This is a genomic window from Arenibacter catalasegens (genome assembly GCF_002909235.1).
Lineage (GTDB): Bacteria > Bacteroidota > Bacteroidia > Flavobacteriales > Flavobacteriaceae > Arenibacter > Arenibacter catalasegens.
In genome coordinates, this window is sequence record NZ_PHQQ01000020.1 from 1 (window position 1) to 57671 (window position 57671).

The window sequence follows — 57671 nt, forward strand, 5'->3', positions numbered from 1 at the left end:
TTTAAACTTCTCACCAAAATTACGAGATAATCGTTTGTCAAAACTCTTTTTAAAACCTTCTAAATTTGCCATTTTTGATCAGTTTTATACAACCTTAAACGGTCAACGTATTTCAGGCATAGACAAAGTAAAATGTCAAGCTTCATTCATAATGACAATCAGTTAATTTCTGATGACGAGAGTAAAAGCTCCTCCCTTTAGACCTGTACTGAGCGGAGTCGAAGTGCGAAGGGAGGTGGCTTCGCCATAAGCGAAGACGGAGGGGATTGAAAGCCCAAGATATGGGGCAATAACCAAAGATAAGGTAAAGTAAAAAGTCAGGGATTTCAACCCTTGTCTGGCGGTAGGCAGACGGAGTCGAGACCTATAAAGAGAAACCAATGATGTGCGACTTCTCTCCCGATAGGTATCGGGAGTCCCATAAAAAGGGACTCTGTCGAGGTGACTGCATCCGTCATTATTAGGAGCTTTGGCGACGAAGCAATCTCTTCACTCAAAAAAGAGATTGCCACGCTACGCCTGCCTGGCGGCAAGGCAGGCTCGCAATGACCATAAATGTCTGGTCGGGCACAGTCGAGACCTATTAGCAGAGAAGTCGTACACAATGTGATAATTGGTTATCGCTAGTTGTGCAATACCATTAGGGCATCTCCTAAAGAGTGTTTATGGAAAATAGTTTGGGTTTCTAACCCAATACTAATAAAAAGATAATATTGCCATTGTGCCAAAGGGAATTTCTTTCTTATTATTGTAAACTGTTAACCACTATTACTTACAGTACTTATGAAATTCAGATTTATTTTTTTGTTTTTAATTGTTTTATCCCCCTCAGTCCAATCCCAAGACATTTCCCAGTTACACTTTAATGGAAACAAGGAATTTAAAGTGGTACAGTTTACGGATACCCATGTTAATGTGGAGCAAGGGAAAAACGTGGATGCCTTTACTACCATTAAAAAGATATTGGCCATAGAAAAACCGGACTTGGTAGTCTTAACGGGAGATATTGCTACTGATGGCAACCCTGAAAAGACTTATAAAGAATTTGAGGCTATTTTTACCGAAGCCAAAATGCCTTGGATCGTTACCCTTGGAAATCATGATTCCCAAGCTGATCTTTCCAGGAAAGAAGTGGCAGATTTTCTTCAGAATTTAAATTACTGTTTAAATAATGACCAGGGGGATACCTATGGTAACTCCAATTTTGTATATCCTGTCCGCAGTAGCGATAATAAGAACGAAGCGCTTATTTACGTCATGGATTCCAATGCCTATAGCACTCTAAAACCTCAAGTAGATGGATGGGGTTGGTTTGATAATAGTCAAGTAAGCTGGTACAAGGAAAAAAGCAAGGAATTTACCCAACTAAATAATAACGAACCCCTGCCTGCCATTGCCTTTTTTCATATTCCGTTACCTGAGTATTACCAGGCATGGAAGAACAAAAAAGTAAAAGCCATAGGGAAACGAAAAGAACAGGAATGTGGACCGGAAATTAATACGGGTATGTTTGCGGCCATGCTGGAAGGCAAGGATGTGATGGGCACTTTTGTGGGCCATGATCACAATAACGATTATATAGGGGTGCATTACAATATGGCCTTGGCTTATGGTAGGGTTACCAAAACTAAAACCTATAACAAAGCGCCTATAGAAGGGGCAAGAATAATTGTTTTGAAAGAGGGAGAACGTAGTTTTGATACTTGGATTCGAGAGGTAAACGGCAAAAAAGTCTACCCCTGTTCATGGCCGGATTCTTTTATAGAATAGACCATCATGTTTTTATGAGCTTGGCCTTAGCTATTCAATACTTCCAACACTCGATCTGGGGTAAATGGTAGGTGCCGTAGGCGTTTGCCCGTTAATCGTAAAAAAGCATTGGCAATGGCACATGCCACCATAGGTGTTGCCGTTTCGCCCACGCCCTCTGGCCTTTCGGAAGACACAATAAATTCGGTTTCAATACTCTCAGGGATGTCCTGCATCCGGAGTAAGTGATAATCATGAAAATTTGACTGTTGTACCTTGCCGTCCACAATAGTAATCTGCTCTTGCAGCACACTGCTCATCCCCATTATTAAGCCTCCTTCCATTTGGGCCTTTACATTGTCCGGTTGTACAATGACTCCGGCATCCAAAGCCACCCAAAAATGATGCACCTTGATCTTTCCTGAACTTCGGTCTACCGAAATCTCACAGATTCCCGTACCCAAAGACCCGTGTTCTACGAAGGCTACTCCTTTGGCCCTATCTGCCAAGGAAGGTTTGTCCCAGCCCGACATTTTAGCGGCCTGTTCTAAAGTGGCCAACGCCCGTGGTGCCTTGCTCATTAATTTTCTTCTAAGGGCTATGGGGTCCATACCCTGGCCCAAGGCTATTTCATCCAGCATTGATTCTATGGCAAACTTATTTGGGCCATGGCCTACCGCGCGCCAATGTTTTAATCGAATCCCGTGCCACGCCTCGCGCCATTCCACAAATTGATTGGGAATATCATAATGGTCATTCCTGGACCCACTGGCCACAAGATTTCCGCCATCCCCTACAACACAATGGGAGAGTCCGGTGATTGATCCATTTTTATCCACAGTAGCCTTTAACCGTTGTAGGGATAAGGGTCGGAAAGTGCCATAGCCCATATCGTCTTCCCTGGTCCATATTAATTTAACGGGCAGCGGTGCCATTTCTTTGGCCAGCATGGCAGCTTCAATAATATAATCGTTCATACTTCTTCTGCCGAACCCTCCACCTAAATATTGCAAATGAATAGTTACATTTTCTGGAGGTATTTCCAAGAGGTCGGGGACACCCAATTTTGGGTCGAACCCCTGCTGGCTACCCACCCATACTTCGGCGTTTTTTAAATCTTCCGAGACCTGAACCACGGCATTTAGGGGTTCCATTTGGGCATGGTATACGTAATCGTTCTTAAAATAGGCCTCATAGGTTTTGCTCGCCGATTTCATGGCGGCATCTACATCCCCTATTTCCTGAATAACTTTACCTTTTTTTTTCTGCTTGGAAATTTTCTCATAGGTAGGATAGATCTCTTGTGAATTGTAACCCATTGCCTGGGTATCTCCCCATTTAATTATTAATCGTTTTTTCCCCTGTAGCGCCAGTTCCAGTGTCTTGGCAATTAACCCGATAGCATAATCGAAGGGGATTATTGTGAGTATTCCATCCATTGCCAGAATTTCCGCTTCATTGGTCAAGGTAGGTTTGGCACCGTGTAGGTTTCCCCTTTCCAAAACTCCATAGACCATATTGGGTAGCCTAATGTCTATGGCAAACTGTGCTGTGCCATCAACCTTGGCAGGAATTTCGGAACGTGGGATGGTATTGCCTATGAGTTGGAAGTCTTTTGGAGGTTTTAATTGCTCAGAGGTGAAATCGGGAATGGTCTCGGGCATTGCCAAAACAGGCACCAATTCCCCAAAGCTTATTTTTCTATTCGTTGCCGCATGAGTAACAAAACTATTCTTCGCTGATAATTCGGAAATGGGGACCTCCCAATGTTTGGCCGCACTGTTCAATAGGACATATCGGGCCTGTGCACCTGCCTTTCTCATAACCGGATAGTAACTATTGGTAGACCGGCTGCCCACAGTAAACATAAGCTTACTGCCCGGAGCCCATCCTTCTGATCCATAAATGGCTACTTCTTGTGGTGAAAATTCCACCTTTACCCTGGACCAGTCTGCATCCATTTCCTCTGCAAATATTAAGGGCAAGGCGGTCATAGATCCCTGTCCCATTTCTGCAGCCGGATTATAAATGGTGATTTCACCATCTTCAGTTATTCGTACCCATGCTGTAAGTGGATGTTTTTGTAGTTGTTCCTTAATTCCTTGTGTATCCTTGCAGGAAATCATGTAGGGTAGAATACCGGACACGCCTATGAAAAGGGCCACTCCACTGGAAGTTTTTAGGAATTCCCTACGATTTACACTATTTGGCGCTGTAGACATCACATTGGGTATTTATATTAATTATGGGCCTAGATCAAGTTTGTGGAACTTTGCTTTCAGATGCCAACTTAATGGCTTTTAAAATTCGCAGATAAGTACCGCAGCGGCATAGGATGCCGTTCATATGCAATTTTATTTCTTCGGTTGTAGGATTTGGGTTTTCTTCCAAAAGGGCAACCGCTTGCATTATTTGCCCGGAATGGCAATAGCCACACTGGGGAGCTTGTGCTTCTATCCATGCCTTTTGCACGGGATGGTCCCCTTTTTCCGACAAACCTTCTATGGTCTTTATTTTTTGTCCGCCCACAAAATCGTCTACCTGTAACATGCAGGCCTTCATGGGTTTACTATTGATATGGATGGTACAAGCCCCGCATTGAGCAATGCCACAGCCGTATTTGGTACCCGTAAGCCCTAAATGTTCCCGAAGCACCCAGAGTAGGGAAGTGCCGCTGGCAACTTCAACCTCATGCATTTTATTATTTATATCCAAGGTGAAATTCGCCATATTAAGGAAAGATTAACGTATAAGGTACAAAAAAAAGAAATTGGCAACTGTTAAATAGACGTAATTTCAAGGGAGCCTTGGATGGGGTTGGAGGTTGTTTAATTGACCCTAAACCTTAAAATTGAACCCCGTGCTCGGCAGGAAATTGCAAGGGAATGTCCTCCCTGTTTTCCCCAAGGTTTTGCCTTAGGTCTATTTCAATTCCTCGTGCAATGGTAGAAATGGGAACGTCATTGGCAGTGCCCTCAAACGGATTTTCTCCCGTACGGCCGATTCTTTCCATGGTATGGAACATCCAGGCCACAGCAGTATAAACGGGGATAGAGAACAATATAAATAAGTCGCCCAATAAGGAGTGTTTATCTGCGAATCCCTGTCCTATTTCAACGAATTGAGGAACCAATGCCATAGGTAGAAGGAGTAATAAAAGCCACATAAAATAATGGTTGAGGGAAGCATATTGTCTGGGATATGGAAAATTCTTGATGCGTTCCGTTTGCCCTTGAACGGTTAAAAGTTCTTGGACAAGTCCTTCCAGTTCAAGAAAAGAGAACTCCCAAAGTATACCGTTTTCCTTAAGTTTTTTTAGGTGATGGGATTGTAAATATAAAATGGCGGTCTGATGATTATCCTTGTTCATGACATACTCCATATCGGTTGCGGACAAATACGGTTGTAAATCCTCTTCCAGGGAGGATTTCTTTTCCGGTGGCTGTACGCCCCATTCGCGATTTGTTTTATTATTGCTGGTAGTTTCCCATGGCTTTGGCTGCCGCATGGCATGTCTTAATGCCGTCATCCACGCAATATGCCGGTAGGTGAGCACTTTCACCTCTGCTTGGATAGTTTCTTCTGATATAGTCTCCTTAGCATGCTCATTGGAGAGCATGTCTTGAGCAAATACACCAAAGGTGCGGGAGGTGTTGACAATTCCGCCCCAAATTTTTCTAGCTTCCCATATACGGTCATATACGGCATTATTTTGAAATCCGATGACAAAGGCCACAGCTGTACCGATCAAGGCCATTGGTGTCCATGGAATTCTAAACCAATCCATATTTAGAAAATAATAGCTTAGAACCCATAAAACAATAATGAAAATGAACCATAGGGTTTCAAACCGTGTCCATTTTGCCATAGTAAGTATTCGATAAACTTTTCCTGTGTACATAGGTGGTTATGGGTATTGGTTCTGTTATAAATAGTGGTCAATTGTAGTGCATAGGTTGTAGTACACTACCCCTAAATATAGCAAATCCATTTTTTATTGGGGTGGTTATATCAGTAAACAGTTATAAGTTAACAGGGGTCAGTAATGAGTAATCAGTGAATAATGTCGAAGGTGGAAAGTCGAAATATTCAAAAATCAGATTGCCGCGCTACACTCGCAATGACGTATTGCTGCATGGTGGTAGACCGGCGGAGTCGAGACTTATAAAGAGAGACCAATGGTGTGCGACTTCTCTCCCGATAGGTGTCGGGAGTCCCAGAAAAAGGACTCTGTCGAAGTGACTAATTAGGTAATTACGAGGCGCTATGGCAACGAAGCGATCTATTCACTCAAAAAACAGATTGCCGCGCTACTGCCTAATTCGGGATAACGATAAGTAATTTTGTAAAGAGGTGAGTAAAAGCTCCTCCCTTTTGCCAAAGGGAGGTGGCTTCGCCATAAGCGAAGACGGAGGGTTCTGAAAGCCCAAGATTTTTGACAATGAACAATTACCAATAAACAATAAAGGAAGTGCAGTGAACTGTAATTAGTGAACAGAAGTCAGTGTTTAGTTTACAGTGAAAAGTGGACATAGCAGTCACTTCGACATGAGCCTAATTTCAGGACGATTGAGAAGTCCTTCCTCTGGCGAGCGTCACGCTCGTGCTAAACCCTTTTCAATGATATCTATATAATTCCCAGATAAAGTGAGCCTGCCCAGCCTTTAGGTTGGCGCAGCGTTGCAATCTGTTTCTTTAATATAGAGATTGCTTCGTCGTCAAAAACCCCTCACAATGACGGTAAAATGTCAGGTCGAGCGCAGTCGAGACCTATAGGGTGATACCTCGATTCTTTCTTTCTAATCAAATGACCTGCTACCAGCCTCCTTCAAGACCCTTTCCGCCTGAATGAGGTGTCTTTGATTGTGATAGACGACCACTCTGAACGTATCTCCCAATCTGAGTTTGACCCATTTGGAAATGGAGATGGCCGTTTTGGTTTTAACAAGATCTGCCCGTGAGGCAAGTTTCAAGACATTTATCAAGTCCTGTTGTTGGGCAATAAATTTGATGAGTACCGTCTTATCCAGAGAACTGCCTATGGGATTCATGGAGCTAAAGGTTTTCATCTTGTTCAACTTTTCCTTGGGAAGCATAGTGTTGGCAAAATAGTTGCCCAACCAGCCGCTTTTAAATTTTTCCGCAGGCCGGTGTCGGGATGCTATCAGCCGCTTTTCAATTTCAGGAATATAAAAATCCCCATATCGGTTTAAATGTTCCAAACATTCCAAAATACTCCAGCTTTCAGGAGAGGCTTTCCAGTTTAAGGTTTCCAAAGGTAGGGTTTTAAATTGTTCGGCCTTGGCTTTATATTCCTGGCTGCGCTCCAACAAATCCTCCAATAAGTCCTTAGATGCTATTTCCATTGTTTTTACTACAAAATTGGCTGCTTTGAACGATTAAAACATTGATTTGAATTAAGATTTTTTGATCCTTGAAAGTGTTTCAGGGGTCATCCTTAAATAGGAAGCTATGTATTTATGTGGTATTTCCTGAAAGAGTTGGGGACTGCGCTTTAGGACTCTTTTATACCTATCCAAGGGAGACACGGTTAAAATATCCCGTTCCCGTTCCATCTGTTGCAATACTAACTGCTCCAAAATAAGTTGCCATGTTTCCAGATTTTCGGGGGAGGATCTAATATAATTGGTAAAGACCGACTTGCCAATGACTTTAAGGTTGGTTTTTTTTAGTGCCTGTATATATAAATCGGAAGGCGCTTCATTTAGAAAAGAATCCAACGCCGCTATAAAATTGTCCTTATAGCCAAATCTTATGGTGTGTTCCTCATTTTCCTCCACCACAAAAATTCTTAAACTGCCCTCTACCACCCAGTAGAGGTTAGTGTCCAAGCTTCCCTGGACCTTTACATATTCGTTCCTACCCAGTTCCAGTTCTGTACTCCATAAGCCTTCCCTGTCTATTTGTTCCTTTAGGTGGGTAATGGGATTCATTTTTCTAAGTGATTAGGCTTTAATGCTAATAACAATTTTCCCTTTATGTTTTCCCTCACCAAAGTACTGGATCAATCGCCCCGCATCTTCTAGGGGATATGGGCCATCTATCTGGCATTTGATCTTCTGCTGAGCTATCAGGTCACAGATATAATCCAACCCAATATTTGATTTTAGGGCAAGTATTTTTAAACTTTTAGTACTGAACAGGGGTACAAGTTTGCCCCACAGCAACAATCCAATTAGATTGAAAGGCTTGCCGCCTATACTTACATAACGTCCATTGGGGTTTAAGGCTTTGAGATAGGAAAGTGAAGCTTTGTTGGACTTACAGTCTAGGATAAGGTCGTACCGTTCCCCGGCCTTGGTGAAATTCACCTTTTTATAGTCGATCACCTGATCATAACCAATGGTTGTCATCATGGCCAGTTTTTCTTGGGCATCTACTCCTGTTACTTCACAGTTATGAAGTTTGGCCAACTGTAGTCCAATGGTTCCCACACCGCCACCGCCACCGTTGATCAAAATTTTTTGTCCGTCTTTTATGTGCCCTATGTCCCGCAATGCCTGTAAAGCTAGACAGGAGGCATGCGGAATGGATGCTGCTTCCTCAAAACTTAGGGCTTGGGGTTTTTGGATAACCGCATTTTCGTTAATACTGATATATTCTGCAAAGGTGCCAAAGCCGTAATTAGAGGTGTCGCCCATGACCGCATCCCCGATTTTAAATTTCGTGGCATTTGCCCCGACGGCTGCAACGGTACCCGATAATTCCATTCCCAAAAGGCCATCTTTAGGTTTAAAAAGTCCGAACATTAATCGGTACAAATAGGGTTTGCCCGAGGCGAGACTCCAGTCGTAGTCGTTTACGGTAGTAGCATGGATCTTTATCAGCACCTCCTTGTCCTTTGGGGAGGGTATTGCGGCTTCTTCTACCCTAACCCCCTTTTCAGGCGAGCCATATTTTTTACATTTAATAACTTTCATTTGGTTCTATTGATGTCCTAATTTAATCATTTGATTTTAATGGGTTTTTCAAAATCTTCGGTCATAGTATAGGGCATTTTCCAGATTTCACCCTTGAAATTTCCAAAATACAATTCGGATTTACTAAGCTGGTGCGAATCTCCATCGGCCCAGAAAAAAGAAAACGGGGCTTTATAATTTACAGGCCGTCGCACATAAGAATGACTTAAAGGACTATGCTCCGTTATGGTTTTTATCTTTTTCCAGGTTTCTCCTTTATCCTTGGATTGCCAGATGGCCAGTTCACCACCAACGCCCCATTCTTGAGGTCCTTTTTCCGTAGGCCCAACAATTTTCCAATCGTCTTCTCCAATAAAAAGGCTTCCCATATCATAATTATGGTCCGAGGTGGTTACCACAGTGGTTTGCCATTCCGTGCCGTTCCATTTGGTAATGCACCATTCGTAAGGGGCGCTTTTAGGACCGGGTTCGTGGCCATTACTTCTAATATATAGACAGGCGGGATGCCCTTCCGCTGTAAAGCCCATATCTTTTAAATACAGGTTTTTATTTTGAGAGGCATAATCCATCACTCTGGCGGGACTGGCTAGGTCCACAAGAGGTACCGGTGTATTTATGCCGTTTACAGTGGTCCAAGTGGCTCCAAAGTCGGCCGATTGTATATAGTATAAATCTGTTCGTTTATCCACGTTGCCGTTGGGATGTCGGTTAAGAAACGTTCCTAACACCTTGCCGTTATATAAGTCGCTGGTCTGATAATGACCTGATTTTTCACCCTCCTTTTCAGGGATGGCGGCGAGTAATTTATCATCGGTCCAAGAGATACCGTCCTTACTGGTTTCAAAATAAAGTTGGCGTACGCCTGTGTATTTTGTAAAAAATTGAAAGAACCCAAAATCGGTATACCTAGGTTGTGGGTAGGTCATTTCCTCTTCCGTAATCTGCACAAATTCTTTTGTGGAATATGGCATTTTGCTTTTGTATTTATAGCCTGGTCTTTGAGCGCCCCGCCCACTTATAAATACCCAAATATAGCCAGAGGCATCGATCAAAATGGAGGGGTTGTCATGTGGGTCGTCTACCCCATTTTTATCATATACCACGGTGGGTTGTGAAACCATTTCCGTTTTATGGTCGAACTCCCCGATCATACATAGCAGGTAACGTTTGTCTTCAGAGGGTGTTCCTCCGTATACAAAAAAAGTTTTTTCAACTTCGGGGGCATATATGGCTAGGGGAACGTGTTTTGCGGTGTAGGTTCCCAGCGCTCCTGAGTATTTGTCCCCATATTCGTACTTCTGATTCAGTTCGAACCAAATACCTCTGTAACCATTAACTTTTGTATTGGTCAAGCTTTGGCAGAAGGCATGTCCAACACAAAAAACAGTAAAAACTACTACTAATAATTTGAGATTTCTTCTAGTGATGTTGCTTTTCATTTTTCTTATTTCGATTTACTAAAACTTATTTTTTTGATGCCTCTCTCACTGATATATTCCCTTTTCTCATGAAACCCAAACTTTTTATACAGGGCTATGGCCGGTGCATTGGCCCAACCGGTTTCTACAATAAGGGTTTTCGAATCGTCATAATTTTCTAGGAATACTAGCAGTTTTTGGGCAATTCCCTGCCTAAAATATTTTGGATGTACTACAAGGCTGCAAACATCGAGTGTGTTTTTAAGTTGGTCTATTTCAGCTGCAGCGGCCAAAACATCCTTTTTCCACAAACCAAAAAATTGGGTGTTGCTATTTTGTATATTGGAAAGAGTCCTTCTTAATGGGGGAAAATCAGTAACGCCCAGTAATGCAGCCTCGATGCGATAGGATACTTGGAAAAGCGCGTGAATTTTTTCAGCATTGGAAATCTTGGAATGGGCTATTTTTTTGATCACGGGTTTAATGAGGACAGATTAACAGATGAATATAGTTCCAAATGAGATATCTAATATAGCAATTCTTTGTTTCTCGTTCGTGGATCAAGGTTCAATGTTGAAGGTTGAAAATCCTATGTCCGTCACTTCGAGTGATTTTATAGAGTGAAACGAAATAAAATTGGTTTGAGAAGTAGATGGTGAATAGTAAGCAGCAGTTGGCAGTGAGCAGTAATCAGTAAACAGATTGCGGCAATGACGAGAAAATGTCAGGTCGAGCGCAGTCGAGACCTTTAAGCAGTGGCCAATGGTGTGCGACTTCTCTCCCGATAGGTATCGGGAATCCCAGAAAAAGGGACTCTGTCGAGGTGACTACAACGGGCAGGTGAGGAGCAAACGTAACGAAGCACTTCTACTATAAAAAACAGATTTCTGCGCTGCGCCTATCTGGCGGTGTTAGGCTTTCATAGCGGGTAAGGTGCGGAAAATATTGTGGTTATTTTTTCTAGATAAACTATTCTGATAACAAATTCGATGTCCCTTTACAAATAGCAAAGGTATCTGTTTCAATTACCGTGCAGGATCTAGTATGGCACTCTGAACATTAATTATCTGATATAATGATTTAAAAGTGCTATTTCTTATTTACAGTATAGACACCCCCAGCAACCAAAAGTATACCTAATCCTAAATAGATATATCCCTGTTGTTTGCTCCCTTTATCTGAAACATCGAGTTCTATATCCAACACTTTTACAGAGGCTCCGCTATTATCTATTTTATTTAAACCTACATACCCAAGGGCTAGGCCACCAATTATTAGAAGGATTCCTATTACTTTTTTAGTATTCATAGTTGGTTATTTATTGTTAAATATCAACAAAATTCCACGAAATTAATAATAATGTTAACAACAAAATGCAGTTTCTAACTGGGTGATATGGAATTTGCTACCAATATGAGAAAATGAATAATGGTGGTAATGAAATAGGCAATAGGCGCTATTTGATCATCCCTAAATTAATGACTTCCTGTTCGGTAAGATGTCTCCAGTGTCCACGCGGCAGGTCTTTTTTGGTGAGTCCGGCATAAACCACCCTGTCCAATTTTACGACCTCGTATTCCAATTCTTCAAAAATACGGCGTACAATTTTGTTCCTGGTACTCTTTAATTCTATTCCGATTTCCCGTTTAGGGGCATTTTCAATAAAACTAATATCATCTACCCTAACCACACTATCTTCTATAGAAATGCCTTCCTTGATTTTTAGGAGGTCTTCGCCCCTAAGGTTTTTGTTAAGCTCTACGTGATATATTTTTCGAAGTCCGTTTTTTGGTTTTGTAAGTCGCTTCGTCATTTCCCCATCATTGGTAAACAACAAAAGTCCTGTGGTACTCTTGTCCATTTTACCTACAACGGTAAGTTTGGATTTGGAAGCACTTGAAATAAGGGAGGCCACGGTTCTTCTTCCATGCTCATCCTTGGGAGTGGTAACAAAGTCTTTGGGCTTATTTAAAATTACGTACTCTTTTTTCTCTGGATTCAATAAGCGGCCATCAAATTTTACTTCATCGGTAAGTTTTACTTTGTAGCCCATTTCGGTAATAGGCTTGCCGTTAACGGTTATGTTTCCTGCAGAGATATAAATATCGGCATCCCTACGTGAACAAACTCCTGAGTTGGCTACATAACGATTTAGACGCATTACATTGGGGTCGGATGGTGGCTGTGCTTCCGCTTTCTTTCTTACCGGCGCGTTGCCCCTGGCATAACTTTTTTTTCTAAAAGTGCCTCCTTGCCTACCTGATGCCTTTTTGTCGTTATTAGAATCTGACCTACCCATATGTACTTTAATTTGTTGCAAAGGTAGCAAAGGAAATCATATGTATAACCTAATGAAGTGGGAATTAGTGATTCTTAGAGAATTCTATTCAATACCAGATCAACATTGATCAATAATATACTAAATACGCCTAAAATGATGATCAATTTAAGAATATTATGTAGCCATACATAGTGTTTTTTGCTGTTCGATTTTACCAAAAGGACCAAAAATCCCAAAAGTAAAAAAATACAACCTATAAAATAGAGGTACATATAGCCTACATCAAAATATTCGATCAAGAGAAAGGAGGGAAGCAATGTTAGGCCAATTAGAATAGAGATACAGGTCTTGGAAAATTTTGCTCCGTACAATATGGGGATGGTCTTATAGTTTTGGGCCATATCCCCGGCCATGTTTTCTAAGTCTTTAATCATTTCCCGGGCCAAAATTAATAGGAAAAGAAATAGGGCATGCACGAATATGACAGGGTCAAAATTTTTGTAATACACAAAAACCGCAAAAAATGGAGCAATGGCCAATGTTGCAGAAACAAAATTCCCCAAAAAAGGTACTCTCTTCAACTTGTGGGAATATAACCAAATGCCGAAAATGTAGGCAGAAAAGAAGACTACAGCTTTAAAAGAGACGTAACTAGCAAAGAAAACCGAAAGAAAATTTAATAAGAAATAGGTGCTAAGTTTGGTGCGCTGACTTACCAAACGGTCCAACATGCTCTTTCTAGGTTTATTGATAAGGTCTTTTTCCGCATCATAGAAATTATTGATGATATATCCGGCTGCGATGACCAAAGCAGAGCTGAGTACTATAACAAAGAGGTTGCCATCAAAAACAACTTTTCTAAGGGGTAAATGGGGTGCTAAAATATAAATGGAGGCCAAGTACTGGGCCAAAATGATCATCAGAATATTGTATCCTCTGACCACAGAAAACAGGCTCAGGAACTTTAATAGCAAGAGCTTGTTTCTTCTACTAAGCATAGGGGTGGTGTTTAGAAGTTATAAACCACTTCCAAATTATAGCCTTTTAGGGCTTTTTTTGCCTTATTGATGTCTTCTGTAAATCCTAAAATATAACCTCCGCCACCAGAACCGCAAAGTTTTAAATAATAGTCATTGGTGTCTATTCCCTGTTTCCATAGTTTATGGAATTCCACGGGTATCATAGGCTTAAAATTATCCAAGACTACATGGGACAACTGTTTTAAATTCCCGAACAGGGATTTTACGTTCCCATTTATAAAATCTTCCACACAGGCATCTGTATGTTTAATAAACTGATTTTTTAGCATGGCGCGAAATCCTTCATGTTTCATTTGCTCCATGAACAAATGTACCATTGGGGCCGTTTCACCTGTACTTCCACTGTCCAACAGGAATACAGCTCCCTTGCCGTCCAAATTTTGAGACGGAATGCTGGTAGATTCTATATTATCCTTGGAGTTAATAAGGATAGGAAGGCTTAAATAACTGTTTAATGGATCAAGTCCTGAAGATTTGCCATGGAAAAACGATTCCATTTTTCCAAAAATAGTCTTCAATTTCAATAATTTTTCCCTGGTAAGATTCTCTAAAACGGTGATTTTTTCAATAGCATATTTGTCGTAGATGGCAGCCACTAAGGCGCCACTACTGCCCACCCCATATCCTTGGGGAATGGAGCTGTCAAAATACATGCCGTTGGCGACATCCTCATTCAAGGCATCCAGATCAAAGGTCACCAATTTGTGATCTTTGTTTTGTACGTTTTTTAAATATTCAGCAAAGGCCCTGAGGCTAGCATTGGATTTTTTTGCCTCTTCAGAATCTTTATTCTTAGATTTTAATGCCCCTTTAAAGAAATTATAGGGTATAGAAAGTCCTTTGGAATCTTTAATGATTCCATATTCCCCGAAAAGTAGAATTTTAGAGTAAAATAATGGTCCTTTCATTTCTTTAAGATAAGCAAAAATAATTAAAAATTAACTTTTAATAACTGGTATATAGTGCTTGGTTAATTTCACAATACTTACCAATAACCTTAATAATTCTTCGATATTAATTAACGCAACACATCAAAGTTAATTATGCATCATTCAAATTAAAATTACAGCTTTTCTGCTCCTTTTCCAATTTGATCGCAAATATACTGCCCGTTTTCGCAATATGCAACCAACTCATTATTAATAAATTGGTAAACCTTTTCTTTTTCATTTTCAGGATAGAGCACATGTACATTGGCGCCGGCATCCAATGTAAAACAGACATGGGTTTTGGAAGTGGCCCTAAAGGCCCATATTTTATTGATAATTTCCAACGTATTGGGTTTTATCAACATAAAATAAGGCATACTGGTCATCATCATGGCATGCAACGTAAGTGCCTCACTTTCCACGATTTTAATAAATTCCAATAAATTTCCTTGCTCAAAAATCAATTTTAACTTGGACAGATTTTTATGCGCTTGGTCGAACCGTTGCTCCGCAAAGGGGTGATCGTGCATTAAATTATGACCAAGGCTACTGCTTACCTGTTTGGTTCCTTTGTCCACCAAAAGGATGGTATCCTGATAGTTCTTAAAATTTGGGTGGACCTTATATGGAAATTTTATGGCATAGAGATCGGAGCTGTTCAGAGTGTCCTTGTGCATTCCCCATTGTATTAAGTCGCCTTCAATACTCCTGCAGGCACTTCCAGAGCCCAAGCGTGCCAAAAAAGAAGCCTTCTTATTAAAATAATTGGCATCCATATCTGGGTTCAATTCCCTTTCCAGCTCCATGAGACATAATGCCAAGGCAGACATGCCGCTGGCCGAAGAGGCAATTCCACTGCTGTGGGGAAAGGAATTGGAAGTTTCTATGGTAAAATGATAGGCTTTTAAGAAGGGCAGATAGGGCACTGTTCTCTTAAAGAACGTATTTATTTTGGGTTTGAAATCCTCTTTTGGCTTCCCCTCAAAAAGGAGGTCGAAAGAAAAGTCGGAAGTTTTGTTGTCCAATTTTTTATAGGTGACGGTTGTTGTGGTAGCACAGGTATCCAACGTAAAGCTGATGGATGGGTTTGCGGGAATCTGATGTTCCTTTTTCCCCCAGTACTTTACCAAGGCAATATTACTTGGCGATCTATAAGTAACTTTTCCTTCTGTTATGTCTATGATATACCCTGAAGGGATAAAGTCTTTTTCGGTCATAATGGAAACAATTTGTGCAAAGATAGTTTTTAAGGGGTTTTGCTGTAGATCCTGTTAAAATAAATTGTTAATTTAGGGCATTAACAACCAACCTTTGAAAAAACAACTAACCTATATCGCCATTTCTGTAGCCGTGTGCCTAATGATTGGGTTTTTATCCAGTTTTGCAACGCAATCTTCGGTAAATGATTGGTATTTGGAATTGAATAAACCCAGTTTTAATCCGCCAAATTGGGTTTTTGCCCCTGTGTGGACCATACTCTATATTATGATGGGAGTAGCTGCAGGTATTGTTTGGGCAAAAGGGTTTTACCATATTTGGGTAAAAACGGCCTTATACCATTTTGGGATACAGTTGTTGTTCAATGCGCTTTGGAGCATAATTTTCTTTGGATTTAAGAATACGTTTGGAGCCTTGCTCGTTATTCTTACCTTATTGATATTGTTGATCTTTACTATAAAATGGTTTACGGTAGTAAGTAAAACTGCTGCATATCTACTAATTCCCTATCTCCTTTGGGTGTGCTTTGCCACGGCCCTGAACTATAAAATCTGGGAGTTGAATTAATTTTCTTCTGCCATTTCCAACAATCTCAACATAGTCCTGTAATTTCTTGTAGTGGCGGATACCTTAAGTTTTTTTTCAAAATAATTATTATTGCATTTGGTGTTGCCATAGCCTTGACCACAGCTGAGATAGACACACTTTCCTGATATTATAAATTGCTCATTGGGAAATTGATCTTGTTGTAATTTAGAGGCCAATTCGGTATTGGGAACTTCTTGTAGCAACACATAGTACCATTTTCTGGTCTCCAAGTCGTTGTCTTCCTCAAATGGGGTTTGTTTAATAATTTCTTTTAATTCAAAAATGGTCTTTACCAATACGGGAACATCATAGCCGAAAGTGGCATAAATGCCCTCTTTTATTTTTTGTGATACCTCCTTAGGCGAAGTTGTACCACTTTTTAAAACGATATTTCCACTTTGTATATAGGTGCTTATCGCCGAGAAATCCAATCTATGGAGCATCGTCCTTAAGTCGGACATTTTAATTTTCTTCTGGCCGCTTACATTGATCCCCCTAAGTAAAATAATATACGTTGTCATGATAGTCCATTCTTAGGAGCAGACAATAAAAATAACCATTTATAGGCCAAGTCGATAATGCCATTTTTAATTTTCAAAGTTCTTACTTGCCTTCGCTGCTTTTGGGCTGTATTTATTTAATAACGTTGTTCTGTATATTGAATAAGTGGGATTAGGATTATTGTTAAAATCTTGGGAGGCAATTTATTGATTTTTCAAAATTAGTGTCTATATTTTGTTATCTTGATACCCATTTTAAAAATATCCCAGCTTTATGGAAAAATATATATTAGCGCTAGATCAAGGTACAACCAGTTCCCGTTCCGTTGTTTTCGATAAAAAAGGCAATATTGTTTCAGTGGCTCAAAAAGAATTCACGCAGTATTTTCCGAAGCCGGGTTGGGTAGAGCACGATCCTTTGGAAATATGGTCTTCCCAGGTGAGTACGGCAGCAGAAGCCACCACCAAAAAAGGAATTTACGGGGCGGATATTGCGGCTATAGGTATAACCAACCAACGGGAAACAGTAGTTGTTTGGGACAAGAACACAGGAAAACCAGTTTATAATGCCATTGTTTGGCAGGATAAGCGGACTTCCAATTATTGTGATGAATTAAAGAAGCAAGGAAAATCCCAGCTAATAAGGGAAAAAACAGGTTTGGTGATCGATTCCTATTTTTCGGGTACCAAAGTGAAATGGATTTTAGATAATGTGGAAGGGGCCAGGAAAAAGGCAGAAGCCGGAGATTTGATCATGGGAACCATAGATTCTTGGTTAATTTGGAACATGACCAAGGGCGAACTACATATTACAGATGTTACCAATGCCTCCAGAACATTGCTCTTTAATATAAACACCCTGGAATGGGATGATGAACTGTTGGAACTTTTTACGATTCCAAAGGGCATGTTGCCACAAGTTAAACAGTCCAGTGAAGTATACGGCCATACCAATCCCAATTTTTTTGCTAGTAAAATACCTATTGCGGGAATTGCCGGAGATCAACAGGCAGCACTTTTCGGCCAAATGTGTACCAAACCAGGAATGGTTAAAAACACCTATGGTACTGGTTGTTTTATGTTAATGAACATAGGGGAAAAGCCCATTGTTTCTGAAAACAACCTGTTAACCACTGTAGCATGGACCATTAATGGGAAAACCCAATATGCCCTGGAAGGCAGTATTTTTATAGCTGGTGCCGTTGTTCAGTGGTTGCGCGACAGCTTAAAGATTATTAAAAAGTCGGAAGATGTAGAAAAGTTGGCGGAATCTGTGAGTAGTACAGATGGGGTATATTTTGTACCGGCCTTTGCCGGCTTGGGGGCACCTTACTGGAACCAGCATGCCAAAGGAACTATTTTTGGCCTCACAAGGGGCAGTACGGATGCGCATATTGCTAGAGCGGCCATTGAATCAATCGCTTTTCAGACCATGGATGTGTTGAAGGCTATGGAAGCGGATTCTAAAATCTCTATCAAGGAATTACGGGTCGATGGGGGAGCTACCGTGAATAATATGCTGATGCAGTTTCAGGCCGATGTTCTTAACACGACAACAGTTCGCCCACAAGTAATAGAAACAACAGTTATGGGAGCGGCTTATTTAGCTGGTTTGGCGGTCGGATTCTGGGAAAGCCTTGAAGAAATTCAGGAAATTTGGAAAACCGATGTTAAATTTAACCCTAGTACGGAAAGAAAAGAAATTGATAAAAATATTAAGGGCTGGTACCGCGCTATCGATGCAGTAGAATATTGGTCCAAACTAAATGATTAAATAAAAACCAACTAAATATGACTCCATTTATTGCTGAAATCATCGGCACTTTTTTTCTGATCCTTTTAGGGGGCGGGGTAGTTGCCAACGTTGTCCTTAACAAAACAAAATCCAACGATATGGGCTGGATGGTGATTACCACGGCCTGGGGACTTGCCGTATATGTTGGAGTGGCGGTTGCTGCGCCTTATAGTGGTGCACATCTAAATCCCGCAGTCAGCATAGGCCTGGCGGTTGCCGATAAATTTGAATGGGCATTGGTTCCCTCTTATGTATTGGCGCAATTTATAGGGGCCATGTTGGGTGCCTTGATTGTTTGGCTCTTCTACAAAGATCATTTTGATGCCACAGAGGACAAGGAAGCCAAAAGAGCGATATTCTGTACGGCTCCGGCAATAAGAAATCCCATTAACAATCTTTTTAGTGAGGTGGTAGGTACTTTTGCCTTGGTATTTGTAGTGCTTTATTTTACGGATGCTACCATAACCGATACGGAAACGGTAATTGGTCTAGGGTCTTTAGGGGCATTACCCGTAGCGTTTTTAGTATGGGCAATAGGGCTTTCTTTAGGTGGGACCACTGGCTATGCCATTAATCCGGCTAGGGATTTGGGACCGAGAATAATGCACGCCATTATGCCAATTAAGGATAAGGGTGGAAGCGATTGGGGCTATGCTTGGATTCCAGTGGTTGGGCCTATCATAGGAGCTGTATTGGCCGCTTTGTTGATGTTGGTTCTTTCCTAAATAATTTACCCTATGAGGCGGTTGCACCTTATTAATTTAAGTTTACTTATTTGTATTTTGGCTTCTTGTAATGATTGGAAATCGGAAGGGGAACCGTTGCCGGCTGAGTCTTATAAGTTGGTATGGTCAGATGAATTTGATTTGGAAGGCAGCCCCGATCCTACTAAGTGGAAACATGAAAAAGGACTGCTTCGTAACCAGGAAGAACAATATTATACCGATAGCCTCAAGAATGCCTACGTGAAGGGCGGAAATTTAATATTGCAGAGTCTGTATGAAGAAATTGCCAATGAAAATTATGTGTCCAAGGAGGCTGAGGATTGGAGGGAAAACCAAGAATTTGCGGGCTATACTTCCGCTAGCCTTACAACACAAGGCTTGGCACAATGGACCTATGGCAAAATTGATGTCAGGGCTAAACTACCAAAAGGAATAGGTGTATGGCCTGCCATTTGGATGTTGGGAGAAAATATTGGTGAGGTAAGCTGGCCCAAATGTGGGGAATTGGATATTATGGAACATGTGGGTTTTAACAAGGATTCCATATTTGGATCCGTACATACCGAAACCTACAACCATACTAAGGGAACGGCCAAGGGAAAAGCAGTTTTTATTGCAAATCCCTATGATGAATTCCATATCTATTCCATTGAATGGACACCCGAGAAAATAGATTTCCTATTGGACGGTAAGGTGTACCACTATTTCAACAATGAGCACCTTACCATTGACGAATGGCCCTTTGATCAACCTTTTTATTTAATATTGAATATTGCCATTGGTGGGGCTTGGGGCGGACAGCAAGGTGTGGATTCATCTATATTTCCACAACAAATGACTATAGATTATGTTAGGGTCTATGAGCTTATTTCTCAGCAATAGCAGTAGCTGCAATATATGCCCCGGTCCAGGCATTTTGAAAATTAAATCCGCCAGTAATGGCATCTATATTGATTACCTCCCCTGCGAAAAAGAGGTTGGGAACTATTTTACTTTCGTAAGTTTTAAAATTGATTTCTTTTAAATCGACCCCTCCAGCGGTGACAAATTCCTCTTTAAAGGTACTTTTCCCATCTACCATAAACTTGCCGTTCGTTAACTGCTTCGCTAAATTCTGTAAATGATTTTTTGGAATATCTGCCCATTTATCGGCATCTGAAATGCCTGATGCCCTTACTAGACTGATCCATAAACGCTTTGGAAGTTCAAACGCCTTGGTGCGAAGTACTGTTTTCTTGCCTTCAATTTCCTTTATCTGTTGAAGTTGACTTAGTACTCCATCCTCGTGATAGGCAGGAAGCCAATTTACTTTTATTGAAAATTTGTAATTTAGGTCATTCAGCAATTGTGCTCCCCAAGCCGATAACCTCAAAATTCCAGGGCCGCTCATTCCCCAATGCGTTATTAAAAGAGGGCCTTCTGATTCTAGGACAGATGGGTGTATGGAATATTGTTTTAAGGCCGAATTAAATTTCCCTTGGTGAACCATATTCGGAATAATCTTGATGTTGGCATTAGTGCTTACCCCTTGAATACCAGTAATTCTTTCATCCTTAATGTTAAAGGTAAAAAGCGAAGGTACAGGAGGTACTATGGTATGCCCCATTTGCCTTAAAAGCTCCCATATTTTAGGATTGCTGCCAGTGGCAACCAATATTTTTTTGGCTTTGTAGGTGGTTCTGATCGATTTAATTTCCCAAGCGTAATCCTCTTTCCCTTTGTTATCATCCAGTGCTGTAATCGCAATAACAGAACTGTTCTTAAGTACTTTGATCCCGAGTCGTTCTGTTTCGTTAACAAAACAATCTATAATAGTTTGGGACGAATTGGTGGAAGGGAACATTCTCCCGTCCGCCTCAATATTTAGTTGCACACCCCGTTTTTCAAAGAAAGCCATGGTATCACCGGTACAATAGTTGTGGAAGGGACCTAACAGTTCTTTTTCTCCCCGGGGATAATTTTTGGATAGTTCCTTGGGGTCAAATTCAGCATGGGTAACGTTGCAACGCCCCCCGCCTGATACCTTTACTTTGCCAAGTACATCTTTGCCGCGCTCCAGGATAGCGACCTTTAACTTGGGGTTTTTCTCCACGATATGTATGGCACCATAAAATCCTGCGGCACCTCCTCCTAATACAACTACATCGAACATTAATTTATTCGTTCTGGAAAATTGGTGATAATGCCGTCTACCCCCAAACGCTCTATCGCTTCAATTTCTTCTGGTTCATTTACGGTCCATGGATATATCTTAAATCCAGCTTTTTTTATTTCGTGCACGTTTTCCAAGGTCAAATCCTCAAAATATGGATTGATGGCTGCAGCACCCAATTCTTTGGCAATGTCCAAGGCTTCCAGCGGATCACCGCTAATTAGGATGGCAATAGGCACTTTGGCATTCAGCTTTCGCATGGCCTGAAGTTCATCCCATCTAAAACTGGAAATTATAAATTTGTCGATAGGCCAGCCTTTTTCCTTTATGTAGTAATTCATTATAAAGTTTACCCTGTCCGCGGTGTTTGCCCCTTTTAGCTCAATATTTAATTGAACTTTTTTGTCTATTACATTAAGCACATCCTGTAGCGTTGGGATTTTGTGGTTCCCTATCAGCGTTAATTTCTGCAGGTCTTCAAAAGTGTAGTCCTCTATTTTTCCAACGCTATCCGTAAGTCTTTCCACCTCGTCATCGTGGAACACTACCGTTTCGCCACTTTTTATTTTAAATACGTCGATCTCTATCATGTCCACACCAAGATCTATCGCTTTTTGTATGGAAGCTAAGGTGTTTTCTGTTTCATGCCCCATGGCACCTCTATGGCCAATAACCAAGGGTTTGTTCATATTGTCACAACTTAAAATTAATAGAAACAGGAATAATGATCCAAGTAATGTTGATGTTTTCATAATGCAATGTGATATATTTATTTTAAACTTAAAATTAAGGATTCCAATGGTTTTACATCTATTCTAATATGACCAATTTCATTTTTGACGGTTAAGGATAATACCTTTTCTTTAAACAATTCGTCCTTTACGGGGTAAGTCCTGTTTTGCAGTCCCCATTCCTGAACAATTTCTTTCGGAAGTTTTAAATCGAATCCAAAGGTCTCGTGGTCATCAAAATTAGATATAATAATTAATTTTTCATTTTTGGACCATCTTACAAAGGACAAAACACGGTGATTATAATATTCTGTATGGTCCTTGTTGTAAAAATGAATGTCCCTGTAATTTCCCATTAAAGCGCTACTGTTAATGGTGAAATTGAGCAAGTTCTTGTAAAATGTCCTAAGTTCTTTCTCTTGGGTAGATAATTGCCCTCCGTCAAATTTTTTATTGTTCACCCAGCGTTGAAAATAGGGAACCCCAACATAATCGAAAATAGAGGTTCTACTTGGAGATCCAAATCCGAGACTTTCGGCGGCCGGCTCCCCTACCTCTTGTCCAAAGTAGATCATGGTAGGCGATGTGCTTATGGTAGCGGAAACCACCATGCCCGGTTTGGCTTTATCCGCATTTCCCAAAAATTCGGGACTGGCAATACGCTGCTCATCGTGGTTCTCCAGAAAATGAAGCATTTGGTGCTCTATATCCATGAGTCCGTTTTGAACTACCGGCATATGGTCTGTCCACCCATGACCCTGCATAATATGTTTTAAGGAGTCATAAAATTCGACCTTGTCATATAGATAGTCCATTTTCCCCTTAAAGATGTAGTCCCGGTATAGTTCAGGACTGTAAACTTCTGCCATTAAAAATGCATCTGGATTTTTCATTTTTATGGATGAATTCATATAACTCCAGAATTCTACGGGAACCATTTCGGCCATATCATAACGAAACCCGTCTACCCCCTTGGCCAACCAATACAGGGCGATATCCTTAAATTTTATCCAGGAATTGGGAACCTCCCTGTTTTTCCAAAATTCAAAATGTTCGGAAAAGTCCTTATGTCCAAAGTCCTCAGGCAATGTTTCAAAATCTCTATGTCCGTCCGGGCTAATTCCGTAATTGATCTTTACCGTTTCGTACCAATCATTAAAATCGGGCTTTGACAAACGTGATCCATTTCCTGTCCATTTGGCCGGAGTTTCGGTAAATTTGTTGTCGGCAAGCGTATTCTGCTCTCCTCCTAATGGCTGGTAGCCATCACGCCAATCCGGTACTGAAAAGGACTCCCCGGGACTGTAATAAAAATTGTTGTCCTTGTCATAGACTACATTTTTATTGTCATTGGTTCCAAAATCTACTACCCCTTTGGGATTATTTTTCCCTTCGTATTTTCTGGCAATATGATTGGGAACAATATCTATGATAACTTTTAAGCCCGCCTTGTGGCTTCTGGTTATTAAGGATTTAAACTCGGTCATCCTCTTTTCAGGATTATGGGCCAAATCTGGATTAACGCTGTAATAATCCTTTACGGCATAGGGCGAACCCGCTCTGCCTTTAACAATATCCGGGTCGTCGTTAGAGATGCCGTAGGCGGTATAATCCCTAACCAGAGCATGATGTGGAATACCCGTATACCAAATGTGGGTTACTCCCAGATCCTTAATTTCTTTTAAAGCTTTTTGTGTGAAGTCACTAAATTTACCTATTCCATTTTCTTCCACGGTTCCCCAGGGTTTATTGGTGGTATTGGTATTGCCGAACAATCTGGTAAATACTTGGTAAACTACTGTTTTTCGGATTTCAGTGGTCGGTTTCATGGTATGCTTCTTTTCGGAACGAAAAACTACCTATGCGCAGTTAAACTTTTCTATGCAATAATGATACATGTTTTTGGAATTAATGTTAATTTTTTGCAAAATTTTTCTCCCAAGACACCTTTTGCCACAATTTATTTAAGTTTTTGTAGAATACAATCCCAATCATGTATTTTTCTAAACATTCTTGGGATGTATTGTTTTGTAAATAATTTAAGTGGAGGGGGAATAATTTTTGTTGCCAGCGGTCAAAACCAGACGTTTGCCGTTCACCCGAATAGACATTTCATCGGTACCTTCCAAATCGAAAGTAGTTTCGTTTTCCGTAACCATGACCTTTAAAATTCTATTCCTAAAATTCACCTTAAAAGAGTAGGATCTCCATTCCTTTGGTATTCTTGGGGTAAAGGATAATTTGTCGTCCAAAATTCTCATTCCTCCAAAACCCTCAACGATGCTCATCCAGGTACCTGCCATTGAGGTAATATGTAAGCCTTCTTTGACTTCCTTATTGTAATCGTCCAAATCCAACCTAGATGTGCGTAGATAGAATGAATACGCTTGGTCCATCCTGTTCAGTTTTGCAGCTTGAATGCTATGTACGCAGGGGGATAGGGATGATTCATGTACGGTAAATGGTTCATAAAAATCGAAATGCTTTTCCAATTCTTCGGTAGTAAAATGGTCTTCAAAGAAATAAAATCCCTGAAGGGTATCTGCCTGTTTTATATAAGGCGACCTTAAAATACGGTCCCAACTCCATTTTTGGTTAATGGGCCGATCTTTCTTGTGCAGTTCTTTAACAGGGATAAGTGCTTTGTCCAAAAATCCATCTTGCTGTAAATAAACACCTAATTTTTCGTCATAGGGGAAGTACATTTTTTTTGCCACTTTGCTCCAGCTTTTGGTTTCCTTTTCGGACAGCTTGGTTACTCCTATAATTCTATGATAATCGTCCGGATAGCCCTCTTTAACTTTTTGTAGTTCGCTCAGGGCATAATTAATGCACCATTTGGCGATGTAATTCGTGTACCAGTTATTGTTTACATTGTTTTCGTATTCATTGGGACCGGTAACCCCCAGTATTACATATTTATCTTTCCGGGTAGATAAGGTAGCCCTTTGGTGCCAAAATCGAGCTATTCCGATCAAGACCTCCAGTCCCATTTCCGGGATATAGGTGTAGTCACCAGTAAAACGGTAGTAATTGTAAATGGCAAAGGCTATGGCACCATTTCTATGTATTTCCTCAAAGGTTATTTCCCATTCGTTATGGCATTCCTCCCCATTCATAGTGACCATAGGGTATAAGGCTGCCCCGTCTACAAAACCTAATTTTCGGGCATTTTCAATGGCCTTTTCCAAATGGTTGTACCTATAGGTAAGTAGGTTCCTTGCCACCTTTTTATTTTTTGTAGCCATATAAAATGGAATGCAATAAGCTTCCGTATCCCAGTAAGTACTGCCGCCGTATTTTTCTCCTGTGAATCCTTTGGGTCCTATATTGAGTCTAGAATCTTTGCCCGAATAGGTTTGGTTTAAATGAAAAATATTAAAACGAATGCCCTGTTGCGCCCTAACATCACCGTCGATCATTATATCGCTCATTTCCCAAATTTTGGCCCATGATTTTTTTTGTAGCTCCAATAGGGTATCAAAGCCTAATTCGTCCACTTTTTGTAATGCTTTTTTGGCTGCCGAAATCAGGTCACTTTTCTTATGATTAGTGGAAACCGTATATCCGCCAAATTTGATCAAGGCCAGAGAATCCCCTTTGTTAATTTCCTTTTTAAAATGATGGACTACCGTATTCTCGGAAATTGCCTCTAAAGGTTTCTCTTTTTCCAATTTATTATTATGATACAATCTGGACTCCATAAAAGTGCAGGTGGAGAAATTGGTCTTCATGGTATGGGCCTCAATAAAAGCTTGAAAGCCGTCCGATGAAACCCCAGTGGTGTTCCAGAATTGGTCATCCCAGTTGGTGTCCTCATTGGTAATTCCACTATCTATATAGGGATGAAAGGAAATTGCGGTATTCTGATTTATTGGGGTGATTTCGTATTTAATGGCTCCAACCTCATCATGGTCCAAACTTAGAAATCTTGTAATTTTTACCGCTATAACGGTATCATTGGGCAAGGTGGCCTTAAAACTTCTGGTATACCAGCCTTCCTGCATATTTAATTCCCTGCGAAAATCTTCCACATGTTTACAGGTATTTAAATCCAAAGTTTCCCCGTTTATAAGTACATTTATTCCGATCCAGTTAGGAGCGTTCAATACTTTTGCAAAATACTCGGGATAACCGTTTTTCCACCAGCCTACTCTTGTTTTATCAGGGTAGTACACTCCTCCAATATAACTTCCCTGAAAAGTGGGGCCGGTATATTTTTCTTCAAAATTGGCCCGTTGGCCCATGGCACCGTTCCCAATACTGAATAAACTTTCCGAGGATTTTACCCTGTCCTTTTCAAATCCTTCTTCGATGATAGACCAGTTGTTGGGCTTTATATAATCTTGATTCATTATGCTAGTGTTTCTGCGTTATCGTAATAGTTGTAGGGCATGTGGTAAACCCGTCTGAAAAAGGCAAATTAATCTAATTATTGTCAATTAAAAGATTCTCCAGCCTGTAGGTTGGGGTTTCCTATTATCTTCACCTTGCCTGTGCTACTTTTTTTGCCTTGGGTGAGGTCAGAACTGTCCTTTGTGACAGGGCTGGGTAAGGTAAAGTATAAAATATCCAAGTAATTTATTATTGTTTGCCCTAAACTTTAATCCATAAGTCGATTTATAAATTCAACATCGATTTGCGTAAAATTCGCGAATACAAAATTCGCTTTGTTGAGTACCTCTTCCTCCCCAATACCAATACTCAACATGCCTGCATTGTTAGCTGCCTCTATCCCTGCAACTGCATCCTCAAAGACTACGCAATCTTTTGGAGGGACCCCCATTTGTGTTGCGGCTATCAAAAAAACTTCTGGATCTGGCTTGGCTTTGGTTACTTGAGTGCCATCTACAATGACCTCAAAATAATCCATTAATTTCACCTTTTCCAAAATTGGGCGCGCATTTTTACTGGCCGATCCAAGGGCAATTGGCATATTATTCTTTTTAAGAAATCGAAGTACTTTTTGAACATCCGGTAATATTTCAGATTCGTCCATATGCGCTATGAGGGCTAAATAATCTTCATTCTTTTCTACCAGCCATTTATTGAATTGTTCTTGAGATGCCTTAACATCTCCAATTTCCAGAAGGATTTCCAAACACCTTTTGCGACTTACCCCTTTAAAAAGTTCATTTTGTTCATGGGTAAATTCAAAGCCCAATGCATTGGCCAATTTTCTCCAGGCCAAATAATGGTATTTGGCGGTGTCTACAATAACGCCATCCAAATCGAATATAAATCCTGTTTTCTTCATTGTTTAAGGTGTCAATTAAAATTTTGGTAGGGCCATGAAAATAGATTTATGGATTGTAGCATTTTCATTTTTCAGGAGAGATTCCAATGGCGTTTATTGCGCCTATGAATTTTCAGCTTTAATTGTATGATGCCCTTTCTCTTACAAGCAAGCTTAAAATGTAATATTATAAAATCTAATTTACGGTTGATCCCCGTTCTATTAATGTGGGTTCCAAAACCCGAGTAATGTATGTTTCCTCCTCCAACTCACTTTCAACTTTTTCAATAAGCATTTCTGCTGCTATTTCTCCCATATGTTCACCGTGTTGGGCCACTGCCGTTAAACCAGGAGAGGCGTATTTGGATAAGAGACCATCTGTAAAACCTATAAAGGAAATATCTTCTGGAATTTTCAAGCCCTTACTTTGTACCAGTCTCATGCTGTGGATCGCAAATATTTCATTAACACTCAATACTGCGTCTACTTTTTCGCGATTAAAAAAATCTTCGATCACCTTTTCATCAATCGTCATGGAAGGAAATTTCAGTATCAAATCTTTGTTGTAGGCAATGCCATTATCGGATAATGCCTCACGATAACCCGCAGCTCTTTCCCTACTAACACTAAAATAGTCCTCAGTAGTAATCATGGCTATTCTTTTTCGCCCGTCTTTTATAAATTTGGTTACTGCGTTGTAGGCACCCTTTTTGTCATCGATAATTACCTTGTCACAGTTTATATGCTCTGTAACACGGTCAAACAATACCAAAGGAATTCCTTGTTCCGTAACTTCTTTTAAATGATTGTAGTCGTTCTTTAATTGTGTGCCGGCAGATAGGGCCATTATAAATCCGTCTATACTTCCATTGGCCAATAATTCCATATTGATTACTTCCCTGTCAAAAGATTCATCGGAGACGCATACAATGACATTATAACCTTTGGCATTGGCGTATTTTTCGATTCCCCTAAACACAGTTGTAAAAAAATGATGGACAATATCCGGAATGATCACCCCAATATTTTTGGTGCGCTTGTTCTTTAAACTAATGGCAATATTGTTGGGTTTGTAATTGTATAATTTTGCAAACGCCTGGATTTTCTCCTTAGTGTCAGATCCAATTTCCTCACTATTTTTCAATGCTTTGGAAACCGTGGAAATGGAAACCCCTAATTCCCTTGCAATATGCTTGAGGGTTATTTTTTTTTTCAAAGGTGAATTTTTTTTTCAAGGTGAATATACTACTAAAAATACAAAAGCAATTGGACCTATTTGGCACAAATCTGAAAATTTCAATATCAAAGTGTAAAAATAGTATAATGATTTAAGAGTAAAGGTAAAATTACATAAATGTTAAAATAGTATTGATTTGTGTCAAAATATCATTGCAAATAAAAAAGATGTATATTCGCACAAAATTCACTGATTTCGATAATGATAATATGTAAGGTTACTAAAACGTTTTCGGTATTATTTCGGCGTTAAAAACGAGAATATAGCAAAATTTGGAAATATTAGTAGATATATTCGAATCAGGAACTTTGAACTCAATTAATTATCTAACTCAATTAAAACTATTATTGTATGAAGCTTAAATTACTCAAAAGCCTGTTGCTTTTCGGAACATTTATGTGTTTTGGAATTGCATCAGCGCAAGAGGTGTCAGGTACGGTATCTGATGCCACTGGACCCTTGCCGGGTGCCAGCGTTGTGGTTAAAGGAACCACCAACGGAGCACAAACTGATTTTGATGGAAATTTCATTATCAGTGATGTGGATGCCAATTCAACCCTTGTTTTTAGCTATATCGGCTACAAAACACAGGAGGTGGTTGTAGGTAACCAAACCACTATGAACATAAGCATGGAGGAAGATGCAGAGGCATTGGCCGAAGTGGTTATCATTGGTTATGGTACAACGACAGTAAAGGATGCTACAGGAGCCGTTTCAGCGGTAACCTCTAAAGACTTTAACGGAGGTGTTATTTCATCGCCAGAACAATTAATACAAGGTAAAACGGCCGGTGTTCAAATTTCCCAAGGGAGTGGAGAACCAGGTTCTGGTGTTTCGATCAGGATTAGGGGTACATCCTCGGTTAGGTCCAATAACGACCCCTTATTTGTGGTTGATGGAGTGCCGCTTCCTTCAGGAGGTAGTTCTTCAGAAGGAACAGATATAGGTGTAGGTTCTAGTTCGGCTAGAAACCCACTTAGCTTTTTAAATCCAAATGATATTGAGAGCATGAGTATCTTAAAGGATGCTTCCTCAACCGCTATTTATGGTTCTAGAGGTGCCAATGGGGTAGTTATCATTACCACCAAAAGTGGTAAAGGTGGTGCTCAGGGAGGTACTTGGGAATTTTCTTCAGATCTAAGTTTTTCATCCCCCGCAAATGAATTTGATTTATTGAATAGGAGCGAATTTATATCTGCTGTTTCTGCCTTTGGTGGAAATGCCACAGATTTAGGGAATGATACAGATTGGCAGTCGTTGGTTACAAGAAATTCATCTTCTACCAACAACAACCTTGCTTACTCTCAAAATTATGGTTCAGGTAATGTAAGGGCTACATTTAACTACGGTAAGCAGTTTGGGATAGTACCAAAATCTTCCCAAGAGCGGGTTACCGGTAGAATTAATCTTTCCCAAAGAGTATTTAACGATAAGTTAAAGTTGGATTTGCAAAGTACTATTTCCCGTGTAAATGACGAGGCACCACCATTGAGTGGTAGTGCTGGCTCCACAGGAGATATGTTAGGTTCTGCCTACTCCGCCAACCCTACTTGGCCAGCTAATAGTACTTTCAACCCAGGGGATAGGATAAATTCGTTGAATTTGTTGGAGAACTGGCAAAGTCTAACCTACACCGATCGTTTTCTGATCAATTTTTCGGCCTCCTACGATATTGTGGAAGACCTAACAGCAAAGGTTACTGTAGGGTATGATAAGTCCGAATCTACGCGAGAAGCTGAATTGGGCAGTAAGTCCTTTAATGTAGGCCGTGGTGCAGGTGGTAATGGTAGAGGTACCCTTAACGATCTTAACCTAGAGAATAGGCTGATCGAACTAACCTTGAACTACAAAAAAGACTTTGGTAATTCAGTATTGGAAGCTTTAGGTGGATTCTCATATCAGGATTTTAATACGGAAGGTAGAAATGTTGAAGGTTGGGGTTATGGAACTACAAATTTAAACAATATGGCCAGGGACTTAACAAACTCGGCCAATAAGATAGAATCTTTGATTACAGGGTCTTACCAGCAGTATGGTTATGCCTCGGGGGGTGATGCTGATATTTTTGTGAACAGACTTTTTCCTGATCCGATCTCCGATCGCTTGGGTGATGTAAGTATTCCGGTAAAATCTATTTTCACCAATACCTTTGACAATACTGATGAGTTGCAATCCTTTTTTGCCCGTGCCAATTATAGCATAGCAAGTAAATATTTGTTTACAGCTACGGTTAGGGCCGATGGTTCGTCCCGTTTTGGTGAAAATAACCGTTATGGTATTTTCCCGTCCGGTGCTTTTGCTTGGAAGATCAATGAAGAAGATTTTATGGGCGATGCCATGTCTACCCTAAAACTTAGGTTAAGCTATGGTATTACGGGTAACCAAGACGGATTGGGGTATGGCCGTTTCGCGAGAAGGGAAAGGTATTCTACATCTACAAATGGTGACCCCAATATTAGTGATGGAGGAGGGGTAAATGTTCCAGGTATTACTACAGTGGAATTTGCCAATCCGGATCTTAAATGGGAGGAAACTACCCAATATAACGTTGGTCTGGATTTTGGGTTTGCCAATGATCGCTTTAGTGGGTCTATTGATGTGTACCGTAAGGAAACGCGAGATTTATTGTTGAATATAGAAGCAGCACAACCTTCCCCACAACCTACGTTTTTCCAAAATTTGGATGCAATAGTTTTGAATGAAGGAGCTGAATTGTCCCTTAATTACGATATTTTACAGGGGGATGATTTTGGTTGGACCGCTGGTTTTAATGTCTCCTATAACAAAAACGAAATTACCGATTTTGATGGAGAAATTGCCGCAGGAACCATTCGAGGAGCAGGATTGTCGAATGCCTTTGCGCAACGCTTGGCGTCGGGACAGCCTTTGTATTCCTTCTATCTAAGGAAGTTTACAGGCTTTGATGCTAACGGTAACCCTGTTCATGAGGGAGGTGTGGATAATCAACAGTTCTTGGGCAAAAGTGCCCTTCCGGATATTACAGGTGGTTTCTCTACAAGTGCCAATTATAAAAATTGGTCTGCCTCTATGTATTTCAATGGTCAATTTGGAAACTACATATACAATAATACCGCCAACGCCTTTTTCACAGGAGGTGCTATTGGTAGCGGTAATAACGTAACGCAAAACGTAGTGGAATTGGCTGGACAAGAGAGTAGATTTGCAGAGGCTTCGGTTTCGACCAGATTCTTGGAAAAAGGAGATTTTGTAAGATTGCAAACAGCATCAATTTCCTATGATGTTCCTTTAAGTGAAGGGTTGTTTAAGACAATGAGACTAAGTCTTACGGGTCAGAACCTTTTTGTGATTACAGATTATAGTGGTCTTGACCCTGAAGTTAGTGTAGCACCAGCAAGTGCTGCCCTGCTAAATGGCTTACCTATAGCGGGGATAGATTACAGTGCTTTCCCAAGACCAAGAACATTTACATTAGGATTTAACGTAACTTTTTAATCATAGCATTATGAACATACAAAAATATATGAAACCCGTTTTCGGCTCCATATTTGTATTGGTAGGCCTTGTAGCCTGTACCAATCTGGAGATAGAAGAAACGGATTCGATCATAACTAAGGCGACCGGTAGTGGTTTTACACCAGTGGCCAATCCAGCCTCTTCACTTGGTGACCTTTATAACAAAGTAGGAGGGGATTTTGCAACCCAAGAAACCATGTACGCCATGTCTGAGGTAACAACGGACGAGCTGTTGATTCCGACCCGGGGAACCGACTGGGGGGATAACGGCATTTGGCGACAGTTGCATACCCATACTTGGACCCCTGCACATTTATTTATAAAGAATGCATGGAACAATTTAAATCAGAATGTATTTCGCGCAAGTGAGATTATAGAAAGTAACCCAGATGCTGCAGTTTTGGCGGAAGCTAAATTTCTTAGAGCATTCAATATGTTCTTCCTAGTGGACTTTTTTGGTTCCGTACCTTTTAGGGAAGTAGATGAAGGCCCTGAAATTAATCCAAAGGTATTGTCCAGAAGTGAAGCCTTTAGCTTGGTAGAGAGCGATTTGTTGGCTGCATTGCCAGGTTTGCCCGATGGTAGTCCGGGAACTGCTAATACCGGAACGGCTACAAAGGCGGCGGCAAATTTCTTATTGGCAAAAATGTATCTAAATGCACATATCTACAATGGAGGTACTGTTGATAACGCCAATATGCAAAAGGTAATAGATGCAGTTGATGATATTGCAGCTCAAGGTTTTGCTGTAGAAACGGGATATTTTCAAATATTCGAATCCTCGGATGATAATGAAACTATTCTGTTTTTAAAGAGCGATATCGGAGCTAGAATTTGGAATAGTATGCATTACAATATGAACTCCCCCGATAATACCGGTGGAGGATGGAACGGATTTTCCACATTGGCCGAATTCTATGATTCTTTTGAAGGTGCCGCCGACACCAATTATGTGGGTGATGACCAGGAAGAACGAAGAGGCTGGGTACCGGATGCATCCAATGCCAATAATATTAATTTAGGGCTTGGGTATGGTTTTTTAATTAACCAACAGTATAACGAAGATGGTACTAAATTGAAAAACAGACAGGGCGGCGACCTAATATTAACCAAGGAGTTGACCTCTTTGGTGGGTAATGGTGAAGCTGCAGGTATGCGAATTCTTAAGTATCACCCAAATGACGGAGGAGAAATTAACTCTTTTAGAAAGCACCAGATCCTTTTCAGATACTCCGATGCCCATCTAATGAAGGCAGAGGCAATGATGCGTATGGGCGGAGACGCTACGGCATTGGTGAACGAATTGCGCCAAGCGAGGACGAATACCCCAGATTTGCCAAGTGTAACCGAAGATGTGTTACTGGCAGAAAGAGGTAGGGAATTGTATATAGAATTTTGGAGAAGGAACGATTTGGTAAGATTTGATAAATTCACCGCACCTTGGAGCTTAAAGGAGATAAGTGGAGATCCTAATTTGAATCTTTTCCCAATTCCAGAAACTGCATTACTTTCCAATCCCAATTTGGTTCAAAACCCGGGGTACTAAGAATTTAGTTTAAGTTTATTAATGGAAAAAGAGGGCTGTTCATTTGAACAGCCCTCTTTTTATTTTATATAATCCGTTACCTAGTGTTGTCGCCTTAAATAAATAGTTTTCTATATGTTAAAGACAACACTAAAGGATAAGTAAGTATCTAATTTGTTCTAAAACTACCTCGAATTGATTCCCAATCTTTTATTTGGCAAAATAGATATAAATCCCAATTACAATAACGCATACGGCAATCCCTACTTGATTAACATATTTATAAGGTTCAATAGAAACCTGCTTGGTGTATTCCAATTCATAGGCTTCCTTTCTAGGATAAAACTTGCCAATAATCAGCATGATCGCGGCATTGGTTACAAATAAAATAGCCATGATGTGCAAGTAATGCGGATAAGCATCGGCTTCCACCAATTTTAATGCGGCAGGATCTGTAATCCCTGAGGCCTTGGCCGATTCCAACGCTTTATCTACAAAGTGTCCTTGCAATATAAATTGACTTATGATATACAACAAAGACCCTGAGAATATGGCAATTTTAGCAGCGATGGCAGGGACCCTTTTGGTTAAATAACCTACAACGATTATAGTGAAAATAGGAATGCTATAAATTCCGTTTATTTCTTGTAGGTAGTTAAATAGACTTCCTGCATTTGCAATCAATGGTGCTATGAACATGGCTGCAAGAGCTAAGCAAATACCGAATATCTTGCCGTATTTAACAACCGTTTTTTCAGGAGCATCCTTATTTATATGTTGCTTGTATATATCTATCCCGAATAAAGTTACCGAACTGTTAAGAACACTATTAAAGGAACTTAAAATGGCGCCAAAAAGTACAGCAGCGAAAAATCCGACCAAAGGTTTGGGTAATACGGCCCGAACCAATTCTGGATAGGCAAGGTCGCTAGAGGCTAATCCACCGTCAAAATAATGATACGCAATCATTCCTGGTAACACCAAGATTAAGGGTCCCAGAATCTTTAAAAAAGAGGCCAATAACAATCCTTTTTGCCCCTCTGCCAGATTTTTGGCCCCCAAGGCCCTTTGAATGATCTGTTGGTTGGTACCCCAATAAAAAAGTTGAACCAGCATCATTCCCGTAAAAATGGTGGAAAATGGGACTTCCTGTCCGGTTTCGCCCGTTGAGTCGAATCTTGCGGCATCCGACGAAATTAAATTATCAAGACCTTCAAACATATTTCCGTCCCCAATGGCCATCAAACCAAAAATTGGAATAAGGATACCACCAACGATAAGACCAACAGCATTGATACTATCTGAAACGGCTACCGCTTTTAGTCCCCCAAAAACTGCATAAATAGAACCTATAATTCCAATACCCCATATACACACTACTAGGGCTGTCGTGTCGGACACTCCCAAAAGTTCAGGAACATTGAACATACCACTTATAGCCACAGATCCCGAATATAGAATAACCGGCAAAAGGACTACCACATAGCCTGTTAGAAATAGACCTGAAGTTATGGTTTTTGTGGTAACATCAAATCTCTTCGCCAAAAATTGGGGAATAGTGGTGAGTCCACCTTTTAGATACCTGGGCAATAAAAATACGGCAGTAACTACCATGGCAATCGCAGCTAAAGTCTCCCAGGCCATAACCGATAGACCATCTGTATAGGCACTTCCGTTGAGACCTACAATTTGTTCCGTGGAAAGGTTGGTCAGTAGTAAAGACCCCGCAATTACACCAGCGGTGAGACTTCTGCCTCCCAGAAAATAACCGTCAGCAGAATTTTCATCGGTTTTTCGGGTAGCCAGGTATGCAATTAGGGCAACCAAGAGGGTAAAGCCCACAAAAGAAAGAATTCCTAACATTATAAATAGAGTTTAATTGATTGTTCAGGCTAAATATATTGGATTATTTGTAATATCAGGCAAGCATAATTAATTTAACACAAAATCATCCTTAAAAAGATATCAAAAACATATCAGTAAAGCGCAAATAAATATCAATTATTAACAGTGCGGGCAACTGTATTTTATTCAACTTTAGTTATCTTGCCTATAATTTTAAAAGGTGGGCTTTCTTCCCTTTAAATACGGGTCTATATAAAGATTATATATTTTTAATTGGTGCTGGATATTGGTAGTTTTTGGACAGTTTTTTTTGATAAATATTGCTATTCCTTAAGACTCGGAAATTAAAATTGTTGGGGAAAAGTTTAAATTCTTAAAATGGTAAAATGGCGGTATAAACTTTTAATGCAAATTAACGCTGTTATAAAAATAATCATAAATATATATGGGGAAAATTAATATAAGGATACACCTTACTTTATTGGTGTTGGCTGTGTTTCTGTTGGGTTCTTGTTCCCCTAAAAAAGAAGTTGATAAAACGGCCGAATTTAAGGAGGAAACCTTATTCTCGCTATTGGCTTCCGATAAGACGGGAATCGACTTTGTAAACAAGGTGGTAAATCAAAAAAACTTCAACATTTTTAAGTACCGAAATTTCTACAATGGAGGTGGGGTTGCTATTGGCGATATCAATAACGATGGTCTGTCCGATATATATCTTACTGGAAATATGGTTCCCAATAAGTTGTATTTAAACAAAGGAGGATTAAAATTCGAGGATATTACGGAAGCTGCTGGAGTACAAGGTAATAAGCCTTGGTCTACCGGGGTGAATATGGTTGATATTAATAATGACGGTTTATTAGATCTTTATGTAAGTAATGCCGGAAATATGGAGGGCAATAACCATGACAATGACCTATATATAAACAATGGGGATCTTACTTTTACCGAAAAGGCGGCCGAATATAATTTGGCGAAAACCGGTTTTTCTACCCATGCCACATTCTTTGATTACGACAAAGATGGCGATCTTGATGCCTATATATTAAATAATAGCAACGTGCCGGTCAGTAGTTTGGGCTATGCGGAACAACGCGAGGTAAGGGCTCAGGATTGGGCCGGGGTTCCTGACATTTTTAAGGGCGTAGGTGATATGCTCCTTAGAAATGACAACGGAAAATTTGTGGATGTTAGCGAAGAAGCTGGTATCTATGGGAGTTTAATAGGTTTTGGACTTGGAGTTATGGTCAGTGATATCAATGGAGATCTCTATCCGGATATCTACGTTTCAAACGATTTTTATGAAAGGGATTACCTCTATATTAATCAAAAGGATGGTACCTTTAAGGAAGAGATAGAACAATGGACCTCCCATTTAAGTTTATCGGCCATGGGTATAGATATGGCAGATATAAATAATGACGGCTTTGCGGACATATTTATTACCGACATGCTACCTGAAGGGGATCAAAGAGTAAAATCGGTCATGGAGTTTGAAGGCTACAACGTTTTTAAATTAAAGCAGAGCAAAGATTTTTATCAACAGTACATTCAAAACACCTTGCAATTAAATAACGGGAATAATTCGTTTTCTGAAGTGGCCTATTACAGTGGGGTAGCCAAGACCGATTGGAGTTGGGCAGGCCTTTTGTTTGATATGGACAACGATGGATTAAAGGACATATATATTACCAATGGGATTAATCATGATTTGACAGACCTGGATTTTGTAGATTTCTTTGCCAATGAAATTATCCAGAAAATGGCGCTCACCGGCGAAAAGCAATCCATAGATTCTATCATTGCCAAAATGCCTATTGCTCCCCAGCCCAATTACGCTTATAGGAATAAAGGGGACATTACATTTTCCAATGAAACCAAAAATTGGGGCATGGAAATACCTAGTATGTCAAATGGTGCCGCCTATGGGGATTTGGACAACGATGGCGACTTGGATATTGTGGTCAACAACGTTAATATGGAAGCTTTTCTATATGAGAACCACAGCGATAAAAAATCCGAAAACAATTATCTTAAATTAAAATTCGAAGGAAGCAGTGCTAATAAATTTGCCATAGGAGCTACAGTAAAACTTTTTTTTGACCATCAGGTGATTGTACAGGAGTTGATGCCTTCCAGAGGGTTTCAATCCTCAGTAGATTATATTATGACCATTGGTTTGGGTAAAAATACCACCATCGATTCCATGCAGGTAATATGGCCGGATGATCGGTCCCAGAAATTCAATACTATTAAAACCAATCAATTCCTGACCCTTAAAAATTCCGAGGCCAAAGAAATATTTGTTCCCTATAAAAAACCAATTGTGAATCCCCTCCTTAAAGAATTGGGTAATTCCAAACTCTTGGTACATAAAGAGAATAATTACAATGATTTTGATTATGAAGGTCTCATCTCTAAAATGCTTTCCCAAGAAGGGCCAGCTCTTACAGTGGCCGATGTAAATGGGGATGGTAACGAAGATGTTTTTATAGGTGGCGGAGCCAACCAGGCCGGAGTACTTTATCTTCATGATGGTAAGGGTAAATTAACGGCAACCCAACAAAAAGCTTTTGAAAAGGATAGCGCTCTGGAGGATACGGCGGCAGCATTTTTAGATGTAGATGGTGATGGGGATAGGGACCTTATGGTTGGAAATGGCGGAAATCAGGTAGGGGATGAGAAATTGTACAGAACAAGGCTTTATATAAATAATGGGAGAGGGGTTTTTGAAGCCTCCAATCAGGTTTTGCCAAGTACTTTTAAAAATATTGCTGTGATTGCACCCGAAGATTTTGATAATGACGGCGATATGGACGTATTTATCGGGTCTAGAAGTGTTGTTGGTAACTATGGATTGGATCCGGACCATATTTTCCTAGAAAATAATGGTGACGGCACTTTTGCGGATGCCACCGAACGTTTGGCATACGATACCAAACAAGCCGGTATGGTTACAGATGCTATCTGGATAGACATCAATGGAGATGGAAAGAAAGATTTAATAACAGTAGCCGATTGGGGAAAGCCTATAATCTATAAAAACTCCGGCAAACGACTATCAAAAATAAATACGGCATTGGATAGTCTAAGCGGATGGTGGAACACTGTAAAGGCCGAAGATTTGGACAATGATGGCGACTATGATCTTATTCTGGGGAATCAGGGAAGTAATGTGCCCTATACTTGTTCCAAAACCAATCCCATGAAATTGTGGGTCAATGATTTTGATAACAACGGAACCATAGAACAAATCACCACTCGCAATTTTGAAGGAAAGGACTATCCCATCCATCAAAAGAAGGAGCTTACGACTCAAATGGTAGCTTTGAAAAAGCAGAACCTTAAGTCCTCCGAATATGCCAAGAGAACTATTGACGAACTTTTTTCAAACGACACCTTTAACAATTCTATTGTAAAGGAAGGTACCGTACAGGAATCCATAATCGCAATTAATGAAGGAGGTGGAAAATTTACCATTAAGATATTGCCCGGGCGAGTACAATTGTCATGTGTTTGTGGTATTACATGTGCCGATATCAACAATGATGGCTATTTAGACCTAATAATGGGGGGTAATAATTTTGAGTTCAAACCTCAGTATTCACGCCTTGATGCCAATTTTGGAAGTATTCTTTTGGGCAATGATAAGCTCGACTTTGAATGGCAAGATTACGATGACAGCGGGTTTTTTATTAAGGAGGAGGTGAAACATATTGAACAGTTTAAGGATAAAAATGGAAAACGATTCGTCATTGTTGCCATTAATGATAACAAACCAAAAGTATTTGCGCTAGATGAGTAGAGTTACGCTATATGTTTTATCTGCAGTGCTTCTCTATGGTTGTGGCTCCAAGGAAGGTGAAATTTTCAGGAACCCATCATCAAGTGAAACGGGAATCGATTTTCAAAATACCATAACAGAAACCGATGACTTGAACATTTTGGATTACCTATATTTCTACAATGGTGGAGGGGTTGCCACTGGTGATATTAATGGGGATGGGCTGCCCGATATTTTCCTTTCCGGGAATCAGGTAAAAAATAGATTATACCTAAATGAGGGAAACTTGAAGTTTAGGGACATATCCGAAACTGCTGGAATCTCTGGGAATAGTACTTGGAACACTGGGGCCATAATGGGCGACATAAATGGGGACGGACTATTGGATATCTATGTTTGTTCGGTAGTTGGAATAAATGGGTTTAATGGGCAAAATGAGCTCTATATAAATAATGGAGATACTACTTTTACAGAAAGTGCAGCCGAATTTGGTCTCGATTTTGATACCTATAGCAGCTCCGCGGCCTTGCTCGATTTTGATTTGGATGGGGATTTGGATATATACCTACTCAATCATGCCGTGCATACCCAACAATCTTATGGGAAAGCGGAATTAAGGAAAAAGAGAAATGCACAGTCCGGGGACAAACTTTTGCGCAATGATGGGGGTGTATTTGTAGATGTTAGTGAAGAAGCCGGTATTTACGGTGGTGCCAACGGATATGGATTAGGTATTGCCGTAGCTGATTTTAATCAGGACGGATATCCCGACATTTATGTAGGGAACGATTTTCACGAGGACGATTATTATTATATTAACAATGGTAATGGTACCTTTTCTGAACAATTGCGCAACTATTTTGGGCATACCACCAAATTCTCTATGGGGAATGATGTTGCCGATATAAACCATGATGGGTGGCCCGATCTTATTTCTTTGGACATGCTCCCCGAAGATGAAAAGGTTCTAAAATCTTCTGAAGGCGATGACCTTACCCAAACCCAAATTTTGAGAGTGGACCGTTTTGGGTATCACTATCAATATTCGAGGAATATGTTGTTTTTAAACCAACACAATTCACCTTTTACGGAGCAAGCTATCCAAAGTGGAATTTCAGCGACCGATTGGAGTTGGAGTGCATTATTTGGGGATTACGACCAGGACGGAGAACAGGATATCTTTATTTCCAACGGTATTCCAAAAAGACCAAACGATCTTGACTTTATAAAATTTGCATCTGATGAACAAATTAAAAATAAGCTTAGCAATACCAAATTGGTAGATCAGCAGGCCTTGAATATGATGCCATCAGGGGTAACGCATAATTATGTTTTTAAGGGAGGGGAAGAACTGAAATTTAGAGATATGTCCGGCGTCTGGATGGTTAAGGATACCCTGATTTCCGGGGCGACCGCTATGGCCGATTTGGACAATGATGGTGATCTGGACCTGATAATAAATACGCTGAATAGTCCAACGGCATTGTACATCAATAAAACCGACGCCAAGGGCAACTATTTAAAATTGCGGTTTAAGTATACCGCCAAGAATAAGTTTGGGATAGGCACCAAAGTCTTTGCCTATCTAAACGGGAAATTGCAATACAAGGAACTGTATACTGTACGGGGATTCCAATCATCTTCAGAGCCAATGGTTCATTTTGGTTTTGGAAAGCAGGATAAGGTGGACTCCCTAAAAATTGTTTGGCCAAATAAGACCTATCAGGTTTTAAAAGAGGTGGCTACAAATCAAACCTTGATCATTTCTCCGGAAAACACGAACCCCTTCAATTATAGTTCCCTAAAGCCAACATCCAAAGGAATATTTAATAAAGTTGAAGGAAACTTGGGCATCAATTTCACCCATGAAGAAGATAATTATTTGGATATCAATAGACAAAAATTAATTCCCTACCAAATATCTGACCGTGGTCCTGCCTTGGCTATAGGTGATTTGAACGCTGATGGAAAAAATGATATATTTTTTGGAGGCTCCAAATACATTCCGTCAAGAATATTTCTACAGGGCGATACCACCTATTTAGAAAAAAGGATTGCAAATATTGCGAACGACTCGATAAAGGAAGATGTTGCCGCCATTATAGCGGACCTAAATAATGATGGGAAGGAGGACCTTTTTATAGGAAGTGGAGGGGCTGATTTTTACAATGAGATGGTTCCCTTAACGGATAGCTATTATCTTCAAAATAAATCGGGTTTTGAGGCAAGTGAATTACCTGATTTTTTTGAAAATGCGGCAGTAATAAGGGAATGCGATTTTGACAATGATGGTGATCTGGATTTATTTGTTGGCAATAATGCCATAACGAACGATTTCGGCAATATCCCAAATTCCTATTTGCTAAGGAACGATCAAGGTAATTTTTCCCTAGTGGAAAATAAGGAACTGCAAAAAGCCGGAATGGTCACAGATGCTGTCTGGAGCGATTTTGATAATGACGGAATTCTGGATTTAATTGTTGTGGGAGAGTGGATGACCCCTAAATTCTTTAAAAATGATGAAGGTCAGCTTAGGGAGCAGATGCTTTTGGATAAAACTTATAACGGACTTTGGGAATGCATAATACCCTTTGATATTGATAAGGACGGCGACTTGGATTATCTACTGGGGAATTGGGGGAGTAACACCAAGTTTAAGGCCTCTAATGAGTATCCAATGAAAATGTTTTATTCAGACTTTGACCATAACGGGAGTACCGAGACCATTGTGGCCACCGAAAAAAATGGCAAGTATTATCCTTTGGAAGGTCTGGATGAACTTTCTGCCCAAATGGTAGGCCTGAGAAAGAAGTTTACCACCTATAAGGCCTTTGCAGGAAAACCCATAACTGAAATATTGGATCAAAAAGCCCTAAAGAATAGTACTGTATTAGAGGTTAACACCCTGCAGTCCGGATATTTACAGAATAATGACGGGAAATTTTCCTTTGTTCCCTTTGCAGCAGAATTACAGCTTGCCCCCATAAGAGCCTTTTTAGAGTATGATTTTGATAAGGACGGAAATACAGAGATTTTGGCGGCAGGGAACTATTTCGGAATAAAGCCTTATCACGGGAGGTTGGATTCCTTTTCAGGGGCCTTGATAAAAAATGAAAATGATGTAATTTTGGGCAACAAAATAGGCCTTGAGCTGCAATTTAAATCTGTAAGACATTTAAATATAATAGATTTGAACAGCAAGCCCTATTTGTTGGTCACCTACAACAACGATCAGGTTCAGGTATATAACTTGGGTGAATAAGAATTGTAGAATGGCTGACTATGCTTAAAAGGATATTTTATAGCTAGCATATGGTGAAATCCAAAATTCATGAACTCCGTATAAAAACAATAGAAAAGGTTATCACTAATAACATCTGACCTTTAAAAAACAAATAAGTATAAACTGATGAAACAATATTTAAGATTAATCCTATTATTTGCAATTATAGTCTCCTGTGATAAAAAAGAGGAGTTAATTGTCATTACTCCCCAAGATCTACATAATTCCATACACAAGGTTACGGAAGTTATGATCCATGATATTTTCTCGCCTCCTGTGGCAAGTAGAATTTTTGCCTATCCAAATATTGCGGCATATGAAATTATAGCGCTTAACAATGACGAATACAAGTCTTTGGTAGGTCAGGTAACGGATTTGACGCCTATCCCGGCACCTGGGATGGACAAACCTATCAATTATCAAATGGCAGCCCTTATTGCTCATATGGAAATAAGCAAGCGATTAATTTTTTCAGAAGATAAAATTGAGGTACACCGAGACAGCTTGTATTTAAATTGGCAGGATAAGAACCTGACCCTATTCAATAATTCCAAAGAATACGGACTAGAAGTGGCAAAACATATTTGGGAGTGGCTGGATAAGGATAATTATAAGCAGACGAGGACGATGCCCAAATTTACTATTAATATGGACGACACCTCTCGATGGCAACCAACACCTCCAGCCTACATGGATGGTATAGAGCCACATTGGAGCAAAATACGACCTTTCGTTATAGACTCTGCCAATCAATTCGTACCTGCTCCACCGCCAGTATTTTCCATGGAATTGGATTCTGATTTTTATAAAGAGGTCAAAGAGGTCTACGACATAAGCAATGAAATTACCTTGAAAGGGGATACTTCGGAAGAAATTGCCATTGCAAAATTTTGGGATTGCAATCCCTATGTCTCCGTAACTCGGGGGCATTTAATGTTTGCTACCAAAAAAATTACACCGGGCGCACATTGGATCGGGATTACCAAGATAGCTTGTGAAAAAACGGATTCCGATTTTGATAAAACCGTATTTGCCTATACCAAGACTTCAATGGCCATAGCAGATGCCTTTATTAGTTGTTGGGACGAAAAATACCGTTCTAATCTTATACGCCCCGAAACGGTGATAAATCAGTATATTGATGAGAATTGGCAACCTGTACTACAAACTCCGCCTTTCCCAGAATACACAAGTGGACATTCTGTGGTATCCGGAGCGGCAGGTACTGCCTTGACCAGTATTTTTGGGGACAATTTTTCCTTTGATGACGATACGGAAATACCTTATGGATTGCCAATTAGAAGTTTTACATCCTTCAATCAAGCGGCAGATGAAGCGGCTATTAGTCGAATGTATGGTGGGATCCATTATAGGGCAGCTGTAGAAGTGGGGGTAGGACAAGGTAGGGATTTGGGTAAATTTATTGTGGATAAACTGGATATGAAGGGAGCAAAGAACCTGGTATCCAAATAATACCTGGGATTAATTGCTTATTAACACTTCTGTAATTTTTAAGATTTATATACCAGGAATAAAATTAAAATAGTGAGAAACAAAATTATTTACTTTGTAGCTTTCCTTCTTCTGATATCCTTGGTTTGGTATCTTTTTTTAAAACCCTATGATTATTCGGTTTCCATTACATCCAAGACATTCCCTGGAACCATAAATCAGACTATAAAATTATGGGGTAATGCCAACAAGAATACGGTATTGTTGCAGCAAAAGGATTTTTTGAACATTGATCAGCAGTTATCTTTTAATGATTCTATATTCCAATATCAGTGGAGAATTACCCCTATCAATGATTCTACCTCTAAAATAAACGTGTATATCAAGGATGTTGGTCATAGCCTAATGAATAAAATGAGCCTTCCTTTTTCCGACACCAATTTCGAAAAACGGACTAGAAGGACCATCTTGGACTTTAATAATGTATTGAAGGAACATATAGAAAAGTTTAGGGTTTCTGTTATGGATACCCTTCAACAACTACCAGATACCTATTGCGCCTATATTCCTTTCAAAGCTTCCCAGCTGTCCAAAGCAATGGGAATGATGCATAATTATCCTACTCTAAGTACTGTACTTGTTGATAACAATGTGGAATTAAATGGAAGACCATTTTTGGAAATTACCAATTGGGATAGGACGAAGGATAGTATTTCTTTTAATTTTTGTTATCCAATTATAAGAAGTGATAGCCTACCACAGAATGAAATCATAAAGTATAAGAAATTTAATGGTTTTAAGGCCTTAAAAGCCATTTACAACGGAAATTATATTACCTCTGATCGTGCATGGTACGCATTATTGGACTATGCCAAAGAAAATGGGATAAAGGTCTCTGAAACACCTGTTGAGGTGTTTTTTAGCAACCCAAATATTGGTGGAAATGAACTTGAATGGATAGCAGAAATATATATGCCTTTAAAAGAATAAGATGAAAAAATATTTGTTTTTGTTGCTTTGGGCAATTATTGTTGGGTGTGCCCATAATTATGGACAATTGACGTATGTCACCAAACTTCCCCATAAATTAACTGAGAATTCGGGAATAGTCCCTTCCAAGGATTCTACGCTCTGGTTTGTAATGGATAGAGGAAATCCCGATAAAATTTATCAGGTAAATTATAATGGTGACCTTTTAAAGGAATTAAAAGTAAAAAATGCCAAAAATCACGATTGGGAGGATTTGGCCAGTGATGGGGAAAATGTATACATAGGAGATTTTGGAAATAATAGTAATAGCCGAAAAAATTTGGCCATTTATAAGATTCCAAATCCCAATGCTGAAACAGGAGATGATATTGAAGCGATAAAGATTGAATTTAGTTATCCGCAGCAGAAAGATTTTCCTCCCAAAAAGAATAAATTACTTTTTGATGCAGAGGCATTTTTTTATTATCAAAATAACTTTTACATAGTTACAAAAAACAGGACGCAACCTTTTAACGGTGAAGCAATGTTGTATAAGGTTCCGGCCATAGAGGGGAAACATCAGGCCCAATATTTAGGTTCCTTTGTTCCTCCGAAAGGTAAGATAAAAGGACAAGTAACTTCTGCTGATATTTCCCCAGATGGCAAAACTATAGTGCTACTGGGAAATGGTACCTTATGGGTGTTTACAGATTTTACCATGGATAATTTCCTTTCCACTGGAACCTTAAACACCATAGATCTTGGTGTATATACACAATTGGAATCAGTTTGTTTTACCAATAACGATACCCTATTGCTTTCGGACGAGGAATCCGGTAAAACTGGAAGAAACCTTTATTCCTTTGTGTTGGGGAATTAAGTTAAATCTCAAAACCGGGGTGCTTGATATTAGAAACCAAAGCCAACTCCAAATGAAAACCTTGGTCCTTCTACACTGTTGAACAAAGCTATCCTAACCGTCATCACATCTGCCCCGTTCAGAAAGAATCCTCCTCCATATGAGGTGTGCCACGAATCGGAATTTTTACCAGATGTCCAAACCCTACCGTAATCAAATCCACTATAGATTCCGACTGTAACAGGTAATAATCCTGTCTTTATTCTTTTAAGGCTGTATCTTAGATCCGTGTTTTGGTAATAACTCGTCTTACCTGAAAATCGCTGATTTCTAAACCCCCTTAGTCCGTCTACTCCACCAATGCTGGCAGCCTGGTAAAATTCGTAATCGTCCCCTAAATTAAAGTGGGCTTTCCATTTGGCGGCAAGCACCAATCTGCCGTCGGAAACTAATTTATGGTCTAGGGAAAGGCTAGGAACTATATAGGCATAGGACTGTCCCGTGTTCTCCATACTGGCTTTATATCCCACCAAAAGTCCAGTAGCCATTCCCATAGTAGGGAAGGCGGCATTGTCCAAATTTTCATAGGTATATTCTGCATCAACTCCCAGAAAACTGTTCCTGTTTTCCTCTCCATTGGCCAGATAAAAGGTGTTCACATACCTATTTTCAGTTTCTTCCACTTCCTGACTTTCCAACGAAATACCAGTTCTGAATTTTCCTCCCAATTGGCCGCGCCAGATCAAGGAGGGTGAAAAATTTAAATGTTGAATTTTCACCCTATTATAATCCATATCCAAAGTATCATCGAAATTTTGGGTATCATTCCCTATTCCGAAAAAGTTAATGCTGAAATTAGGGCTTGTAAAACGAGCGGCCAGTTCCAAATTCCAGTTCTCGAAAATATGGGCAAATTCACCTTTGTAGCCCAACTCAAAACCGTTGGTTGCAAAATAATAAGCAGCGTTGTAATAGTGTTGAGTGGTGTAGGGATTTTGTCTAAACCCGTAAAAAGTACTGGTGGCACCAAATCCTAGTTTTATTCCATCATCTGGATTAAATCCTACGGAAGGAATTATCTGTCTTGTACTGTTTCTAAGTTTTAACGGTTGATAAGTGTTGGTTTCATAATCGTTCGTAAGCCTTAGCTTGGCGCCTTGGATTTTTTTGAAGGTATTTTTCTTGGTCTTATGGTCATATATCCAAGTATTGGATCCAGTGGAGATGTCATATATATCGTTGTTTTGCCCTCCTATAAGTCTTATTTTGATCTTATTGGCTTTACTCCCGGTAACTTCGAAAATATCATCGTCATCTAGGCCGTAGATCCATATTTCCTTGGTGGTGAGGCTATTGAATCTCTTTTTAAAAAAGAGTTTCGATTTTTCCCCGTCTATATTGCGATATGCCTGAATCTCCGTTTCGCTGTCGTTCAAATTATTAATTTCGAACCAATCATCCTTATCGGTGCCCTTTATGACAACGTATTTGTTAAGCGCCAAAAAATAGTCATCGGCAATTTTGGGCAGATTTTTGATCCGGGATATAAGGATGTTCTTTAAATCCAGGATATTTTCGTCCACAATTTCTTTGGGAAAGGAAGCAAAGGCTTTGTCTATAATCTCCGTACTTATGTTTTGCTGAATAAATTGCACCTGTTTCTCCCAATCGGATTTGGTGGTTTGGGCCAACAGTGTTACATCCAAAGCATAAGCACTCTTGTTAAAGGCTTCAGCATTTCTAATGTCATTGTTAAAACCTTCCATCATTCCTAAGGCCGGAATTGTTCTTGTGGCAAAGCTCATAAGGGCACCATCCCCCCAAATGGAATACACTTGGTCCCGATCTCTTGGTATAGCCTCAAAAACAATTTTCCCTGTTTCCTCATCCTTGATTTCTCCCCAACGCCACTGATCGTCGTGTCTGTCCCAATCCCCTATTACCATATCAAATAAGCGGGTCCTTAGGTATCTGTCCGTATTAACCACATATTTTTCGTCTCGTTTAATTTTATCGATCATGTCCCAGGTGCTTTCAATTTTATTGGCATAACCAAAGCTGCCCAAATCTCCATGGCCATCGCCTACCTGTTCTTCCAAAATATAAAGTTCATCCCCAAATTCGCCATTAAATTCTGCAAGGGTCGATTGCTTTGGGATGTAGTATAACTTAGGGTTGGTATGGTAAAGGTCTATTGCATCGGAAAGGGTGCCCACTGTCAGAAGACCATATGGTAGGGCCCCGGTATAGAAATCCATCAAAAGTTTTTCTGTATAGGTGTCCTTAAATTCTCCAATGACGTATTTATTTTTAAAAGCCATGGCCTGTAGGTATACCTCTGCACTTTTTTTTACGGCCCTTATTACGTATTCCTTTCCATTTTTATCTGTTAACCGCAAGGATTTGGATTGGTTACCGCCACCTTTACGGACGGGCTTTAAACCGCCATACAGCGTATCTAATCTAAGCGTGGGGGCATTTACCTCAATACCGTAATACTTCCGGTAACGTTCGCCCCAAATAGTTCTAAAGAATTCACTTTTTTTAATGTCTTCCTGTGAATAGACCGATGCTTTTATTTCTTTTGGAAACACTTCACCATCAAAGTCATAATTTTTATTTCTATCTGGTGGCAGCACTTGAGACGAGAATAATAGGTCCTGATCATAATTTGGGCCAACCCCAAAATACCTTACCTCTGAGGAGCCATCTTTGTAAACCTCTAATTGTGCAAAGCCCATTCTCCCCGTGGAGAATTTAGAACCGTTCAATAATCGGGTAACTCCTGCTTTGGCACCAGAACCACTTACAATCTGGGGGGTGTTGTCCTCCACGATATATTGAAGCGAATGTTCGTGTCCCGAAGTAAAAATCACCTTGTCAGAGTACTGTGCCAAGGTGATTATGCGATTCTTAAGTTCCGTATATCTTTTATTCTGTAGATCAGCAATGGAGGCTCCGCTTGTTCTTCTTATAAGGTTGGCAAAAGAGCCCAAAATAGGGAAAGGGAAGTTGCCTCCCACAGGGTTTAAGTGAAGTTTGGCGGAGTACTGTCCGCCGTGCGGACCATAGCTGAACATTGGGTGGTGTAGGGCCAAAATGGTAGTCTTGTCCCTATTTTTTTTGATTAGACTTTCCAGTTCCTCAAAAAAGGTCCCACGATCTTTTATTTCGCATTTATCGTTCATGGTGGGGTGTTTGTCCCAATTGGTCAGATACCATTCCGTATCAATTGCGATAACTACAATTTTATCGTTGATATCTATTTTTTTTATGGGGCAACCATCTTCAGGAAAAAAAACATCTTTACTTTTTAATTCCTTCTGGATGTATTTTTGTTGTCTCTCCAGCCCCTCCAGCCCCTCGTTGTACCAGTCGTGGTTTCCAGGAATAAAGATAGGATTCCCCTTAAAATGGGTAAGGGTTTCCAGTTGGGCATCCAAATTGTTTTTAGCGATTAAATAGGCTTGTGTGGAATCCTTTTTATTGGGCATTCCGGCAGGGTAGATATTGTCTCCCAGAAATAGTGCGGTACTGTTTTTGTCAGCCTTCTCTAAGGCATTTTTAAACGTTTTTAGCGCTTCATTTTTATCATCCATTGGAGATTTTCCCGCATCGCCTATCAAATAAAACGTGTGTAATAATTCCTTGTCACGAGGGCTATCCACTAAATTGCTTTCTTCCGCATATTTAGTTTTATAGGTGGCACAGCCTACCAAAAGAAAAAGTATCAGTATTAGTATGTAATGTTTTCTCATGTAGTTCAGTTTAGAAATCAAAATTTTGTAATTTGTGAATTCATATTTAACTCTTATGTCGGATACCATCGAAAAAACTGAAGCTTTTGTTGTTGATTTATTATCAAATAAATTAGATAACAGCTATTTATACCACAATTTAGGTCATACCCGGAGGGTTGTTAAAAGTACTAAAGAATTATTGAATTTTTATAAGTTGAGCAAGGAGGAGAACGAACTTGTACTACTGGCGGCTTGGTTGCATGATACTGGCTATACCAATGGGTCTGAGAATCATGAAGAGATCAGTTGCGATATAGCTCAGGATTTTTTGAAAGCCGAGAATTATGGTGAGAAAAAGATAGAGACCATATGTAGTCTTATAATGGCTACCAAAAGATACTATGAGCCCAAAAACCTAATGGAAGAAATTATTAGGGATGCCGATTGCTCCCATTTTGGGAAGAAGAGTTATATGGAAACGTCGGAGTTACTACGGGAAGAGTTGGATATTCAGGGAACGGCAACCTATACCCAAAAAGAATGGCGTGAGGCGAATCTTAAAATGTTCCAAACAGAACAGCGTTTTTATACCGATTATGCGCTTGAAAATTGGCAAGGAGAAAAGGATAAAAATATTAGAAGACTTATAAAAGGAAAGAAGGCGGAGGAAAATTTAGCAAAAAAAGAGAGGTTAAAGGCCAAGTATAAGAGTGAAAGTCCGGATAGGGGAATTCAGACCTTATTTCGGGTAACGTTGAAAAACCATTTGACCCTAAGTGATATCGCTGATACCAAAGCCAATATTCTGCTATCGGTAAATGCCATCATAATCTCCTTGGTATTGTCCAACCTAATTACCAAACTGGACAGTCCTTCTAATATGTATTTGATTTACCCTACCCTAATTTTCGTTGTATTTAGTGTGGTTTCCATGGTGCTTGCAGTTCTAGCTACAAGGCCTAATGTAACCCAAGGGGAATTTACCAAAGAAGATGTGAAACAACGAAAAGTAAACTTGTTGTTCTTTGGGAATTTTCATAAAATGAAATTGGAAGATTATCAATGGGCCATAAATGAGTTGGTTCAGGACAAAGATTATATATATTCTTCCCTGACAAAAGACTTATATTATCTTGGGTTGGTATTGCATAGGAAGTATAAAATATTAAGGTGGACCTATACTATTTTTATAATTGGAATGGTAATTTCGGTTATAGCCTTTGCCGTTGCCTTTCAGTATTTTGGCCCAGATCGCGGTATTTAAGTAAAAGCGGAAACTTATTTCTTTAGTTCCTGCATTAAATCCTCATAAGTATAGGTCTTATCCTTTTCTGTATTGGATTTGTAGAGGATGGAGGCCCTTATGGCCTTTAATCCGGAAACCCCTTGTAATCCTTCCAATTCAACAATTTCTACCTTGCCACTAAAATAACCTTTGGATTTTAGGAACCTTATATACCTCAGGTATTCCAACTCATCCTTTTTCTGCGAATAAACTATGGCAATCTTACCGGCTTGTGTTAAACGTTCATTAGTTCCCTTAATGTAGGATTTGTCGATTCGTTTTTTGATGATCTCATATCTAGCATTGTAAGTGCCATCTACATCAAATCGTTTTTCATCCATCCTAAAACGGATAGACAACGAGCCATTATAGACCAAGATCAATGATGCCACATTCAATTGTATTTGGAGCCTGGATTTAAGGTCGTAGTGTTTGTTTTCCATTTCGCAAATAACCTGCAACTGCCACAACCTAAGATTGTTGAGGTAGAGTAGGTCAAATTCCCTTTCTCCTGTAATGGAGTCCCCTATATACATGTTGTGCTCTACACCATCTGTCTTGTAGCGCTCAAAATAATGTGGATACATTTCTTGCGCCTCCTCCTGTTTTTTGTCGATTACAGAGGCCAATTTTTTATTGATAAGCATGACACTTTCATCGTAATTTTTCCTATGGTCATAATAGGAGCCTGTTCCCTTATCTATTTTAGATTCGTAGGAAATCAATAAATCTTGAAGGTGTGTGTCCCATTTTTTTACATGTGCAAAAACTGGGTTTATTTCTTCTTGGACAAAATCGAAAATTGCCTGTTCGCTATTGGTGTGTAGTACCTCTTTAATTTCCTCCACATGGTTGTCTACCCTAAATATAAGCTCTTCGTAAATGGGTAACTTATTCTTTCGCCAGACCTCGGTAAGTATATTTTTAATTTCCGACAATTGGATCATTAGATCCCGTTGTATTGCAGTATTTCTTTCCAGAGAGGAATTTTGAATATCTACTTGTCCATATAAAGGATATATTTCATCAAAGACTATTTCACGGAAAGAGGGCTGTAGACCTTCTTGGTCATCTATTATAAAGCGTTTTGCCTCTTGTTTGAACTTCCAGTAAACCGATGGATGAACTGATGTGCATTCATTCTGGATCACCGCATCAATTAAGTTTTCCTCCTCCTGCAATGAACGTAAAACCGCAGAAACAATATAGGGGAGTACATCATCCAATTTCTTGGCATTAACACTGTTTAGGTCATTGGCTTTATCGGACACCAGCTCCAGCACTCCTAATAATTGTCCATCCTTTGCTATAGGTGCGAAAAGTGCACTTTTGATTTTTTGATCGTGTAAACCCTTGTATGGAGGCATGCCTTCCGAGAGTTTATAATATTTTTCTACGTCACTGATTACAAAGGAACTATTTTGATCAATTAATTTACTGTAAGAGGCCTGGCAAAGGGACTCATTGCAAGTCTCCACTTTCTTTTTTTGTAAAATAAAACTATCTATTCCGTTTACGGAAACCCTTTCAAATTGCTGATCTTTGGAATTATAGACAACGAATCCAATACGCATATTTGGCAACCCAAATAACGATTTAAAGGTCTTTTCCACACCTTTAATAAAATTACCTCCACTTTTATCATTAATGATCAAGTTGGATTTTATTTCTGAAATTGAATGTTCGGTAGTTACGTCGAACATATTCGATATTACAAAGCCTTTACTGATAAAGCTATTGGGAGGTATCTTTTGTTTCCAGATCTCCACATTGTCTATGTTTTCCAATAACTCATCAACGTCTTCCTTTGTTATTTCAGGAGGACTGCCATTGGGTATTATTTCTATAAAATCGGCATTGTATAAAATCCGGTAATGTTTCATTACCCCTTTGGCATCGGGAATGTCATAGAAAAAAGGCTTCTTAAAATCTAGATCAAATCCGTAGTAAAAGTTGAGGATGACGACACAGGCCATAATATAGCTTACCTCTTCTTCCTGATTCCTAATTTCTGGCACAAAATCAGGTCCTGCTGCAGCCAAAATTCGCTCAAATCGATTGCTTGAATTAAATATGATGTCGGTATATGGTGTGGAAGCTGTTTTAATTTCATTGTTGGTAAGAACAGAGGAAAACAAATCCTGCAAGATGATTTGTATAATTTCTTTGTGTTCTTCCAGTAAGGACATATCGGTGAATCCTTCACGGAGTTCAGGAAACGGAGCTTGGGCTTTCAGAATATAACTTGCCTTGGAGGCCAAAAACGAATCCTCACTTTGTGCCATTTCATCATATTGCTTCAATAGTTTATTAAAGCTTATATGATGATCCAGAGGTGATATTTTATCCGAAAATCCCTTCATTATTAATTTTAGTCCACGTTTGGAACGTAAAATTACAAAAGATAATGCTTTCTTTCATTATTCGGTCAATGAAAGGGTTGACCTTCTTATTTTTAGATATTTATCCAATTAAACCTACTGGAATTAGTTTGTATTTATTTTTCAATCTTGTAAAGCTTAAATTTAATATCCTAAACCAAAAATAGTACTAACTTTTAACCTAAAACAAATGTCCTCATTTACCAGATTATCTAGGGCTTATAAGAATGCTAAAATGCTGCCATTTGATGATACTTCCAAAATTATTTTATTTAGTGACTGCCATAGGGGGGATAATAGTTTTGCAGATGAATTTGCGAATAATCGCAATATTTATTTCCATGCCTTGAGACATTATTTTAACGAAGGCTTTACTTACTGCGAATTGGGAGACGGAGATGAGCTATGGGAAAATCTTACCTTTGATTCCATTTTTACGGCCCATAAGAATGTTTATAAATTATTAAAGCAGTTCTATTTAGATAAGAGACTCCATATGATTTGGGGCAATCACGACATGGTGTATAAGGATCCGGAATATGTAAAGAAGAATTTATCTTCCTATTTTGAACCTATAGATGATTGTAATAAGGAACTGTTTGAAGATATTACCTATCACGAAGCCATAATTCTAAAACATAAACATAGTCGACAGGAGTTACTTTTGACCCATGGACACCAAGCGGATTGGTGGAACTATACCTTTTGGCGTTTTGGCAGATTCCTGGTGCGTATATTATGGAAACCATTACAGGTATGGGGCATTGCCGACCCTACCAGCCCTGCCAAAAATTACAAGGAACTCATTAAAATTGAAAGGCGCATAAAAAAATGGATTATGGCCAATAATGAAATATTGACGATTGTGGGTCATACGCATAGACCGCGTTTTCCTGACCCTGGAGATATCCCTTTTTTTAATGATGGCAGCTGCGTGCATCCACGGAGCATTACGGGAATTGAAATTCAAAAAGGGACTATCGCCCTAATTAAATGGGAAATAGCTACAAAGGATGACGGTACCTTGCAGATTGTGAGGGTTTTGTTGGAAGGGCCACAACAGTTGATCAGCTATAAGAATGCGAAATCCTAAATATAGGGACCTAATGAAATTGGCAATTTAAAACAAAGTAGTCCGTACTGCCTTAATTACTGCAGCCTAAAGGTAATAGGAATGGTGTACGGAACCTTTACCGCCCTGCCCCGTTGCTTTCCAGGTGTCATTTGGGGTAAAGCCGCTATAATACGGTTCGCTTCCTTTTCCAATAATTTGTCCGGTCCCCTTGTTCTGATATTTGTAATATAGCCGGTATTGTCAATAATGAATTGCACATACACCTTGCCTTCAATGCCCAATTCTACGGCTACATCAGGATAGGTAAACTGTTTTATGATATGCTCCTGAATTTTTTTCTGAAAGCATGCTTTCTGCGCCTCATTAGTGGTTTCCTTACATCCTGGAAAAACAGGGACATTTTCTATTACGGCAAAAGGTACTTCAATATCTTCCTCTTCTTCCACTAGGGCAATATCTTCCACTTTTAATGGTGCCTCTTCTACCACGGTCTCCTGATTTATTTCAGTACTTTGAATTACCGTTTCCTCAATTTCGGACACATCCTCTACAATCTCTATAATTTCAGGAGCTGCTGGAGGTGCAGGTGGGGGCGGTACGTTTAAGGCCTCGGTAACTGGTACCTTTTCTTCTAAATAATCTGTTATCGTAAGCTGCTCAATTGCCCTATTTTCCTTGGGGTACGTTTTTAATTCCAACGCCCTCCATACTAGAAAGAGTACTATTGTTAGGCCGATTACAAAGAAAAGTCCGCTTTTTTTGTTTAAATCTGCCCTAGGATATTTTTTTGGTTCCATGATACAGGATTTTAAACTTTAATTTATTAAGTAATTAAATCAATTCATATGATATATATCAGTTTATAAATAATTCTTTCAGTAAATTTAGGAACTTATTTAATCGATTAAACAAGCCATGAAATCAACCATTGTCGCCGAGCGACTTTATTCTCTCGATGCCCTTAGGGGTTTTGATATGTTCTGGATAATAGGAGCAGAGGAAATTTTTCATCACCTATCAGAAATAATGAATGCTCCATTTTGGAATATTTTATCAGGACAATTTCAACATCCGGCATGGCATGGTTTTGCTTTTTATGACCTGATCTTTCCGCTATTTCTTTTTCTGGCTGGAGTGGCAACACCCTATTCTATAGGGAAACAGTTGGAAAAGGGTGCGGACAGGAAAGCACTCTTGTATCGTGTTGTTAAAAGGGGCTTAATATTGGTTCTTTTAGGGGTTTTATATAATAACAGGCTGGAAATTAAGCCTTTGGAGGAAATTAGATTTGGAAGTGTTTTAGGGCGTATTGGTCTGGCATATATGTTTGCCAATATTATTTACCTATACTTTAAACAAAGAGGACAAATGATATGGTTTGTTTCACTTCTATTGGGTTATTGGTTTTTATTGTTGTTCAATTCAGCCCCAGGTTTTCCTATTGGCGATTTAAGTATGGAAGGCAATTTTGTGTCCTATTTAGATAGGTCCATTATTCCTGGAAGACTATATCTGGGCATTCATGACCCAGAAGGCTTGGTGGCTACCATTCCGGCAATATCTACGGCCCTCCTTGGAATTTTTGTAGGTAATTTATTAAGGGAAACACCTGCTGACAGGAAAAAAACTACGGCCATTAGGTTAGGAATTTTGGGTGTTCTTCTCCTTATTGTGGCGCAAATCTGGAATCTTGTTTTACCCTTTAACAAAAATCTATGGACCAGTTCGTTCGTATTGCAATGCGGGGGTATAAGTACGCTCTTAATGGCAGCCTTTTATTACTTAATAGATATTTTAGGGTATAAAAAATGGGCATTTTTCTTTAAGGTAATAGGTATGAATGCCATTTTGATTTATTTGTCAAAAGTTTTTATAGATTGGTCCTATACCACCAATGCCTTTTTTGCATGGTTGGGGCAATTGGTTGGCGACCCTTACAATGCAGTGGTGATGGTCTTTTGTTATCTCGCTGTTCAATGGGCCTTATTGTATGTTCTTTACAGACAAAAACTTTTTTTAAGGGTTTAATTCCTGTCTTGGATAGTAAGGGGTAAATGAGCAAAGCCCTCAATAAGTTTGTCCTGATTTGGGTTTTGGAAAATTAATCTCAGTAACCTCGACCCCCACAGTTTTAAACTGGGTATATTTTTGCTATTTTTATTAAAAACTAAGGATCTTGAAAAAATACAATATCAAAATATTATGGGTAGTTCTTGGTTTGGCACTTTTTTCTTGCAGGGACGGGGAAAAAGTAAAACCAATAAATACAGTTGCTGAACAACAGCACCATTATCTGGAGGAATATCGCCCACAATTTCATTTTTCGCCACCTGAAAAATGGATGAACGACCCAAATGGCTTGGTCTATAACAAAGGAATATACCATCTTTTTTATCAATATTACCCAGAAGATATTGTTTGGGGGCCTATGCATTGGGGGCATGCCACAAGTAAAGATATGGTTCATTGGGAAAATAAACCTATTGCTTTGTTTCCTGACGAACAAGGCTATATTTTTTCTGGAAGTGCGGTCATCGATACCGATAATTCCTCTGGGTTCGGAAGTGTGGATAATCCACCCTTAGTGGCCATATTCACCTATCATAAGGCTGAATGGGCAGAAGAAGGCCGAATCGACTTTCAGACCCAAGGTATTGCCTACAGTCTGGATAATGGGGATACTTGGGTTAAATATGAAGGCAATCCTGTCATAAAAAACGAAGGCATAAAGGATTTTAGAGATCCCAAGGTATTTTGGAACGATAAAGCCAATAATTGGACCATGCTATTGGTGGCAGGAGATCACCTCCAAATTTGGCAATCCCCCGACTTAAAAGATTGGGCTAAAGTGAGCGAATTTGGAAAGGATCAAGGGGCACATGGTGGTGTTTGGGAATGCCCAGATCTCTTTCCTTTGAAAGTAGAAGGTACAGATTTGGAAAAGTGGGTCCTCTTGATCAGTATTAATCCCGGGGCACCCAATGGGGGCAGCGGGACCCAGTATTTTATAGGTGATTTTGATGGTAAAACCTTTACAAGTGACCAAAAGGAGGATAGATGGATCGACTGGGGTAGGGATAATTATGCGGGGGTTACCTATAATAATACACCCAAGAAAGATCGAATTTTCATTGGTTGGATGAGTAATTGGGACTATGCCCAGGAGACGCCTACAGAAAAGTGGCGTAGTGCTATGACCTTGCCCAGAATATTGGCTTTACAACAAGTAAATGGCGCTTTTGAATTATTTAATTATCCTTTGCAAAGTGTTGAGAAATTGCGGGATCTAGGTACTTCACAAGATCTGTCAATAGATTCAAAATCGGATAAGTCCTTAACTTTTGACCATTTTAATAGCTCCGAAGTTAAATTTAAGACTAGCTCTCGAGCATTTATCCTAGACTTTAAAAATAGTTTGGGAGAGAATTTGAATTT

Annotated in this window: 40 protein-coding genes (1 of these 40 running past the window's edge); 16 read left to right on the forward strand and 24 right to left on the reverse strand. The window is 39.6% G+C overall.

Translation table 11 applies throughout. The annotated features are described in order from the left end of the window. The first annotated feature begins 783 nt into the window (after positions 1-783). Complete coding sequence (locus CWD90_RS15020) at positions 784-1770, forward strand: metallophosphoesterase family protein (protein WP_103476902.1); 987 nt, start codon at positions 784-786, stop codon at positions 1768-1770. 26 nt (positions 1771-1796) lie between these two features. On the opposite strand, the gene CWD90_RS15025 is transcribed toward CWD90_RS15020, so the two are convergent. From CWD90_RS15025 to CWD90_RS15085, 13 genes are all read right to left on the reverse strand, one after another. Next, positions 1797-3971 carry a xanthine dehydrogenase family protein molybdopterin-binding subunit gene (locus CWD90_RS15025; RefSeq protein WP_103476903.1) on the reverse strand — a complete coding sequence of 725 codons (2175 nt, stop codon included), beginning with the start codon at positions 3969-3971 and terminating at the stop codon, positions 1797-1799. Positions 3972-4005: 34 nt separating this feature from the next. Further along, on the reverse strand, positions 4006-4479 hold the full coding sequence (locus CWD90_RS15030) for a (2Fe-2S)-binding protein (protein ID WP_103476904.1): 474 nt from the start codon (positions 4477-4479) through the stop codon (positions 4006-4008). A 115-nt stretch (positions 4480-4594) separates the two neighbouring features. Continuing rightward, positions 4595-5536 (reverse strand): bestrophin family protein, encoded by a 942-nt coding sequence (locus tag CWD90_RS15035; RefSeq protein WP_239986530.1) that lies wholly within the window; start codon positions 5534-5536, stop codon positions 4595-4597. 1012 nt (positions 5537-6548) lie between these two features. After that, positions 6549-7115, reverse strand: a complete 567-nt coding sequence (locus CWD90_RS15040) for a DinB family protein (RefSeq protein ID WP_192878033.1) — start codon at positions 7113-7115, stop codon at positions 6549-6551. A 51-nt stretch (positions 7116-7166) separates the two neighbouring features. Further along, complete coding sequence (locus CWD90_RS15045; protein WP_103476906.1) at positions 7167-7703, reverse strand: Crp/Fnr family transcriptional regulator; 537 nt, start codon at positions 7701-7703, stop codon at positions 7167-7169. A 12-nt stretch (positions 7704-7715) separates the two neighbouring features. Beyond that, positions 7716-8690, reverse strand: coding sequence for an NAD(P)-dependent alcohol dehydrogenase (locus tag CWD90_RS15050; RefSeq protein WP_103476907.1), 975 nt, complete (start codon positions 8688-8690; stop codon positions 7716-7718). Between the two features lie 26 nt (positions 8691-8716). After that, positions 8717-10129 carry a BNR-4 repeat-containing protein gene (locus CWD90_RS15055; RefSeq protein WP_103476908.1) on the reverse strand — a complete coding sequence of 471 codons (1413 nt, stop codon included), beginning with the start codon at positions 10127-10129 and terminating at the stop codon, positions 8717-8719. Positions 10130-10134: 5 nt separating this feature from the next. Further along, complete coding sequence (locus tag CWD90_RS15060) at positions 10135-10584, reverse strand: GNAT family N-acetyltransferase (protein ID WP_103476909.1); 450 nt, start codon at positions 10582-10584, stop codon at positions 10135-10137. 613 nt (positions 10585-11197) lie between these two features. Further along, positions 11198-11416 carry a hypothetical protein gene (locus CWD90_RS15065; RefSeq protein ID WP_103476910.1) on the reverse strand — a complete coding sequence of 73 codons (219 nt, stop codon included), beginning with the start codon at positions 11414-11416 and terminating at the stop codon, positions 11198-11200. Positions 11417-11564: 148 nt separating this feature from the next. Further along, entirely contained in the window at positions 11565-12407 is an 843-nt protein-coding gene (locus tag CWD90_RS15070; RefSeq protein WP_103476911.1) for a pseudouridine synthase, read from the reverse strand. A gap of 74 nt (positions 12408-12481) precedes the next feature. Continuing rightward, complete coding sequence (locus tag CWD90_RS15075; RefSeq protein ID WP_103476912.1) at positions 12482-13387, reverse strand: geranylgeranylglycerol-phosphate geranylgeranyltransferase; 906 nt, start codon at positions 13385-13387, stop codon at positions 12482-12484. A gap of 11 nt (positions 13388-13398) precedes the next feature. Then, the gene (locus CWD90_RS15080) at positions 13399-14337 is read right to left on the reverse strand and encodes a mevalonate kinase family protein (RefSeq protein ID WP_103476913.1); all 939 of its coding nucleotides are present in this window, start codon (positions 14335-14337) and stop codon (positions 13399-13401) included. 155 nt (positions 14338-14492) lie between these two features. Further along, positions 14493-15575: a diphosphomevalonate/mevalonate 3,5-bisphosphate decarboxylase family protein gene (locus CWD90_RS15085; RefSeq protein WP_103476914.1), complete on the reverse strand. Its 1083-nt coding sequence runs from the start codon at positions 15573-15575 to the stop codon at positions 14493-14495. Positions 15576-15669: 94 nt separating this feature from the next. Here CWD90_RS15085 and CWD90_RS15090 point away from each other — a divergent pair, with 94 nt between their 5' ends. Further along, positions 15670-16143, forward strand: a complete 474-nt coding sequence (locus CWD90_RS15090) for a TspO/MBR family protein (protein WP_103476915.1) — start codon at positions 15670-15672, stop codon at positions 16141-16143. Here the strand turns inward: CWD90_RS15090 and CWD90_RS15095 are convergent. Further along, the gene (locus CWD90_RS15095; protein WP_103476916.1) at positions 16140-16685 is read right to left on the reverse strand and encodes a DUF1697 domain-containing protein; all 546 of its coding nucleotides are present in this window, start codon (positions 16683-16685) and stop codon (positions 16140-16142) included. The genes CWD90_RS15090 and CWD90_RS15095 overlap by 4 nt on opposite strands. Before the next feature lie 253 nt (positions 16686-16938). Between CWD90_RS15095 and glpK the strand changes: the two genes are divergently transcribed. Genes glpK through CWD90_RS15110 form a run of 3 tightly spaced genes read left to right on the forward strand, consistent with a single transcriptional unit; the run spans position 16939 to position 20066 of the window. Then, a complete protein-coding gene (gene glpK / locus CWD90_RS15100; RefSeq protein ID WP_103476917.1) occupies positions 16939-18438 on the forward strand; it encodes a glycerol kinase GlpK in 1500 nt (499 codons plus the stop codon). Between the two features lie 17 nt (positions 18439-18455). Next, positions 18456-19184 (forward strand): MIP/aquaporin family protein, encoded by a 729-nt coding sequence (locus CWD90_RS15105; protein WP_103476918.1) that lies wholly within the window; start codon positions 18456-18458, stop codon positions 19182-19184. 12 nt (positions 19185-19196) lie between these two features. Further along, a complete protein-coding gene (locus CWD90_RS15110) occupies positions 19197-20066 on the forward strand; it encodes a glycoside hydrolase family 16 protein (RefSeq protein WP_103476919.1) in 870 nt (289 codons plus the stop codon). Here the strand turns inward: CWD90_RS15110 and CWD90_RS15115 are convergent. The 6 genes from CWD90_RS15115 to CWD90_RS15140 all read right to left on the reverse strand — a co-directional run bounded on the left by CWD90_RS15115 (position 20050) and on the right by CWD90_RS15140 (position 28519). After that, positions 20050-21336, reverse strand: coding sequence for a BaiN/RdsA family NAD(P)/FAD-dependent oxidoreductase (locus CWD90_RS15115; protein ID WP_103476920.1), 1287 nt, complete (start codon positions 21334-21336; stop codon positions 20050-20052). The genes CWD90_RS15110 and CWD90_RS15115 overlap by 17 nt on opposite strands. Beyond that, positions 21336-22088 carry a glycerophosphodiester phosphodiesterase gene (locus tag CWD90_RS15120; RefSeq protein ID WP_103476921.1) on the reverse strand — a complete coding sequence of 251 codons (753 nt, stop codon included), beginning with the start codon at positions 22086-22088 and terminating at the stop codon, positions 21336-21338. Before CWD90_RS15120 ends, CWD90_RS15115 begins: the two co-directional genes overlap by 1 nt. 17 nt (positions 22089-22105) lie before the next feature. Continuing rightward, positions 22106-23896: an alpha-amylase family protein gene (locus CWD90_RS15125; protein WP_103476922.1), complete on the reverse strand. Its 1791-nt coding sequence runs from the start codon at positions 23894-23896 to the stop codon at positions 22106-22108. 210 nt (positions 23897-24106) lie between these two features. Beyond that, on the reverse strand, positions 24107-26422 hold the full coding sequence (locus tag CWD90_RS15130) for a glycoside hydrolase family 65 protein (protein ID WP_103476923.1): 2316 nt from the start codon (positions 26420-26422) through the stop codon (positions 24107-24109). 248 nt (positions 26423-26670) lie between these two features. Beyond that, the gene (gene pgmB / locus CWD90_RS15135; RefSeq protein ID WP_103476924.1) at positions 26671-27324 is read right to left on the reverse strand and encodes a beta-phosphoglucomutase; all 654 of its coding nucleotides are present in this window, start codon (positions 27322-27324) and stop codon (positions 26671-26673) included. A gap of 175 nt (positions 27325-27499) precedes the next feature. Beyond that, entirely contained in the window at positions 27500-28519 is a 1020-nt protein-coding gene (locus tag CWD90_RS15140) for a LacI family DNA-binding transcriptional regulator (RefSeq protein ID WP_103476925.1), read from the reverse strand. A gap of 372 nt (positions 28520-28891) precedes the next feature. On the opposite strand from CWD90_RS15140, the gene CWD90_RS15145 reads away from it, so the two are divergent. Then, on the forward strand, positions 28892-32014 hold the full coding sequence (locus CWD90_RS15145) for a SusC/RagA family TonB-linked outer membrane protein (protein WP_103476926.1): 3123 nt from the start codon (positions 28892-28894) through the stop codon (positions 32012-32014). 10 nt (positions 32015-32024) lie between these two features. Further along, a complete protein-coding gene (locus CWD90_RS15150) occupies positions 32025-33581 on the forward strand; it encodes a RagB/SusD family nutrient uptake outer membrane protein (RefSeq protein WP_103476927.1) in 1557 nt (518 codons plus the stop codon). Positions 33582-33770: 189 nt separating this feature from the next. On the opposite strand, the gene CWD90_RS15155 is transcribed toward CWD90_RS15150, so the two are convergent. Next, positions 33771-35423, reverse strand: a complete 1653-nt coding sequence (locus tag CWD90_RS15155; RefSeq protein ID WP_103476928.1) for a solute:sodium symporter family transporter — start codon at positions 35421-35423, stop codon at positions 33771-33773. A 427-nt stretch (positions 35424-35850) separates the two neighbouring features. On the opposite strand from CWD90_RS15155, the gene CWD90_RS15160 reads away from it, so the two are divergent. The 5 genes from CWD90_RS15160 (at position 35851) to CWD90_RS15180 (ending at position 45776) form a co-directional block, all read left to right on the forward strand. Next, positions 35851-39213 carry a VCBS repeat-containing protein gene (locus CWD90_RS15160; RefSeq protein WP_103476929.1) on the forward strand — a complete coding sequence of 1121 codons (3363 nt, stop codon included), beginning with the start codon at positions 35851-35853 and terminating at the stop codon, positions 39211-39213. Further along, the gene (locus CWD90_RS15165; protein WP_103476930.1) at positions 39206-42454 is read left to right on the forward strand and encodes a VCBS repeat-containing protein; all 3249 of its coding nucleotides are present in this window, start codon (positions 39206-39208) and stop codon (positions 42452-42454) included. Before CWD90_RS15160 ends, CWD90_RS15165 begins: the two co-directional genes overlap by 8 nt. Before the next feature lie 147 nt (positions 42455-42601). Further along, positions 42602-43948 carry a vanadium-dependent haloperoxidase gene (locus tag CWD90_RS15170; protein WP_103476931.1) on the forward strand — a complete coding sequence of 449 codons (1347 nt, stop codon included), beginning with the start codon at positions 42602-42604 and terminating at the stop codon, positions 43946-43948. 72 nt (positions 43949-44020) lie between these two features. Next, positions 44021-44917, forward strand: a complete 897-nt coding sequence (locus tag CWD90_RS15175) for a transcriptional regulator (protein ID WP_103476932.1) — start codon at positions 44021-44023, stop codon at positions 44915-44917. A 1-nt stretch (position 44918) separates the two neighbouring features. Beyond that, entirely contained in the window at positions 44919-45776 is an 858-nt protein-coding gene (locus CWD90_RS15180; protein ID WP_103476933.1) for a hypothetical protein, read from the forward strand. Positions 45777-45805: 29 nt separating this feature from the next. Here the strand turns inward: CWD90_RS15180 and CWD90_RS15185 are convergent, their stop codons facing one another. Next, a complete protein-coding gene (locus CWD90_RS15185; protein ID WP_103476934.1) occupies positions 45806-49513 on the reverse strand; it encodes a metallophosphoesterase in 3708 nt (1235 codons plus the stop codon). Between the two features lie 55 nt (positions 49514-49568). Between CWD90_RS15185 and CWD90_RS15190 the strand changes: the two genes are divergently transcribed. Continuing rightward, a complete protein-coding gene (locus CWD90_RS15190; protein ID WP_103476935.1) occupies positions 49569-50759 on the forward strand; it encodes a Pycsar system effector family protein in 1191 nt (396 codons plus the stop codon). A gap of 14 nt (positions 50760-50773) precedes the next feature. Here the strand turns inward: CWD90_RS15190 and CWD90_RS15195 are convergent, their stop codons facing one another. Further along, a complete protein-coding gene (locus tag CWD90_RS15195) occupies positions 50774-53143 on the reverse strand; it encodes a GAF domain-containing protein (protein ID WP_103476936.1) in 2370 nt (789 codons plus the stop codon). Positions 53144-53351: 208 nt separating this feature from the next. On the opposite strand from CWD90_RS15195, the gene CWD90_RS15200 reads away from it, so the two are divergent. Beyond that, positions 53352-54254: a metallophosphoesterase gene (locus CWD90_RS15200; RefSeq protein ID WP_103476937.1), complete on the forward strand. Its 903-nt coding sequence runs from the start codon at positions 53352-53354 to the stop codon at positions 54252-54254. 56 nt (positions 54255-54310) lie between these two features. Here CWD90_RS15200 and CWD90_RS15205 read toward each other — a convergent pair whose 3' ends face one another. Then, positions 54311-55033 carry an energy transducer TonB gene (locus CWD90_RS15205; protein WP_103476938.1) on the reverse strand — a complete coding sequence of 241 codons (723 nt, stop codon included), beginning with the start codon at positions 55031-55033 and terminating at the stop codon, positions 54311-54313. Positions 55034-55151: 118 nt separating this feature from the next. Here CWD90_RS15205 and CWD90_RS15210 point away from each other — a divergent pair, with 118 nt between their 5' ends. Together CWD90_RS15210 and CWD90_RS15215 are read left to right on the forward strand one after the other, a co-directional pair. Further along, positions 55152-56264 carry an acyltransferase family protein gene (locus CWD90_RS15210; protein WP_103476939.1) on the forward strand — a complete coding sequence of 371 codons (1113 nt, stop codon included), beginning with the start codon at positions 55152-55154 and terminating at the stop codon, positions 56262-56264. Between the two features lie 148 nt (positions 56265-56412). Next, a protein-coding gene (locus CWD90_RS15215) for a glycoside hydrolase family 32 protein (protein WP_239986532.1) crosses the window boundary here: on the forward strand, positions 56413-57671 show its 5' portion. 307 nt of this gene lie beyond the right edge of the window; the window shows 1259 of its 1566 coding nt (coding positions 1-1259); its start codon is at positions 56413-56415; its stop codon lies beyond the right edge, outside the window.

What these genes read in the sequence shown, in the direction of transcription:
- CWD90_RS15020 (WP_103476902.1), top strand. Translation starts at nt 784, where the DNA reads ATGAAATTCAGATTTATTTTTTTGTTTTTAATTGTTTTATCCCCCTCA.
- CWD90_RS15025 (WP_103476903.1), bottom strand. Translation starts at nt 3,971, where the DNA reads ATGTCTACAGCGCCAAATAGTGTAAATCGTAGGGAATTCCTAAAAACT.
- CWD90_RS15030 (WP_103476904.1), bottom strand. Translation starts at nt 4,479, where the DNA reads ATGGCGAATTTCACCTTGGATATAAATAATAAAATGCATGAGGTTGAA.
- CWD90_RS15035 (WP_239986530.1), bottom strand. Translation starts at nt 5,536, where the DNA reads ATGGATTGGTTTAGAATTCCATGGACACCAATGGCCTTGATCGGTACA.
- CWD90_RS15040 (WP_192878033.1), bottom strand. Translation starts at nt 7,115, where the DNA reads ATGGAAATAGCATCTAAGGACTTATTGGAGGATTTGTTGGAGCGCAGC.
- CWD90_RS15045 (WP_103476906.1), bottom strand. Translation starts at nt 7,703, where the DNA reads ATGAATCCCATTACCCACCTAAAGGAACAAATAGACAGGGAAGGCTTA.
- CWD90_RS15050 (WP_103476907.1), bottom strand. Translation starts at nt 8,690, where the DNA reads ATGAAAGTTATTAAATGTAAAAAATATGGCTCGCCTGAAAAGGGGGTT.
- CWD90_RS15055 (WP_103476908.1), bottom strand. Translation starts at nt 10,129, where the DNA reads ATGAAAAGCAACATCACTAGAAGAAATCTCAAATTATTAGTAGTAGTT.
- CWD90_RS15065 (WP_103476910.1), bottom strand. Translation starts at nt 11,416, where the DNA reads ATGAATACTAAAAAAGTAATAGGAATCCTTCTAATAATTGGTGGCCTA.
- CWD90_RS15070 (WP_103476911.1), bottom strand. Translation starts at nt 12,407, where the DNA reads ATGGGTAGGTCAGATTCTAATAACGACAAAAAGGCATCAGGTAGGCAA.
- CWD90_RS15075 (WP_103476912.1), bottom strand. Translation starts at nt 13,387, where the DNA reads ATGCTTAGTAGAAGAAACAAGCTCTTGCTATTAAAGTTCCTGAGCCTG.
- CWD90_RS15080 (WP_103476913.1), bottom strand. Translation starts at nt 14,337, where the DNA reads ATGAAAGGACCATTATTTTACTCTAAAATTCTACTTTTCGGGGAATAT.
- CWD90_RS15085 (WP_103476914.1), bottom strand. Translation starts at nt 15,575, where the DNA reads ATGACCGAAAAAGACTTTATCCCTTCAGGGTATATCATAGACATAACA.
- CWD90_RS15095 (WP_103476916.1), bottom strand. Translation starts at nt 16,685, where the DNA reads ATGACAACGTATATTATTTTACTTAGGGGGATCAATGTAAGCGGCCAG.
- glpK (WP_103476917.1), top strand. Translation starts at nt 16,939, where the DNA reads ATGGAAAAATATATATTAGCGCTAGATCAAGGTACAACCAGTTCCCGT.
- CWD90_RS15105 (WP_103476918.1), top strand. Translation starts at nt 18,456, where the DNA reads ATGACTCCATTTATTGCTGAAATCATCGGCACTTTTTTTCTGATCCTT.
- CWD90_RS15110 (WP_103476919.1), top strand. Translation starts at nt 19,197, where the DNA reads ATGAGGCGGTTGCACCTTATTAATTTAAGTTTACTTATTTGTATTTTG.
- CWD90_RS15115 (WP_103476920.1), bottom strand. Translation starts at nt 21,336, where the DNA reads ATGTTCGATGTAGTTGTATTAGGAGGAGGTGCCGCAGGATTTTATGGT.
- CWD90_RS15120 (WP_103476921.1), bottom strand. Translation starts at nt 22,088, where the DNA reads ATGAAAACATCAACATTACTTGGATCATTATTCCTGTTTCTATTAATT.
- CWD90_RS15125 (WP_103476922.1), bottom strand. Translation starts at nt 23,896, where the DNA reads ATGAAACCGACCACTGAAATCCGAAAAACAGTAGTTTACCAAGTATTT.
- CWD90_RS15130 (WP_103476923.1), bottom strand. Translation starts at nt 26,422, where the DNA reads ATGAATCAAGATTATATAAAGCCCAACAACTGGTCTATCATCGAAGAA.
- pgmB (WP_103476924.1), bottom strand. Translation starts at nt 27,324, where the DNA reads ATGAAGAAAACAGGATTTATATTCGATTTGGATGGCGTTATTGTAGAC.
- CWD90_RS15145 (WP_103476926.1), top strand. Translation starts at nt 28,892, where the DNA reads ATGAAGCTTAAATTACTCAAAAGCCTGTTGCTTTTCGGAACATTTATG.
- CWD90_RS15150 (WP_103476927.1), top strand. Translation starts at nt 32,025, where the DNA reads ATGAACATACAAAAATATATGAAACCCGTTTTCGGCTCCATATTTGTA.
- CWD90_RS15155 (WP_103476928.1), bottom strand. Translation starts at nt 35,423, where the DNA reads ATGTTAGGAATTCTTTCTTTTGTGGGCTTTACCCTCTTGGTTGCCCTA.
- CWD90_RS15160 (WP_103476929.1), top strand. Translation starts at nt 35,851, where the DNA reads ATGGGGAAAATTAATATAAGGATACACCTTACTTTATTGGTGTTGGCT.
- CWD90_RS15165 (WP_103476930.1), top strand. Translation starts at nt 39,206, where the DNA reads ATGAGTAGAGTTACGCTATATGTTTTATCTGCAGTGCTTCTCTATGGT.
- CWD90_RS15170 (WP_103476931.1), top strand. Translation starts at nt 42,602, where the DNA reads ATGAAACAATATTTAAGATTAATCCTATTATTTGCAATTATAGTCTCC.
- CWD90_RS15180 (WP_103476933.1), top strand. Translation starts at nt 44,919, where the DNA reads ATGAAAAAATATTTGTTTTTGTTGCTTTGGGCAATTATTGTTGGGTGT.
- CWD90_RS15185 (WP_103476934.1), bottom strand. Translation starts at nt 49,513, where the DNA reads ATGAGAAAACATTACATACTAATACTGATACTTTTTCTTTTGGTAGGC.
- CWD90_RS15190 (WP_103476935.1), top strand. Translation starts at nt 49,569, where the DNA reads ATGTCGGATACCATCGAAAAAACTGAAGCTTTTGTTGTTGATTTATTA.
- CWD90_RS15195 (WP_103476936.1), bottom strand. Translation starts at nt 53,143, where the DNA reads ATGAAGGGATTTTCGGATAAAATATCACCTCTGGATCATCATATAAGC.
- CWD90_RS15200 (WP_103476937.1), top strand. Translation starts at nt 53,352, where the DNA reads ATGTCCTCATTTACCAGATTATCTAGGGCTTATAAGAATGCTAAAATG.
- CWD90_RS15205 (WP_103476938.1), bottom strand. Translation starts at nt 55,033, where the DNA reads ATGGAACCAAAAAAATATCCTAGGGCAGATTTAAACAAAAAAAGCGGA.
- CWD90_RS15210 (WP_103476939.1), top strand. Translation starts at nt 55,152, where the DNA reads ATGAAATCAACCATTGTCGCCGAGCGACTTTATTCTCTCGATGCCCTT.